Genomic DNA, 56,702 nt, shown 5'->3' on the forward strand with positions numbered 1-56,702 from the left:
GAACGTGAACGGCGGGGCGATCGCGATCGGTCACCCGATCGGCGCGTCGGGCTGCCGGATCCTGGTGACGCTGCTGCACGAGATGGTCAAGCGCGATGCGAAGCGCGGGCTGGCGTCGCTGTGCATCGGCGGCGGGATGGGCGTCGCGCTCGCGGTCGAACGTCCGTAACCGGTCGTCCGTCACTGCCAAACCAATCCGGGCGCCGGCCGATCGCGGCTTCGGCCGGCGCCACGTGAAGTCAGAGGGGCCTCCGGCGGCTCTCAAAACCAAAAAATGGAGTGAGATTTATGTCTCAGCGAATTGCGTACGTAACGGGCGGGATGGGCGGCATCGGCACCAGCATCTGCCAGCGTCTGTTGAAAGACGGCTTCAAGGTGGTCGCGGGTTGCGGCCCGAACTCGCCGCGTCGGGTGAAGTGGCTCGAGGACCAGAAGGCGCTCGGCTACGATTTCATCGCGTCGGAAGGCAACGTCGGCGACTGGGACTCGACCAAGGCAGCGTTCGACAAGGTCAAGGCCGAAGTCGGCGAGATCGACGTGCTGGTCAATAACGCGGGCATTACGCGCGACGTCGTGTTCCGCAAGATGACGCATGAAGACTGGACGGCCGTGATCGACACCAACCTGACGAGCCTGTTCAACGTGACGAAGCAGGTGATCGACGGGATGGTCGAGCGCGGCTGGGGCCGGATCATCAACATTTCGTCGGTGAACGGCCAGAAGGGGCAGTTCGGCCAGACGAACTACTCGACCGCGAAGGCAGGCATCCACGGATTCACGATGTCGCTCGCGCAGGAAGTCGCCACGAAGGGCGTGACGGTCAACACTGTGTCGCCCGGCTACATCGGCACCGACATGGTGAAGGCGATCCGTCCGGACGTGCTCGAGAAGATCGTCGCGACGATTCCGGTGCGGCGTCTCGGTGCGCCGGAGGAAATCGGTTCGATCGTCGCGTGGCTCGCGTCGAACGATTCCGGCTTCTCGACCGGCGCCGACTTCTCGCTGAACGGCGGCCTGCACATGGGCTGAACGTCCGGGCTGCGCGGGCCGGTTCGTCCGCGCGGCCTGGCGTTTCCGAAGGCCCCCGCCTCCCGGATCCGGGAGGCGGGGATTTGTCACTTGCGCTACGCTGCACCCAAAGGCGTTACATGACTACTACAAAGAAAACGGCCGAGCGGCTCATCAAGAAGTACCCGAACCGCCGGCTCTACGATACCGAGACGAGCACGTACATCACGCTGACCGACGTCAAGCAGCTCGTGCTGGAACAGGAGGACTTCAAGGTCGTCGACGCGAAATCCAACGAAGACCTGACGCGCAGCATCCTGCTGCAGATCATCCTCGAGGAAGAGAGCGGCGGCGTGCCGATGTTCTCGTCGTCGATGCTGTCGCAGATCATCCGTTTCTACGGTCATGCGATGCAGGGCATGATGGGCACGTACCTGGAAAAGAACATCCAGGCGTTCATCGACATCCAGAACAAGCTCGCGGATCAATCGAAGAACCTGTACGAAGGCAACGCGATGAATCCCGAAGTCTGGTCGCAGTTCATGAACATGCAGGCGCCGATGATGCAAGGGATGATGACGAGCTACATCGAGCAGTCGAAGAACATGTTCGTGCAGATGCAGGAGCAGATGCAGAACCAGGCGAAGTCGATGTTCAGCACGTTCCCGTTCAAGCAGCCGGGCACGCCGGAGCCGGAAAAGAAGTAACGCTTGCGCGGCAGGCCGGCCGCGGCGGCACACGCCGCCGGACGGTCGGCGCCGCGACGTGCGGCGGTGTGATGCGGCCGGTCGCGTGCCCGGGCACGACGATGATTGGCGGCCCGCTGCCGCGAGATGTCGCCGACGGTCGTTCCTGATCGTCGGCACCGAATGCCTGTGCCCCTGCGCGGGGGACGGGCATGACCGTCGTCCGGTCGATCGAATTCCAGACATGCAGCGAAATACAACCGGGGCATGTCGCGCCTGATGGCGTGCGTGCCTGCGTGCCTGCGCGCTGGCGCGGGCGGCCGCCGGTGTGTCGGACGGCGCGACGACGCGCCGCCTCAATGCCGGCATAGCGCGCCGGCTTCGCTCAAAGCGCGCGATCGAAATCCTGTTGATCGTCCGCCGGCGGCAGGTCGAGCACGAGCTTCACCGCGCAGTAATTCGCCTTCAGCGAAAACACGCGGCCGATCACGAGGAACGTTTGCGGCGAATTCTCGAGTTCGACGAAATCGCCCGGTTGCGGGACGTGCGCGCCTTGGTCGTAGGAGAAACTGGTGCTGGTTTGCTCGCCGATGGCCTCTGCTGCGTGTTCGGTGAATTCGATCGTGATGTGGGTGGTCATGCGGGCCCCGTCGTGGATGGCGTGAAGCGGTTGGAGGTTCCGATTCTCGCATAATGGCGGGTCGCGTCCGGGGCGATTGTCGTGCGCCGGCGGTTGCGGATCGTGCTGACCCGCCGGGCAACGGCTCACCGGAATGCGCACTCGTCGAGGATTTCTCACGAGCGCTGCAGTGAACCTCCCGTTGGAGATGCGTGGCAGTGCGATGGCAGCGGCCCGGCCGAAGCCGGGCGCGGAACGAAGCGAGGCGGCGGTTATTTCTCTGCAATCGTGCCTGCTTCCACCAACGTCATCTTGTCGGGGTCCAGGTATGTGCGGATGGCGGTGTTGACCTGCTCGACGGTCAAGGCGCGGATGCGCTCGGGATAGGTGTCCAGGTCGCTCAGCGGGCGGTCCTGGAGCACCGTCTGGGTAATCATGGCGGCCATCTGCCCGGTGGTTTCCATGGAGACTTGATGGCGGCCGATCATGCCGTCCTTGCGTGCATTCAGTTCCGCCTGGGTAACACCCTGTTTCCACCAGGCATCCAGAATGCGGCGCGTGCTGGTGACGCCCTTGTCCAGCAGGGGCGGGGCGAAGCTGCTGGTGATGACGAATCCGCCGTCCATCAGGGAGAGTCCGGACAGGCCGGCACGGATGCCATAGGTGAGGCCCTCCTTGTCTCGGACCCCTGCCATCAACCGGCCGGTGAAGCCGTTGCCCAGGATGTTGACGGCCGCGCTGAGGGGCAGGTAGTCGGCATCGTTCGCGCGCAGGTCGATGGCCTGACCCAGCATCACGCTGATGGATGCCTTGTCCTTCATCGCGATTCGCTGCGTGTCGGCCTGGCTCGCCTTGGGGGGCGGACCGTGTCGCACGAGGGCCTTGCCACCGCTCCAGCCCGCGAAGGCCTCGGTCACCATGGATTGCAGGCGACCCGGGTCCGCTCCGCCCACTGTCACCAGCGTCATATGTGCCGGTCCGTAATAGGTTCGATGAAACGTCTTGATATCGTCCAGCGTGGCAGCGGCAATGGCCTCGAGCATTCGCTCGCGCGGCACCGGGGCATTGAGGTGCGCATCGGGGTAAATGGACCGATGCAGCGCCTCCGTGGCCCGGACCGACGGGTTTTCTCCGGCGTTATGGACCGCGGCCTCCAGCCGGGTCTTGGCCTTGGCCAGTTCCTCCGGCTTGAAGGCCGGCAGGCGCAACTGCTCGGCGATCAGGTCGATCAGCGTCGGCAAATCCTTGGTCAGGCATTGGCCGTGTATGCCGACGTAGCCTCCGTCGGACTGGATCGACAACTGCGCGCCCAGGCTGTCCAGCAGCGCGGAGATCGCCACCTTGTCGCGACGGGCGCTGCCTTCCTGCAGCAACATGCCGGTCAGCAGGGGCACGGCCGGATTGGCTGTCTTGCTGGCCGCGTCGGCGTCGCCCAGCGGCATTACGCCGGCTAGGGACACCATTTCATGCGGCGACATCGGATAGGTCAGCAGCGTGATGCTACCGGCCTGCGCGCGCACGATGCGGTCGGCGATGCCTGCCTGAGCCGCAACAGGCAGCCACATCACGGCAAGCCACACGAACCACGTCCGCAGATGGTTGAATCGAACCTGCTTCATGAAGATTGCTCCGGGACGAACCAGCCGGTAGTGCTCTGGTTTTCAATGAGGTACTTGCGGGCAACGCGCTGCACGTCGACGGGCGTCACCTTCTCCAGTTCTTCAAGCTCGGTGACGAACCGTGTCCAGTCGCCCAGCGAGACCGCTTTGCCCAATCGGGCGGACGTCAAGCTGACGCCGTCACGCTGGTAGATCTGATCGGCTCGGTAAGGCCCCAGCACCCGCTGGATATCCTCGCGAGTGACGCCCTCGGTCTTGATGCGCTCCAGTTCGGTCCAGGCGATTTTCTCGGCCTGCTCGTATTTCGCGTCGGGCGGCAGGCTGACCGTCACCACGAACGGACCGGGATCGCGCAGCGCATGGAAGCTGGCGCCGGCATGCGTGGCAACCTCGGTGTCAACCAGCGCGCGATACAGCGGGCTGCTCTTGCCCTGGCTCAATACCAGGCCCAGTACGGTCAGGGCCGCCGCATCGGGGTCAAGCGCGCGCGGCGCCTTGAAGGTGATGATCAGATTGCCTGTTGCGCCTGCGCGTTTGAGCACCAGCCTTCGCGGCCCCTGCTGCGGTGGTTCTTCGGTCGTGACAGCGGGGATGGCCTTGGGGGCGCGCGGGATGCCGCTGTAGTACTGCCTGACCCAGCCCAACGCCTGGTCCGGCCGAAAATCGCCGACCAGGATGACGACTGCGTTGTCCGGCCAGTAGTAGGTGTCGTAGAAACGGCGCAGCTTGTCCACGCTCACATGCTCGATGTCGCTACGCCAGCCAATGGTGGGATGGTGATAGGGGTGCGCCTGGTAAGCAGTGGCCATGACCTGCTGGAACAATGCGATGAAAGGGCGGTTCTCGCCCCGCTCGTACTCGTTGCGTACCACCGTCATCTCGCTGGCCAGATCTTCCGGGCGCAGCAGGAGGTTGCGCATGCGGTCGGCCTCGATGGCGATGTAGCGCTTCCAGCGCATTGCGCCCGAGCGTGCCGAAGTAGTTGGTGCGGTCCATCGAGGTGGTTGCGTTGAAGGTCGCGCCCACTCGCTCCATGTAGCTGTTCAGTGAATTGCCGAGCGCCTTGTTGTAGTGACGGCTGCCCTTGAACATCAGGTGCTCGAGCAGGTGGGTGTCGCCGGTCGTGCCGGCGGCTTCGTTGCGTGAACCCACTTGGTACAACACCTGGAAACTGACCACCGTCGCAGCGGGATCGGGCAGGGCAAGCACGGTGAGACCGTTGGCATCCAGACGGTATTCGTCGATACCGTCCAGCGAGCGGACGTGGGTAAAGCCCGCTACCTCGACGGGTTGGGCCATCGCCGTGCCTGCAATCAACAGGTACAGCGAGAGCCCGGTGCATATCAAACGTCGTACTGACATGGAACGTCCTTTCGTGTAGGCAGGATGAACGCGGAAGATCGGGCGCTGGCTCGGCGGTCAGTTGACCTGCCTGACCTGCCATGTGTCGAGCGCGGCGAACGTGAAGTTCTTCATATTTTCCGATGCACGTTGACCGATGGCGCGTTGCGGGGACATCGCTGCCGTGATGCGCCCGTTGACGGCCATACGCTGTTTGACCGTCGATGCGTCGCGACAGACGGCACGATCTCCGTTGAATGTGCAGATCACCTGAAAGCGATTGTCGGGCTTGGACTTCCTCGATGGCGCATCGCCCTGGGGCTTGCCGGCGATCAACGTAGGCAGGAGACCGTTGGACGCTGAAGCACCGGAGGAAAACCGGGGCTTGTCGCCGGTGCCCCGGTCGAGCGAGATGGCAATGGAGGCGCGATTGGGCAGCCTGTCGCACGCAAAGAGATTCGGGGGCCAACGGCCCGCGTTGACTCGGGCGGCATGCTGCCGTGCCGGTTCCGCGGTCGTGGGCGTGGCGGCCTCGGCGTTCATCGAGGCCGGTACGGCGACCAACAGCGCAAGTCGGCGCGCGAGCGCGCGCAAGGTGGTGACCTTCATTCGGCATCCCGTTCCAGGGTAAAGGGGATCGACGCGCGACCGCAATCGATATGCTCGTGCGGCCCGACGTCGTGACATCGACGGTAGCGCGGCCTTGTGGCGAGCTGGTGAGCCAAATTCGACCCCATGTGGCAATGCAGTCGGGGCAGGGCGACTCATGTGCGATGCTACTTCGCGCCCCATCATCGTGAAATGAGACGAGTTCGAATTTTTGGGGCAGAGCCGGCGTATTTCAGGGCAATCGCATGAAACGTTACAAACGGAGAACAGCAGCGCGGTAACCGTCGCTGGCGCCCGCTTTGAGCCGTCGGTTCTTGATGCCGGCCTTCGTCGTCGTATCCGCTTTGAGCAGGTTCAGGCAGATGCGACGCAGGATCGCAAAGTTCTGGGCGGCGTTGTTGACGCGAACCCTGCACTGGTCTTCGCCGAAGGCCATGTCCAGCACCCAGTGCATGCTGTTCTCGATACGCCAGTGCGCCCGCACGGCCTGCGCGATACGCGCTGCGTTGGGAGGCAGGCTCGACACGTAGTATCGCCGCTCGGTCGTCTTGGTATCGCCGCTTTCGCGAGTGGCCTCGATCATCACGATCGAACTCTTCCCGATCAAACCGCTACGACTTGACTGAAGTTTGGCTGAGAAACGCAGCTTGACCTCGCTTTCAAGCGCCCCGACGGTGTTCCATTGAGAAATGAGCGCCGGGATTTTTGCGTGAGCATCATGAGTTGCATCCACAAAGAGGAAGTCCATGCCCCTCGGGATTTTCACACCGTTTGCTTGAGCACGAACGCCGTACAGGCGTATGAACTCATCCAGATCGATGTCGGCGCGCAGGCTCGATAGCTGGCTACGAGCCGAACGGAATAGCACATCAGCATCTGGCACTGTTATGCCAATCGACGCTGAAAACAATATGCCATCCTTAACAACCTGCTGTTTTCAGGACGTATTTGATTGAGTTGCCCTCATCTGCCGGCCTCGCTCACGCCAACTGCATCGGCACCGGCCAGTCGTCCGGCCGGAGCAGGGCGTCCGTACCGCCGTCGAGCCAGATCACCGAGCCGCACATGAATCGGGACTCCGTTCCGAGCAAGAACGCGATGAGCGAGGCGACTTCTTCAGGTGTTCCCGGGCGGCCAACGGGAATCGGAAAGGCGTCAAGCTGACGTGCGATGTCGGGATCGGTACGACCTTCAGCCGCGAGTGCCGTCTCGATCAATCCCGGTGCAATCGCGTTTAATCGTATTCCGCTTCCGATCCAGTCCTTCCCTGGCGCCAAACGCCTGACAAGTCGGGCAATCGCGGCCTTTGTCGCGGGATAGGTCAATACTGGTCCGAACGTGTCGGCCAACGTGCAGGCGAGCGTTTCGTCCCCGGAGAGACACGCGGCGGCCAGGCTTTCGGGCCACCCGGGTTGGGCCGTAGACGAGTTGGAACTGATGACGACGACCGATGCATTTCCCGACGCCGCGAGAGCCGGCCTCAGTCCGGACAGCAGAACGGCCGTGCCGAAGTAATTGATCGCGGCGACTTCCGCGCCACGACGATGCGGGAAGCCGCCGACCCCGGCACAGGTCACCAGGCCATCCAGGCGACCGTCCGAAAGCGCGTTGATGCGTTCGATGGCGAACTGTCGACCCGGCTCGGAACCCAGGTCGCAGACAACATCGGCCTGATGACGGTCGACGGTGATGACTCGATGCCCTTCACCGGCCAGGCGCGCCTGCGTAGCCGCTCCGATGCCGGAAGCGGTTCCCGTCACTGCAATCGTACCCATCTGCTTACCCTCCGATGTGTGTCCATCTTTACTCAGGAACGTGCGGTGGAGGTCTGCAACTCCAGCGAACATGACTGGCCGACATCCAGCACGCGCATGGCTCTGCCAGCACCAACCCACAGCGCACAGCAAATGCCGAGATCGACGATCTCGGCATCTTCGAATGCCATGCGCAGACGCATCCAAAAATCATCATCCGCGCTCAGTGCAAGGTGATCGAGCGCAAAGCGCTCGGCAAACTCGATGGCCAATCGCTCGCGCTCGCTATAGCCAGACCAGCTCCGCCAGTCGACAACATGCGCGTACAGCGCCTCGTCCACGCCATTGGCTTGGCCTTGCGCGTCGCGCGCGTTACGGCACAACTGACACTGGTTGGCCTCCGCGATCCTCATACGTGCCGCTTCGCGCACCCGCATCGGTAGTCGGCTGCTGCCATACACCGCCTGGCTCAGGGCATTGAGTCCGCCGGCGAGCGCAGGTTGCAGTTCCATCCAGCTTTGGGGATCGTCAGCGACATCAAGTCGTGGCATATCAGCGTCCTCTCAGGTGAGATCAAGGCAGTGTTGTCATCTCGCAGACTGCCTGATTCGATCTCCCCGAACCTCACTCAAACGGACTGCTTCGGCGCTCCGTCGGTGTTTCCGTCGACACTGGCCACTCGCGTTCCGGGTTTCAACGAAAGCCCCGGGGCGCCGGACGGACTCCAGTGGGAATAAGAAGGCCACCTTCAGACCGATCTGCTATTGAAGCGGGTGAAGCCTGAGTCGTCGATACTCAGCTCCACAACGATGCGAGCGTTGACCGTGACGTTCTTGCGCACAGCTCAGCCGCTATGGCGATCCAGCCAGGCGCAGTCGAGCCCGATACTGCAGCCGGCGAAGTCATTGTCACCGGGCCGCGAACGTGGCTAATTTGCACGCTCTGTAGTCCTGCGCAATATCGTGCATGTCGTAACCCTTATCGGCACCGAGCGTCTTGGCATGACGACTCGGCACGCAGTCGTGCGGCGCAACCGATTTTCGCGTTCGGCGAAACCGTCGGCGCGGCTGACCACGGCGCTGATCATCAAGTCCGAGGGGGCGCCATCTAGATGTGCTCTCGAAAAAAAGATGGCTCCGCTTTGCCTCCGCTTGCGGAAAAGGCGTGCATCCGAATCGGTACGCGATTCGTGCGTGTCGTTGCTGTGCCACTTGCCTTTCCCGTCGGGGCCGACATGGGGGCGTCGACAGTCCCACGGTGGAACCCAGGCCCGGCAGCAAGGACGTTGAAATCGAGTATGGGTACGTGTAGTATCGTAATTGGAAATTCAGCGTGGCGTATCGCCATTGATCATATAAATCAAAGAACGGAGACTTTAATGAATCCACGGACGAGAAGTCTGGTGCAAACTGGGCTGATTGCATCCGGTGCTCTGCTGGCTATGGCGGTGTGGGCCGGAACTCCCCCTGAGGCGCTGAAGGCACTCGACTCGACGCTTACGCCGATCGGCGCGCAGAGGGCGGGGACGAGCGATGGCAGTATTCCGGCCTGGTCGGGAAAATGGCTGGGAGCGCCGCCGACGGTCAAATATCAGCCGGGCGACCGGTATCCAGACCCTTATGCCGACGAGAAACCTCTGTTCGTCATCACAGCGCAAAACGTGGCACAGCATGCGGCCAGGCTGTCCGATGGCCAGCAGGCGATGTTCGAGAAGTATCCGGACTCGTTCAAGATCCCGGTTTATTCGAGTCACCGTGATTTCCGTCGTTCCGACGCGGTCTATAAAGACATCAGGACGTATGCGCCTAATGTGGAGATGATCGGCGCGGGCAACGGCCTTAAGGGCGCCGGCCCGACAGTCCCGTTCCCGATGCCGAAATCCGGGCTCGAATTGTTGTGGAACCTCAAATACGCAGAGACGATTCAGTCGGAGAAGTCGATCTTCGATCAGGCGGTCGTCTACCCGGACGGCAACATTGCGCGCGGCAAGGTCAAGTACGATATCTGGTCGCCGAGGTCTGCGATCCCGTTTGACCCGAAATCCGAGCTCGTCACTCGAACCTATTACCGGTTGGCAACGGAACTGCCTTTGAATGAGCGCGGCACGATCATGGTCGGCTACGCGGTTTACAACAGCCCGGAAGCAATCACCACCCGGGCCTGGATGTACAGTCCCGGCACGCGACGCGTTCGCCAGGCGCCGGAATACGGCTATGACCAGCCGCAAGGTCCAGGCGGATTTCGTACCGTCGACGACGACCATTTGTTCAACGGCTCTCCGGAACGCTACCAGTGGCGTATCGTCGGCAAGCGCGAGATCTACGTCCCGTACCACAACTACCGGATGCTGGCGTCCTCGCTCAAGTATGGCGACTTTCTGACCAAGAATCATGCCGATCCGACCAACATGCGCTACGAGTTGCATCGTGTATGGGTGCTCGAAGCGACACTGAAGCCCGGATTCCGTCACCTTTACGCGAAGCGGTTGATTTATCTCGACGAGGACTCCTGGGTTGGACTGCTCTCCGATAACTATGACAGTCGCGGCGAGCTGTGGCGCACGAATATCCAGACGAACGTCTACGCCTATGACGCGCAGACCTTCTATCCGACAGCGGTTTTCTATCACGACCTGATTTCCGGCGCTTATCTGGGGGACCGTCTGACGAACGCTGGACCCATGGTGGTGCTCAACCGCAATCCGGACTTCAATGAAGCGTACTTCGCGCCGGATGCGGCCAGAGGATCCGGCCTCTGATGCGTACTGTGCGGTTGCGCTTTGTCGAAGCGAGTCGGAGCGCAGTACCGGCCGGCGTATTCCGCTGCAGGGCAACGAGACAACCCCATGAATCGTGACGACGTAACCGCTGCCTATGAAATCTGGCAGGCGCATGGCCGATATGCCCGCGCGCTCGACAAGCGTAACTGGTCCGCGCTGGATACCGTGTTCGACCGCGACGTACGCGCCGACTACAACGAAGGCGAGTTCGAGATCCACGGACGTTCCGCACTGGTTGGCATGATCCGCTCCCACCTTGATGGCTGCGGCCCAACCCGGCACCTGCTCGGCGCGCTGAATGTCGATGTCGACGACGACGTCGCGCAAAGCCGGATCCATGTGCATGCGGCTCATCGCGGTCTCGGTGACAACGCGCATCTCGTCTACGAAGTATTCGGCGAGTATGTGGCGCAATGGAAACGTACGTCCGATGGCTGGCGGGCAATTCATTGGGCACTGCACGTCAGCCTGGAAACCGCTACTCGCGAGGTGCTCGGGGCACGCTAAGGAGACCTTGTTCCAAGGACACCAGGACCACTCGAATGAATCCAGCCGACGTACGCCTGACGCAAAGGGTAGGCGTTGCCGACCGAGTTGAAATCTCTTTAGGTGCCGATAGTTTCGAAAAAGCGATGGATACATCGCCATTGAAGTATTTTCCTTCAGGGGAGCGGTATGGACTTCCGATACAGCGACGCAGAGCAGGCTTTCATCCGGGACGTACGGGTATTTCTTTCCACAGAGGCGCAGCGTGCAGACGCCGACGAAATCATGGCGCCGGATCGCGAAGCAGATTCGATGCTGGCCGACAGTGCCGAGCGGCGTGCGTTCAATAAACGCCTGTCCGAGCGCGGATTTCTCGGCATTGCTTGGCCGCACGCGTATGGGGGGCAGGCAAAACCGGGGATTTATGACTATCTGGTCAATGAAGAGCTGGCGGCGCGCGGTGCGCCGCTGATCGGCAAGGGCGTAGGCTGTATCGGCAAGACGCTGATTCGTCACGGCTCGGAAAAACTCCAGCAAGAGTTTCTGCCGCAGATTCTCCGTGCCGATATCGAATTTGCACTCGGGTACTCGGAACCGGGAGCGGGTTCCGATCTCGCGTCGCTCACACTGAAGGCCGAGCAGGACGGCGACTACTGGATCCTGAACGGGCAAAAAACCTGGACGACATCCGCGCATTTCGCCGACTGGTACTGGGTGGCGGCGCGCAGCGACCCCAGCCTGCCCAAGCACAAAGGCATCAGCGTGTTTTTGGTGCCGATGAATCATCCGGGACTCACCATCCACCCGATCGAAACGATGGGTGACCACCGCACCAACCAGGTATTCTTCGACGATGTGCGGGTGCACAAGGATTACCTGGTGGGGGAGGTCAACGGCGGCTGGATATACATCTGCGAAGCGCTGGATTTCGAGCGATTCACGTTGTTCACCGTCAGCCCGCTACTGAAGAAATTCGAAGCACTGCTGAGCACGATTAAAACCACGCAGCGCGACGGACGGCCGCTCAGCGACGATCCGGTCGTGCGCCGCGAGATCGCGCGCTTGGCCACCGATGTCGAGACCGCGAAAATGTTGCAACGGCGCGTGCTCGCTGCTGCCTGCAAAGGTGGCGTGCCGGCTGTCGAAGCCGCCATGTGCAAACTGTACAGCACCGAGTTGGGGCAACGCCTGGCAGATTTCGCGCTCGATACGCTGGGGGCGGAAGCGCTCTTGCGAAACGGTGCGGACGGGGCCATCGCGGAAGGCAAATGGGAGCATTCTTATCGCGCCACGGTGGTCGATACGATAGGCGGCGGTTCGTCCGAGGTGCAGAAGAACATCATTGCACGGCGCGGTCTCGAACTACCTTTGGTCAATTAGGATAACCAATGGACTCTGATCTTCCTGGAGAAATCTTGGCATGGATCGGCCAAGTGGTTGTGGTTGAGGACGCCGACATCGCAGTAGAACGGGTGCTCATTGAGAATTTTTGCACTGCGGTGGAGGACGGCAATCCGTTGTACTGGGATGCGGATTGTGCCGCGGCCGCGGTCGGAACCATTATTGCGCCGCCGGCGATGTTGTCGGCATGGACTCGGCCACACGAATGGTCACCCACCGGCGGGACCATGGCTCGTCGCCCCCTTGAATTGCATTTCCGATTAAAGGACACGCTGGGCCTGCCCAAAGCCGTGGTCGTCGACAGCGAAGTTTGCTACTACGAGCCGGTGCGTCCCGGGGATCGGGTTCGTGCCGAACAGGTGCTCGACGAGGTGGGGCCACTGCAGGAAAACCGTCTGGGACACGGCCGCAAATGGACGATCAGTATTTTTTATTATCGTGCTGAGCGCGTCATGCTCGGACATGAGCGGTTGTGCTTTTTTGCTTATGGAGCCGTTCCATGAGGCAGCGTTTCGGAGATTGCGTGTCGGTGGGTGAAGCGGTTGCGCCATTGTTGATCACCATCACCGCCAAGCGCATCATCATGGGCGCTGCGGCGAGTCGCGACTGGCAACCGCAGCACCATGATGATGTGGCTGCGACCACGCAGATGAATTTGCCCGGAATTATCCTGAACACGCCGACACAGGCAGGCTGGTTGAGCAAATACGTCACGAATTGGAGCGGGCCGAACGGGCGCATCGGCCGCATGCGTTTTCGTATGGCGCGGCCGATTTGTCCAGGCGATGAGGTCGCTTTGCGCGGACGCGTGTCCGGTGCGCGCAGGGCGGCAGAAGGCTGGTGGTGGCTGCAGCTTGATTTGGCGATGGAGTGTCGCCAGGTGATTGTCACTGAGGCGGCAGCATTGCTGGCCTTACCGGACGCCAATGGAGAGTCGCCGTGGCGTGCGACTGGCCCGCTCTGGCAGCCGCCGGCGTGGCTTACCTGATTCTTCGTCGCGACTGCGTTCCGCGGGGCAACTATAATGAAGCTTCCTGGAACACCAATGAGCGATGTTGCCGCCGTGAGCCCTATACCAAAACGTGCCAGCCCTGGCCGCCCGCGCAGCATGGAGGCTGAGCGCGCCATTCTTGATGTGACCATGGAATTGCTGGCAACTGAGGGCTACCGCTTGTTGACGCTAGACAAGGTTGCCTCGCTGGCACGCGTGAGCAAGTCGACGATGTACCGGCGCTGGCCTTCGAAGGAACACCTGGTGATTGCCGCGTTCGACCAGTCGCCGCCCTTGGTGCCAAAAGGCAAGGGCAAGGTGTTGGACGAAGTGTTGGATATCCTCTCGCAATTTGTCGACATCATGCACAGTACGCCGCTGGCCGGCGTGTTGCCGACGCTGGTGGGCGAGCGCGCGCACAATCACGCGCTGGCGCAGGCGCTTGATCCCGTGATCGAACGCCGACGGGCACCGATCAAGGAGATTCTGAAGCGCGCGATCGACAAGGGCGAGTTGCCCAAAAGCATCGATATGGAACTGGCGGTCGATGCGATCATGGGGCCGATTCTGCTGCGCTTGTTTTTTCTGCAGGGTGATCTGAGCAAGAAGACCATGCGCGATTTGCTGAAAGTCGTGCTGCGTGGCTTGGGTGCCGCAGTCTGATTGCACTCCACCGGGCCATGCCTGCCGGCTTCTTCCAGTAAAGCCACTGTCTCGACGTCCCCCCTCATCGGCCAAGTGAGGGATTCTCTACGACGCATCCCTCGATGCATGGCACGCAATTCACGCCTGCATACCTCGTAACGCCCGCCTGATTGATTCAGGCCCAGTGTTGCACGTCTGCTCAATTCCCCCAAACACACGACATGACGCTTGCTGCGGAACATGCGTTTGCTCGCCTTTTCGCGCTCGAAGACCAAGCGTAAACCCGACCGCCTTGACGCATGACACGCCGCAGAGCCTTTGCTGGCGTCGTTTCCTCGGACGGCCATGGTTCGTCCGTCGCAATTATGGGTTGACGTCTATTTAAGGTACTCATAGTATCGTTATTAACGAGCCAGGAGCTACCCATGACGGTTGACTACGATCCATTCTCCGACGAAGCGATGCGCGATCCCACCGATTTGTATCGACGCATGCGAGCCGAAGGCGGGCCGCACTACATCGAGAAATACAACGCGTGGGCGCTGACCCGCTTTGACGATGTATGGAAGGCGAGCATCACTTACGAGAAGGCGTTGGACTATTCTCACGGCCAAACACCGGGACAGTTGCTTCTGGGAGAGCCCGCTCCGCCCACGTTCATGACGATGAACGTGCCCGTGCACCGAAAGTGGCGGGAACTGTTGCGCAACGACTATTCGATCGAAGGCGTCGAAGCACAACTCAACCGGCTCCGCGCTTTGGTTCGGGAAACGCTCGAACCGTTGCTCGAACGCGGCGAGATGGATGTCTACACGGATTTCGCCAAACGCGTGCTTTGCATCAATGCCGGCTATAACCTTGGGTTGCCGCGTGACGATGCCGAGAAATTTCGCGCGCTGATCGACGATATGCTGCACCGAGAACGCGGCCAGGTTGGCATGGTTTCGGCGCTCAACCAGGCGGCGGCGGGACAACTGTTCGGTTACCTGACCGAATATGTGGCGATGGCACGCTCCAACCCCGCCATCGCCGAGCGTCATCTGCGCCTCTTCCTGGAGGCGGAAGTCGAGGGACGCAAACTCGGTGACGATGAGGTGGCGGCCTATTTGTTCTCGCTGTTGGTGACGGGTTCCGAAACCACGCCGATGACCTTGGCCGGCACGGTGTATTACCTGGCGAAGCATCCCGAGCAAATGCGCGCGGTGCTGTCGGATCGTTCGCTGATCAAACAGGCTTTCCTGGAAACCGCGCGATTCGACCAGCCCACCAACATGCTGGCGCGACGCGCCCGCCAGGATTTCGAATTGAGTGGCCGCAAGATCATGGCTGGCCAGAATCTGCTGTTCATCTACGCGTCGGCCAATCGCGACGGCGAAGTGTTCGAGCGGCCGGACGAATTCGACATTTTTCGCAAGGCGCAGCGCAATCTCGTCTTCGGTGCCGGTGGACATTACTGCCTGGGCGCGAATCTGGCGGTGCTGATCGGCATGATGATGCTGCAGGAACTGTTCGACGCGATCGAGGATTCTGAACTCATCGACGAGGGCTGCGTGCGCGCCTATGGCGAGCACTTGTCCGGCTTCCTGCACGTGCCGATACGCTTTCAACGCCGGGCATCGCGAATTTCCGAACCGGGAGAGAGGCCATGAATATTCGCGGTCTGGGTTATGTGGGATTCGGTGCGCCCGATCCTCGGATTTGGCTGCAATTTACCACGGGTGTGCTCGGCTTGATGCCGGCACGCGCAGTCGCCGGCGAAGCGTGGGGGACACCCGCATCGCCCGGCTCGGGACCGGTGTCAGCGGGCACCGGCATAGCGCCCGACGGCTCGGTTTATCTCAAGGTGGACGACTGGCAATGGCGCATCGCGGCGCATCCGGCCGCCAAGCAGGGGCTGCTGTATTTCGGACTCGAACTCGATAGCCAGTCCGCGCTGGAGCGCGCGGTTGCCGAACTGCAAGCGGCGGGCATGAGTGCTGAGCTGGGTCACGCGGAACAGGCACGTGCACGCTCCGTTACCGGCATAGCCTACACCAGGGACCCCGCCGGTAACGCCATCGAGTTGTTTTATGGGCCGACCATTGATCGCAAATTCGAGTCACTGATGAAGGCGCGCTTTGTCTGCGGGCCCATGGGCCTGGGACATCTCAATCTGTTTGTCGATGAACTGGCCGCATGCCAGGAGTTTTATACGCGTGTACTGGGTTTCAAGCTGACCGACTACATGCGTTTCGGCCCGCGGATGTCGGCGAACTTCTATCACTGCAATGCGCGACATCACACCGTGGGACTGACGCGCGTCGGCGAGGTCAACGACCTGCACCATTTGATGCTGGAGATGGTCGATATCGACGATGTGGGCAAATGCCTTGAGCGCGCCCAGGCGATGGGTGTGCCAATCACCAGTACGCTCGGGCGGCATGTCAATGACGGCGTGTTGTCGTTCTATATGCGCAGCCCGCTGGGATTCGACGTCGAAATCGGTTGCGGCGGCGTGCGCATTGGCGCTGACTGGACCCCTTCTGAGTTCGTCGAGGGCGACGTGTGGGGCCACAAGGGTCTCGACCCGGAATCTATTCAGCAAGCCGCGAGCGGTCACTAGCGCGAGGAGCCACGCATGCCAGTCAAACTGAGAAAACCTGTTATCGAGGTCGGTATCGTAACCGACGACGGCGCCAGGACGCTGCGCTTCTACCGAGATTTGCTCGGCTTTCCGGTAGAGCGCGAAATCCCGTTTCCTGGCCTCGGCGTCATCACGCGGCTGCAAGTGGGCGACACGGCGCTGCGCGTGCTCACGCTGGAAAACCCTGCATCGGAGCATGCAAGCTCGCGCGGTTTCGCGAGCCAGACCGGCTTTCGCTACATCAATCTGACCGTGACCAACTTGCGCGAAATCGTCGATGAGGTGAGCGCTGCCGGATTTCCGGTTCCGACGCAACCGCGCGAAGTGCGTTCCGGCACGCTGGTGGCCCAGATCGAGGACGGTCAGGGCAACACCGTGGAATTGACGCAACATGGAGAGTCGTCGTGAATGCTGTGACGCTGGACGACAAATACTCGAAGACGGAAGGACGCGTATACCTGACCGGATCGCAGGCGCTGGTACGCCTGCCCTTGATGCAGCGTGCTCGTGATGTGGCCGCCGGACTCAACACTGCAGGGTTCATTTCCGGTTATCGCGGCTCGCCGTTGGGCATTTACGATCTGGCGTTATGGCAGGCCGAAAAATTCCTCAAAGCCAGCCATATCCGTTTCCAACCCGGCGTCAACGAGGATCTGGCGGCAACCGCCGTGTGGGGTTCGCAGCAGGCCAATCTGATCGGCAAGGCACGCTACGACGGTGTGTTCGCCCTGTGGTACGGCAAGGGGCCGGGCGTGGATCGGTCGGGGGATGCGATCAAGCACGGCAACTATGCGGGTTCGGCGCAGAACGGCGGTGTGCTGGTGCTGTGCGGCGACGACCACGGCGCCCGCTCGTCAACGGTCGCGCATCAAAGCGACCACGCGATGATTCATGCCGGGATTCCCGTACTGCATCCGAGCACCGTGCAGGAGTACCTGGACTACGGCCTGTACGGCATTGCGCTGTCACGTTACAGCGGCTGCTGGATCGGCTTCAAGTGCGTGACCGATACCGTCGAAGGTTCGGCGTCGGTTGTCGTGGACCCGATGCGGCTCGAGATCCGCCTGCCCGACGACTTCGATATGCCGCCAGGTGGCTTGAACATACGCCTGGGCACGTTGCCGTTGCAGAACGAAAAAATGTTGTTCGAGCAGCGCCATCTCGCCGCACAGGCGTTCGTGCGTGCCAACCATCTGGATGGCGTACGGCTCGGCAAGCGCGCGGGCAACCGTCTCGGCATCGTCACGACGGGAAAGTCCTACCTGGACGTTCTCGAAGCACTGCGCTGCCTTGACATCGATGACGAACGCGCAGAGGCACTCGGCATCGCAATCTACAAGGTGGCCATGGTGTGGCCGCTGGAGCCTATTCGGCTTGGCGAATTTGCGCAGGAATGTGAAGAGATTTTTGTCGTGGAGGAAAAGCGTCCGGTCATCGAAGATCAGATTGCACGCATCCTCTTCAATCTGCGGCAGCGGCCGCTGTTGGTGGGCAAGTCCGACGAAGCCGGCGCGCCGTTGCTGAGTGCGGTGGGCGAGCTCGATCCGGATCGTGTCATGCACGCAATTGCCGCCCGTTATCTGCGCCGGCACGACGAGCCGCGCTTGCGCGAACGGATGCAGGCGCTCGGCGCGGTGCGCCAATGGGCGGCCGGTTACGGTAGTGGCCAGGGACAGCTGATGCGCATGCCGAGTTTTTGCGCCGGCTGCCCGCACAATACGTCGACGCGCGTGCCGGATGGCTCCACGGCAATGGGCGGCATCGGGTGCCACGGCATGGCGGTGTGGCTGCCGCAGCGCAACACGATGACGCTCTACCAAATGGGCGGCGAGGGCGCAGCGTGGATCGGCCAGGCGCCGTTCGTCGACATGCCGCATATTTTCCAGAATCTGGGCGACGGCACCTATTTTCATTCAGGCCTGTTGGCGATTCGCGCCTGTGTGACGGCAAACGTCGACATCACCTACAAGATCCTGCTGAACGGCGCCATCGCGATGACGGGCGGCCAACCCATCGAGGGCGAGGTGTTCGACGGCGGAATGACCGCGCCCCGCGTGGCGGCGCAGTTGCATGCCGAGGGGGTGCGACGCATCGCGCTGGTCAGCGACGACCCGGACAAACATCAACGCGGCGAATTTCCCGCGCTTGTCAGCTTTCATCACCGCGATGAACTCGACGCCGTGCAGAAGGAACTGCGCACGTGGCCGGGCGTGTCCGCGCTTATCTACGATCAGGCGTGCGCAACTGAGCGTCGACGCCTGCGCAAACGCGGCAAGCTGGCCGAGGCCGCCGAACGCGTGTTCATCCATCCCGAGGTATGCGAGGGATGCGGCGATTGCGGTGTGCAATCTAACTGCATTGCGCTGGAACCGGAAGAGACCCCATTGGGGCGCAAGCGTCGCATCAACCATTCCGTATGCAACAAGGATTACTCGTGCGTCAAAGGGCTGTGCCCGAGTTTCGTGTCGGTCAGCGGCGGCCGCTTGCGCGCCCGGGCCGATACCCCGGACGAGCGCGAGGCGGCGATCGCCGCTGCTCTCCCGGAGCCGGCCATTTCCATCCTCGCTCGGACATTCAGCATTCTGATCGCAGGCATTGGCGGCAACGGCGTGGTGACCGTCGGGGCCTTGCTGGGAATGGCAGCGCATATCGAGGGCCGCTCCTGCACGGTGCTGGATATTTCCGGTTTGGCGCAGCGCAATGGCGCCGTCACCAGCCATGTGCGTTTTGCAGCGGACGGCTCATCGCAGGCGCAGAGCGATCACGCGGCGCGCATTCCCCAAGGGGCAGCCGACCTGGTGCTCGGGTGCGATCCGGTGGTGGCGAGCGGCGCGGAGAACTTGTCGAAGATGGCGGCCGATCGGACCGCCGTGGTGTTCAACCGCTTCGTCGCACCCACCAGCACGTTTGCATCCAATCCGGATCTCGATTTCAGCGATGCGCGCTTGGAACAAGTCGTGCGGAACGCTGCCGATGCCGAACGGGTGTTCGGCATCGACGCCACGACGGCTGCGATAAAGCTGCTGGGCAACGCAATTGGCGCGAATTTGTTTCTGGTTGGGTATGCGTGGCAGAAGGGCCTGATTCCGCTGCGACGCGAGAGCATTGACACCGCCATCGATCTGAACGGTGCCAGCATCGAGCTCAACCGCCGCGCCTTTGCGTTGGGCAGAATCGCGGCAGCAGATTCCGAGCGCATGCTGGCGTGGACAGCGCCGACGAATGCGCCACCGGCCGGCGCAATCGATGACCTGGATTCCGTGATCGCTGATCGCGTCGCGCGACTGCGCGGGTATCAGAACGTGGCGTACGCTGAGCGGTATCGCGCACTCGTGCAGAAAGTAGCGGAAGTGGAAAACCGGATTGTGAACGCCGAGCAGAGCCTGAGCAGGGCAGTCGCCAGCGCGTACGCCAAGCTGCTGAGTTACAAGGATGAATACGAAGTCGCACGCTTGTTCGCCAGCCAGGATTTCAGGAAATACCTGCACGACAATTTCGAAGGAGATTACAGCTTGCGTTTCAATCTCGCGCCGCCATTGCTGTCAACGCGCGATCGGAGCAGCGGACGCTTGCGCAAGAAAAAATTCGGACCCTGGATGCTGCCCGCAATGGGCGTGCTGAGCCGCTTCAAATTCCTGCGCGGCACACTCTTCGATATTTTCGGCTATTCCGGGCATCGCAGGCTGGAGCGCCAATTGATCGCCGATTATGAAACGCTGGTCGCGGTGCTGTTGCAGGAATTGACGCCGGCCAATCACGCGATCGCGGTGGCACTGGCGGCGTTGCCGGAAAAAATCCGCGGCTACGACGTGGTGAAAGAACGCAACGTCGAACTGGTTCGCGCGCAACAGCACGATTTGCTCGAACAATTTCGTCACGCCGGCAGAGCAGCAGCGCGCGCTGTCGAGCCGGCACTCCGTCAAATCTAAATCGGGAATGGATATGCGTTACAAATTATTCGGTCGTTCAGGGTTGCGCGTTTCGGAACTGTGCCTCGGTACGATGACGTTCGGCGCCGATTGGGGATGGGGTGCCGACGATGCCGAGAGTCGCGCGATGTTCGATGCGTTTGCCAATGCTGGCGGGAATTTCATCGACACGGCCAATGTTTATACCGGCGGTTCCAGCGAACGTCTGGTGGGCGATTGCATCAAGGCGGACCGCGATCATTTCGTCGTGGCGACCAAATATACCCCGTCGGTGGCGGGTGATCTGGTCAAGGCCGGCAACAGCCGGAAAAACATGCTGCGCAGTGTCGAAGAAAGCTTGCGGCGGCTCGGCACCGATCATATCGATCTCTATTACCTGCATTTCTGGGACGACACCACGCCGCTTGATGAAATCATGCGTGGCCTGGACGATCTGGTGCGAGCCGGCAAGGTGACCTACATCGCCTTCTCCGATACACCCGCGTGGCGGATCGGGCGCGCCTGTCTGCTCGCGGATCTGCGCGGCTGGTCGCCGCTGATCGGCATACAAGTGGAATACAGCCTGCTCGAGCGCACCGCCGAACGCGAGCTGCTGCCGATGGCGCGCGAACTCGATCTCGGTGTCACCGCCTGGTCGCCGTTGGCGCAGGGCGTGCTGACCGGCAAATTCATCGGCGCGGCGAACGCCAGCCATTCGCGTCAGCCCGCTGCAACGATCCCGGAAAGCAGTCAGAACGTCGCGCGCCTGGTGGTCGAAATTGCCCGTGAGGCAAGCTGCACCCCCGGTCAGGCTGCGCTGGCGGCACTGCGCCAGCTTGCGCCGCTTGCGTCGTTCATGCCGATCCTCGGTGCGCGCTCCGTGGACCAATTGCGGGAGAACCTTGCCTGTCTGGAGGTTCGCCTGACACCGGAACAACTGGAGCGCCTCGATGCAGCGACGGCCATTGCGCCGGGGTTTCCGCATGCATTGCTTGCTGCGGAATCGACACGCAGTTTCGCGACCGGCGGCAGCACCGATTCTCTCGACAACCACCGGCAGCGCGCTTGTCACGCGCCGGTACTGTGACGGCCGAGACGGAGAGCGAGATGGACCTCGAGTTTTCCGAAGAACAGGAGCTGTTGCGCACTACCGTGCGCAGAGTGTGCGAAACACATAGTCCGCTTGGTGCGGTGCGGATGATGGAGCGTGACGAACGTGGTTACCTGGCGCCATTGTGGCAAGTGCTAGCGGAAGTCGGCCTGCTCGGCCTGCGAGTGCCGTCGGCATACGGCGGCGTCGAGCTTGGCCTGCTCGAAGCGGTGGTCAGCTATGAAGAGCTGGGCCGTGCGCTGGCGCCCAGTCCGCATTTTGAAAGCGCGATTCTGGCGGCCGGCCTGCTGGCCGGCGCCGGTACCGAAGCGCAGCGCCAGGCATGGCTGCCGCGCATTGCAGACGGCTCCGCGATTATCGTGCCGGCCTGGCAGGAGCGTGACGTTTCCGCCAATATCGCCGCGCTCACCATGCGCGCACGGCAAGAATCCGACGGTATTTTCTTGAGCGGTAACAAGGTGCTGGTGCCCTTTGCCAATACCGCGCAACGTCTTCTGGTACTGGCTTCGCACCCGACTATCCCGGATCGTCATATTGCCGCGCTAGTCGATCCGGCCGCTGCCGGCGCGTTGTTACACAAGCAAGCGAACCACGCGGATGCGACGGTGTTTGCGGTGTTGTTCGACGCCGTGCGCGTCTCCGTCGACGATTGCCTCGGCTGGGACGATGGCATCGATGCGGTCTGGGAGCGCATGTTCCTCGAAGGACAGATCGCGTTGGCAGCGCAAGCCATTGGCGGTGCCGAACGCATGCTGCAGATGACCACCGAATACGCGAAGGTGCGCACGCAATTCGGACGCCCGATCGGTGGTTTCCAGGCAATTGCGCATTACCTCGCCGATCGTGCCACGGAAATCGAAGGTGCCAAGGTCCTGGTCTATCAGGCTGCGTGGGCAGCCGATACGGGGCTGCCCTGCGAGCGTCTGGCGCTTATGGCCAGACTCAAGGCCTGCGCCACCTTTCGCCGTATGACGGCCGTCGGCACGCAGATTCACGGTGGCATTGGCTTCACCAGCGAAGCCGATCTGCAGCTGTATTTTCGCCGCGCGAAACAACAGCAACTCATGTACGGCGATTCGGCATGGCTGGAAACCCGCATCGCAAATTGTATTTTCAATGGCGATTTGCCGTCAGTGGATTGATCCACATTCAATCGGGGGAGCATCCGTCATGGGACTGTTGGCAGGTAAAACGGCGGTAGTGACCGGTGCCGGGCGCGGCATCGGCCGTGGACACGCATTGCATCTGGCCGCCAGCGGCGCGCAAGTGGTCGTCAACGATATCGACGAGACGGCCTCATCCGACGTGGTTGCCGAAATCGAGAAAAACGGTGGCCAGGCAGTGGTGTCGACCCATAGTATCGCAAGCCGCGACGGCGCCGCGGCACTCATTCAGTTCGCCGTCGATCGCTTCGGCGGTATCGATATCCTGGTCAATAACGCCGGCAATCTGCGCGACCGCACCTTTCTGAAGATGACCGACGACGAGTTCGATTCGGTGTGGCTGGTGCACGTCAAGGGCACGTTCTGGTGCGCCCAGGTGGCTGTGAAGCATATGGTCGAGCAGGGGCGCGGCGGCGTGATCATCAACACCACGTCGGGAGGGCACTTCGGCAGCTTCGGGCAAACCAATTACGCGGCCGCGAAGGGCGCCATCGCCTCGATGACCTATACCTGGGCGATCGAGTTGGCAAAGCATGGTATTCGCGTCAACGCCATCGGCCCGCTGGGGAGCACGCGCATGTCGGCCACCTATCGCGATTCGGCCGGCAACAAGGGCATTGAATTCGATCCCGCGCTGAACGGCCCGATGGTGGTGTATCTGGCCTCGGATGAGGCGGACTTCGTGTCAGGGCAGATCTTCGGCACCGGCGGAGAACGTCTTGCGCACATGGTGCAACCGCATTACGGCAAGACGCTGGTCCAGCCCGGAGGCTGGAATCTCGAATCTATCCGCGAGCATTTCCGTGTACAGATGCAGGGCGAATTCGGCCCGTTCGGCATTCTCGGCAAGCCTTATCCGTTCCATGACGGCGTGAAACTGGCGGCGGCCAATGCCGCGCAGGAGGGTTCGAAATGAGCGCCATCGCCGCATACGGTTGTTATGTGCCGCGCCGTCGCGTGCCGCTACCCGTGTTTTCCGGACGATCAGCCAAGGACAACGATCCCGAGCGCGCAGTGGCGTGGGCCGACGAAGACAGTATCACCATGGCGGTGGCGGCGGCGTCCGACTGCTTGCGGGAGCGTGAACGCGGCCGCATCGATCTGCTGATCTTCGCCACGACCACGTACGCGTTCGCAGAAAAGCAGGGCGCCGTGATCATCGCGCGCGCGCTGAATCTCGGGCGCGAGGTGCGAACCATCGATATCGCCCATTCCCTGCGCGGCGGCACTCAGGCGCTGCGCGCAGCGCTCGATGCCGTGCAGGCGGGCAGTGCGCGCGAAGCGCTGGTCGTCGTGGTCGACTGCCGGCTGGGCGCGCCCGGTTCGGAATTGGAGCGCAATGGAGGCGACGCCGCAGCAGCATTCCTGGTCGCTGCGCAGGGCGGCATACGGGTGCTGGGCGATGCGCAATGCGGGGCCGAGTTGCTAGACGTGTGGCGGCGCGCCGGGGACCGTTTCACGCACAGTTGGGAAGAGCGCTTTGTCGTGCAGCACGGTTATCTCGAACACGCCAAGGCCGCCTCGGAGAATCTGCGCGAACGTTTTGCCGATCATGCGCCCGCTTCCTGGCAGTGGGTATTGAGCGCGCCCGACGCACGCAGCCACGCGACTTTGAGCGCGCAATTAGACCTAGAGCGGCATTCGGTACAAACGCCTTTGTTCGGTCGCGTCGGCCATTGCGGCGCAGCGGATGCGCTGCTGCAATTGACGGGCGTGCTGGCGAGCGCAACGGCAGGGCAGCACATCGTTGTAGTCAATCATGGCGATGGCGCGGAGGCGCTCCTGTTTCTCGTAGAACAGCCGCCGCAGCACGATCCGCTGGCGGCCGCATTGGCGCAGCGCAGCGTGGTGCGCTCGCTCGATGCCTATCGGCGGGCGCGCGATTTCGGAAGCAGCGAATACCCGCCAATGGATGATCAGGGTGTGTCGGCCACGGTGCATTTTCGCGAGCGTGACGAGAATCTCGGCCTGACCGGACAGCGCTGCGCGTGCGGGGCGCCGCAGTTCCCACGGGGGCGTGTGTGCTATCGCTGCGGCGCCAAGGACAAGTGGCAGGCCGAAAGTTTTGCGCAACGCGAAGGCAGATTGCTCACCTACACCCTCGATGCGTTTTTTCCCACGCCGGAACCGCCCACGGCAGTGGGCATCGTTCAGGTGGATGAGGGCCCGCGCATCCACCTGCAGATTGCCGACGTGGCCGTTGGGGAAATCGCATCGAATATGGCCGTCCGGTTCGTATTCCGCTGCATTCATCGGGTCGGGTTACGTCCGAATTATTTCTGGAAAGCCGTACCGTGTGCCACCGCGAGCGCAACGGAGGTGACGACATGAGTTTGCGTGACAAGGTTGCCGTGGTCGGGGTCGGTTGCTGCCAGTTTGGCGAGAACTGGACACAGAGCGCCGAGGACATGATCGTCGATGCGGTCTTCGAGGCTTACGCCGACGCCGGCATCGACGCGCCGCATCGACAGATCGACGCGATTTATTGCGGCTCGCTGTATTCACCCACCGGCCCGGTGGACGTTTCGGAGGCATTGAAACTCTACAAGCCACTCACCGCGGTATACAACTATTGCGCGACCGGCACCGAGGCATTCCGCGCCGGCTGCATGGCGATCGCCGCCGGCGTTTACGACACCGTGTTGGTGGTCGGTTACGACAAACCGAAGGATCGCGGCGTTTCCGGGCCATCGGTCAGCATTCGCGGTGTGCGCGATCTGCCCGCGACACCGGCCGGCTGGTTCGCCCTGTGCGCCGTGCCGTACTTCGAGCGCTTCGGGGTTGGCCGGGAGCACCTGGCGAAAATTGCGGTGAAGAATCACGCGAACGGCTGCCTCGCGCCGAAATCGTTCCTCAAGAAGACAATCACCGTAGACGATGCGCTGAACGCGCGTTTGATTTCCTGGCCGTTCGGCTTGTACGACTGTGCCGCGCAGACCGACGGCGCGGCGGCCGTGGTCATCACGCGGCGCGAGCGCGCCCGCCAGTACCGCGACGATGCGGTCGTGGTCAAGGCGGTGGCGTCGGGTTGTGCACCCAATCCCCATACCGATCCCGATCACGACTTTCTGCGCTGGAAAGCGACAGAGAATGCGGCGCGCGAAGCCTACCGCATGGCGGGCATCGACGATCCATTCCGCCAGATCCACGTGGCGCAACTGCACGACTGTTTCACCCTGACGGAATTGCTGAGTTACGAAGATCTCGGTTTCTGCGCGAAGGGCGCGGCGAAGGAGCATATCGACGCGGGCACCTTCACGCTGGCCGGCGAGTTGCCGGTCAATACCGATGGCGGTTTGAAGTCCTTCGGCCATCCCACCGGCGCTACCGGTGTGCGCATGATCGTGGAAAACGTGCTTCAGCTGCAAGGTCGCGCGGGCCCACGTCAGGTCAAAGACGCGACGATGGCGCTGAGCCACAACATCGGCGGCTATCCGACCGGTTGCGCGGTCGCCATTCTCGGGTGCGAATGACATGTCCTTCACCACGCTGAGTTACGAAGTCCGGAACCAGGTCGCGCTGATCACGCTGGAGCGCCCGGCGCAACGCAATGCGGTCAACAGCGCAATGAGCCGCGAGCTGCCGAAGTTGTGGCGGCATTTCGCGGCTGACGACAGCGCGCTGTTGGCGATTGTCACGGGGCGCGGCGACAAGGCCTTCTGCACGGGGGCTGACCTCGGCGACTTGCCGGAGACCGACGGTGACGGAAATGACGGCACGCTGCAATCGATCCGTTGGACCTCCTTGCAGAACAAAGTGTGGAAGCCGGTGATCGCGGCGATCAACGGTTACGCGGTGGGGGGCGGTCTGCATTTCGTGGCGGACTCGGATATCGTGCTGGCGGCCGAAAGTGCGACCTTTTTCGATACGCATGTTGCGGTGGGCTTGGTGGCCGGCCTCGAACCGGTATCGCTATGCCGGCGCATGCCGATCGGCGCGGTGCTGCGCATGGCGTTGACGGGCGGCAACGAACGGATGAGTGCGCGCGCTGCGTTGTCCGTGGGGCTGGTCGACGAAGTGGTTCCCGACGCATCGCTGCTCGAGCGTGCCTTTGCGCTGGCGGACAACATCAAAACGCATTCGCCGGCCGCGCTGGCACGCACCAAGCAAGCCATATGGCAGGCGCAGGAACTTGGCTTGCACGCCGGTCTTGAAAATGCCTGGAGGCTGATCATGGCGCACAACGCTCACCCGGATTTCATGGAAGGCGGCACGGCGTTCTTGCAGAGGCGCCCGCCGCAGTGGCAGCCTTATTCGGCGCTGGGCGGCAACAACGAGGGGTGTGTCGAATCATGAAATACGGCACGGTTGTTATCGAACGCGCCGGTAGCGCGGCGCTGCTGCGGCTCAATCGTCCCGGCCGCCTGAATGCGTACACCCCAGAGATGGGCGAGGACCTGGTTGCTGCGTTTCGGCAAACGGCCGCGGACGATACGGTACGCGCAGTCATTCTCACCGGCTCCGGCCGCGCATTCTGTGCCGGCGCGGATCGTGACTGCTTTAACGGCAATCGTGGCGCCTCCGGCCTGTTGCTTGGTGAAGAGATCTTTGTGCGCGACTTCGCGTGCGAGCTGGCCGCGCACCCGAAGCTCACCATTGCCGCCTTCAACGGCCCCGCCGTGGGCATCGGCGTCACGATGACCCTGGCGATGGATCTGCGCATCGCGGCGACGGATGCGTTGTTGAAGGTCAATTTTGCGGAACTGGGCATTCTGCCGGGACTGGGCGCCTCGCATATGCTGCCGCATTTGCTTGGCCTGGCGCGGGCCAAACAGCTGCTGCTGTGCGATCGTGAGATCAGCGCGCAGGAGGCGTTGCAGATCGGGCTGGTCGAGCGGATCGCGCCAGCCGACGAGTTGATGGAGTGTGCACAACAATGGGTCGAACGCTTCGCGGCGTGCCCGCCCGACGCGACTGCCGCCATCAAGCAACTGCTGCAGAGTGGAGTCGGGCAGAGTTTCGACGAGGCCGTGCGCAATGAGCAGGCGCAGGCGGCCGTGCTCAACCAGCGCTCGCGAGGTTGATCGTGCAGGAAATCCGCTTTGACGATTTTGATGCATTGCGTGCGTTTGCCCGTGACGATTTTGGTCCCTGGGGGCCGCCGCTGGTGATCGACCAGGAAAAGATCGATCGATTCGCCGAGCTCACCGGCGACCGGCAGTGGATCCATGTCGATGTCGAACGCGCGCGCAGCGCGGGTCCGTACGGCGGCACCATCGCACATGGGTTCCTGACGCTCAGTTTGCTGCCCGCCCTTGAGCCGCTCAATCATGTGCGTATCGTCGGCCATAAGGTGGCGATCAATATGGGGGCCAAGAGATTGCTTTTTTTGGCGCCGGTGCCCGCCGGCAACGTACTGCAAGCGCGAGCGCGACTGCTGGATGTCGAGCCGCACGCCAAGGGTACGCTGCTCACTTTCGAATTTGCGGTGCATGTACTTGGTCAGCAAAAGCCCGTACTGCTCTACAAATCACAGGTGTTATATCGGAGCTGAACGCGATGTTCAAGGACGCGACCGCGATTGTCGGCATCGGTCAGACCCGTTTCGCCAAAGGGCTTGCGGACACTGAACTCGAGCTCGCTTGCCAGGCGGTAGAGGCCGCGCTCGCCGACTCCGGCATTGCCGCGCATGAAGTGGATGCCCTTGGCAGCTACACGATGGAGGACACGCCGGAATTCGAACTGGCGCGGCAGATGGGATTCGGACCGCTGCATTTTTTCTCCCGCGTGCATTATGGCGGTGGTGCCGGGCCTGGCGCCGTGGGGCAGGTGGCGCTGGCAATCGCAGCGGGCGTGGCGCGTGTCGGCGTCGTGTGGCGTTCGCGCAAGCGCGCCGATCCGTCCTCCCGCGTATGGGCGAACACGGCCGCGACCGTGAGCGACCACTGGAAATGGTCGCGGCCTTCGGGATTGCTGCGGCCGGTCGATGAAGTGGCGCTGTTGGCGCAGCGGTATTTTCATGAACACGGCGATGCGCGCGACGCGCTTGCGGAAATCGCGATGCAGCAGCGCCGCTATGCCAACGTCAATTCCGCGGCATGCATGCGCGACAAACCGTTGAGTCGGGACGATTATTTCCGTGCGCGCATGATCGCCGATCCGCTGTGCCTGTTTGACAATTGCCTGGAGAGCGACGGTGCCGTGGCTCTGGTCATCACCGGCGCGCAACGCGCGGCGGATTGCCGGGAGAAGCCCGCATTGATTCACGCGTTTTCCCAGGGGCTGGCGCCGGGCCACCAGTTGATGACCGACTACCATCGTGACGACCCGTTCGATAGCTGTTCGGCCACGACTGCCGCGAATCTCTGGCGCCAATCCGACTTCGGCCCGATGGATGTGGACGTTGCGCAAATCTACGATGCATTTTCACCGCTCGTCTTGTTCTCACTGGAGTCCTACGGGTTTTGCAAGCGTGGCGCCGGCGCCGATTTCGTGCGCGCCGGCCAATTGGGCCCGCGAGGCCAACTGCCGACCAACACATCCGGCGGCAGTTTGTCGGAAGCCTATATTCACGGCATGAACCTGATCGCCGAGGGGGTCAGGCAATTGCGCGGACAGGCGTCGACGCAAATCGCAGACGCACGCATCTGCCTGGTCACCGGTTGCGACAGCACGCCAAACGGCGCGCTGCTGCTGAGGAGCGCGCCATGATTCCGGGCATTCCGTTGCCTGCCAGCGCTGATCCTCTGGAGCAGCCCTTCTGGCGCGGCCTGGCAGCAGGAGAGCTGCGCGTGCAGCATTGCGCCGCGTGTGCGCGCTGGTATTTCCCTCCGGTGCGGCGCTGCACTCACTGTCCGTGCGACAACTTGACATGGACGAAGGTGTCGGGTCGCGGGCGCATCTGGTCCTTTACGCAAGTACATCCGCCGTTACTGGCGGCGTTTGCCCCGTATGCACCTTTTCCCGTGGTGCTGGTGGCGCTCGAAGAGTCGCCGGTACTGCGGCTGGTCGGCAATCTCGTGCGGGCGCCAGGCGATGACATTAACCGGGTTGCCTTCGAACAAATCCGCGTCGGGCAGCTTGTCGAGGCGTTGTTCGAGCCTTTGGCAGAAGGCGTGTTCTGGCCGCGCTGGCGGCTCGTCGAACTTTGATCACGGACCATGGGCGGGAATGACTTTTTGGAAGCAGCGGCGATGACCACGCCTTCGTGGACGAGAGCTATTCCGCGATTCTGGCAAAAGCTGCGAAAACGTCGTGGACCTGGTTGCTCGCGGAGGCGGGACACGAGCGGAAGGGACGTGGCCGCTCCGATGCCGGAAGTTGCCCCGGTGACCGCAATCGTCCTCATCGGCTCATTCATCCTTCGTGGCCCTTGCTCACTTATGCGTGATTGGTCGAGGTCGGTAACATCACCGAACATGCTTGCCCGACATCAAGCACACTCGCAACTCTGCCAGCGCCGACCCAAAGCGCGCAGCAGGTAGCGAGATCGACGATCTCCGGGTCTTCAAATTGAGTGCGCAGGGGGCCGACGATAAGATCGCCCATGCGGACCGCAGCAATCGCGGGGACGGGGGGCAGCACCATGGCTGAAGTACCGACAGAGCGACTCTCGTCGCCCGGACTGTCGAACTGAGGTTGATCCGCCGGACATGCGAGCTGGTTTCGATACCGCGCTGGCCCGTATGATCAAGGCGTTCGGCGCCGCGCATTCGCACCACGCGTACTTGTTCACCAATCGCAGCGCCAGCCGCATGAAGGTGCGGGTTCACGACGGCATTGGCATCAGGCTTGCCGCCCGCCGATTGAATCAGGGGCAGTTTGCGTGGCCGAGCAGCAGCGAGCCCCAAACAGTACGCGCTCACGCACGAACAACTGGCGGGCCTGGTTATTGGCCCGCAGTGGCAACATATTGGCGAAGGCGGCGTAATCCGTGTCGGAGAGGTTCATGACGGCAATCGGTGAGCGTGCCCTCTCGTGCCGATGAGGGGTACGGCACAATTTGCGTGGCAGGCGGTAACGGTGGTTGGCGCCGAGTTGCCGGCTGAAACCAATATCAAATTCCTTTGTTCGGACATCGAGCGGGCTGGTCGGGTGGCAATGCGTGGTTTCTAAGTGAAAGGGACGCATCAAGATGCGTCGCATGACGGGCCGTTGGCGGGTCTTGCATCCGATTTGACGGTCGATGCCGTCGCCGATCGCCTGTTTTGCCTCGCCGAACCCTAAATCGCTGTAAACTCACGCTTTTGCCGCCACGCCCCCACATTCCAGATGTCCCAATCCCCCAAAGTAGGGTTCGTATCCCTCGGGTGCCCGAAAGCCCTCGTCGACTCCGAACAAATCATCACGCAGCTGCGTGCCGAAGGTTATGAAATCTCCGGCACCTACGACGGCGCCGACCTCGTCGTCGTGAACACCTGCGGCTTCATCGACGAAGCCGTGCAGGAAAGCCTCGACGCGATCGGCGAAGCGCTGACCGAGAACGGCAAGGTGATCGTCACCGGCTGTCTCGGCGCGAAGTCGAGCGCGAGCGGCTCGAACCTGATCGAGGAAGTCCACCCGAAGGTGCTCGCCGTCACCGGCCCGCACGCGGTGGGCGAAGTGATGCAGGCCGTGCATTCGCACCTGCCGAAGCCGCACGATCCGTTCGTCGACCTCGTGCCGGCGGCCGGCATCAAGCTCACGCCACGTCACTACGCATACCTGAAGATTTCCGAAGGCTGCAACCACCGCTGCACGTTCTGCATCATCCCGTCGATGCGCGGCGACCTCGTGTCGCGTCCGGTCGCCGAAGTGATGCTGGAAGCCGAGAACCTGTTCAAGTCCGGCGTGAAGGAACTGCTCGTGATCTCGCAGGACACGAGCGCGTACGGCGTCGACGTGAAGTACCGCACCGGCTTCTGGAACGGCAAGCCGATCAAGACGCGCATGACCGACCTGGTCGCCGCGCTCGGCGAACTCGCTGCACAGTACGGCGCGTGGGTGCGCCTGCACTACGTGTACCCGTACCCGAGCGTCGACGAAGTGATTCCGCTGATGGCCGAAGGTCCGTTCAAGGGCCACGTGCTGCCGTATCTCGACGTGCCGTTCCAGCACGCGCATCCGGACGTGCTGAAGCGCATGAAGCGCCCGGCGAACGCCGAGAAGGTGCTCGAGCGCGTGCAGAAGTGGCGCGAGATCTGCCCGGACCTGACGATCCGCAGCACGTTCATCGCCGGCTTCCCCGGCGAGACGGAAGAACAGTTCGAAACGCTGCTCGACTTCATCCGCGAGGCGGAGCTCGATCGCGTCGGCTGCTTTGCGTATTCGCCGGTCGAAGGCGCGACCGCGAACGAACTTGACGGCGCGCTGCCGGACGAGGTGCGCGAAGAACGCCGCGCGCGCTTCATGGAAGTCGCCGAGGAAGTGTCGGCGCAGCGCATCCAGCGCAAGGTCGGCAAGACCCTCAAGGTGCTGATCGACGAAGTCGGCGAAGAAGGCGGCATCGGCCGCACGGCAGCCGATGCGCCGGAGATCGACGGCGTCGTCTATGTCGAGCCGGCGACCAAGGCGTCGAAGCGCTACAAGGTCGGCGATTTCGTATCGGTGAAGATCACGGGCGCGGACGGCCACGACCTGTGGGGCGAGGTTTAAGCGATGACCGCCGCATTTCCGCAGATCCTCGCGCTCGGCGAGGCGATGATCGAATTCAACCAGTCGCAGCCGGGCCGGCCGGAGTTCCTGCAGGGCTTCGGCGGCGACACGTCGAACTTCTGCATCGCCGCCGCGCGCCAGGGTGCGTCGACGGGCTTCGTGTCGGCGATCGGCGACGATCCGTTCGGCCGCCTGCTGACCGACATGTGGGCGGCGGAGCACGTCGATACGACGTACGTACGCGTCGACCGCACGGCGCCGACCGGCGTGTATTTCGTCACGCACGGCGCTGACGGCCACCAGTTCGACTATCTGCGTGCGGGCTCCGCGGCGAGCCGCTACGCGGTGGCCGACCTGCCGCTCGATGCGCTGGCCGCGGCGCAGGCCGTGCACCTGTCGGGCATCAGTCTCGCGATCAGCACGGCCGCGTGCGACGCCGCGTTCGCGGCGATCGACCACGCGCGCAGCAACGGCGCGCAGGTCAGCTTCGACACGAACCTGCGCCTGAAGCTGTGGCCGCTGCCGCGCGCCCGCGCGGTGATGCGCGAAGCGCTGCGCCAGACGGACATCTGCCTGCCGAGCTGGGACGACGTCACGGCGCTCACCGGTGCGAACGATCGCGACGCGATCGTCGATGCGATGCTCGAACACGGGCCGCGGGTCGTTGCGCTGAAACTCGGCAAGGAAGGCGCGTACGTGGCGACGCCGGACGAACGGCGCGTGGTGCCGGGCTTCGCGGTCGCGGCCGTCGACGCGACGGGCGCGGGCGACTGCTTCGGCGGTGCGTTCGTTGCGCGGATCGTCGCAGGCGACGATCCGTTCGCGGCCGCGCGTTATGCGAACGCGGCGGCGGCACTGTCGACGACCGGCTACGGTGCGGTCGCGCCGATCCCGCATCGCGATGCGGTGGAACGCCTGATGCAGGGCTGACGCGGATCACGCACGCCGGCTACGCGACGTGTTCACTCGACGCCCGGATGACGGGCGACGTGAACGGCTGGCGAGCGGTGTGCGTACCGCGCTCGGCGCGTGCGCATCGGCGGTCGCCACGCGCGCGTGGCGATCGATGTGCATCGGCGACGCGCAGCATGTCGCCGCGATTTTCGAGCGAATCTGAAGCAAGGAGCAACACAAGGTGGGTCGATATTCGCAATGGCAACGGGCGCTGGTGATTGCCGGCGCGCTGGCGGCGGGCCTCGCGATGCCGGGCGTGGTCGCGGCACAGGCCGCCGCGCCGGGCGCGCAGCAGGATGAAGCGGCGCCCGCCCGGCCGCTGCGGCCGAATCCGGAATTCGCCCGCCTGCCGCGTTACGAAGGCACGCTCGGCGATCGGCCGATCGTCGTGCATCTCGGCCCGAAGACGGACGAGGCGGGCGTGCACGGCGAATACCAGTTCACGGACACGGGCGAGGTGGTGCTGCTCGCCGGCGATCGCGACGGCGACACGCTCGAGATCGAGGAATCGAACGACGGAACGAACATCACGGGCGTGTGGATCGGCCGCTTCGACGCGACGGGCGAGCTGAAGGCCGACCGGATGAACTCGGACGAATCGGATCCGCAACCCGTCGTGCTGCGCCTGGCGCCGGGCAAGCGCGCGGCGCTGCAGGTACGCGACGGCCGCGTGCAGGAAATCGAGACGGTCGGGAACGTGGTCAATCTGCGCACCGACGACTGAGCGCGCGCTGGCTCGGCGCATGCGGCGCGCATTGTACCGGGCCAACCGCGCCGATTTTGGCTAACCTAGCGACCTATTCCGCAACCGAACGGCCTTTCTCCGGGCCTCCTGCCATGACTGCATCCACTCCGAAGCGCGCACTCCAGACCCGCATCGTTCAACCCGACGACAACATCCCGGATGGCTTCCGTTCGTTCGTGCCGCCGGTCGAACGTGCATCGACGGTCGTGTTCCCCGATCTCGCGACGATGCGCGCGCTGGTCTGGCACAACGACAACCAGTGGCGCTACGGGCTGCATGCGACCCCGACGTCGCTCGCGCTCGCGCAGCGGCTCGCCGAGATCGAAGGCGGCACGCATGCACTGCTGCAGCCGTCGGGTCTCGCGGCGATCATGAACGTCTACTTCGGGATCGTGAAGGCGGGCGACGACGTGTTGATCCCGCACAACGTCTACGGGCCGAACGCCGATTTCGGCAACTGGCTCGCGAAGGATTTCGGCATCACCGCGCGCTTCTACGATCCGCTCGTCGGCGCCGGCATCGCCGACCTGATCCAGCCGAACACGCGGCTGATCTGGATCGAGGCGCCGGGCTCGGTGACGATGGAAGTGCCCGACGTGCGTGCGATCACGGCGGTCACGCAGGCGCGCGGCATCGTCACCGCGATCGACAACACGTATTCGGCCGGGCTCGCGTTCAAGCCGTTCGAGCATGGCGTCGACATCTCGGTGCAGGCGCTGACCAAGTATCAATCGGGCGGCAGCGACGTGCTGATGGGCGCGACGATCACCGCGAGCGCGGCGCTGCAGGCGCAACTGAAGCTCGCACGGATGCGCTGCGGGATCGGCGTGTCGGTCGACGACTGCTCGCTCGTGCTGCGCAGCCTGCCGAGCATGCAGGTGCGCTTCGATGCGCACAGCAAGAGCGCACTCGCGCTCGCGCAATGGCTGAAGGGGCGGCCGGAGATCGCGGCCGTGCTGCACCCGCAACTGCCGGACTGTCCGGGGCACGCATCGTTCATGCGCGACTTCAGCGGCGCGGGCGGGCTGTTCTCGGTGGTGTTCGACGAGCGCTACAGTGCCGAGCAGATCGATCGTTTCGTCGAGGCGCTCGAGCTGTTCGCGATCGGCTGGAGCTGGGGCGGCGCGTGCAGCCTCGCGATGCCTTACGACGTGGCGTCGATGCGCACGGACTGGCCGCATCGCGGCACGCTGGTACGCTTCTACGTCGGTCTCGAAGACGAAACCGACCTGCGCGCGGATATCGAGCGCGCGATGCAGTCCACGCTCGGCTGAGCACCGAACCCGAGCGGAACAACAGAACGCAGAACGCCCGCGCGATGCAACATCGCGCGGGCGTTTTTCATGGGCGGCTGGCGCGGATCAGAAATCAGAACAGCCGCAGCAGCCCGTCGAGGCCGACGTGGTCGAATGCGACGGTGGCCGCATCGCGCACGACGGGCTTCGCGTGGAACGCGACCGACAGCCCGGCTTCGGCCATCATTTTCAGGTCGTTCGAGCCGTCGCCCATCGCGATCGCGCGGCTCGGCTCGATGCCGAGCGATGCGCAGGTATCGCGCAGCAGGCGCGCCTTGACGTCGGCGTTGACGACCTCGCCGAGCACCTTGCCGGTCAGCTTGCCGTCGACGATCTCGAGCGTGTTCGCGTGCGCGAAGTCGAGGCCGAGGCGCGCCTTCAGGCGCTCGGTGAAGAACGTGAAGCCGCCCGACACGAGCAGCGTCTTCAGGCCCGCGGCCTTCACGCCGGCGAGCATCGTCTCCGCGCCCGGCGACAGCTGCAGCCGTTCTTCGTACACGCGCTCGAGCGCCTGCGCGTCGAGCCCCGCGAGCAGCGCGACGCGGCGCGTGAGGCTTTCGTTGAAATCGCGGATCTCGCCGCGCATCGACGCCTCGGTGATCTCGGCGACCTGCGTTTTCAGCCCGCAGAAATCGGCGATCTCGTCGATGCATTCGATCGTGATCAGCGTCGAGTCCATGTCCATCACGACGAGCCCGAAATCGCCCAGCGCGCGGCCGGCTTCGACGAAGCCGAAGTCGAGCGCATGCGTGCCGCAGTACGCGTCGATGTCGAGACGCTGCGCGGGGTTGGCGTTTTCGATGCGCAGCGCGTGATCGTCGGTCTGCACGATGCGGGTGCCGCGCGACAGCGCGAGCAGCGGTTTGTGATGAGCGTCCGACAACGGCGCGAGACTCTGGATGACGAGGTTGTGGGTCATGACGGAATGTTTGGAAGCGAATGAAACGCGTGCGCGGCCGGCGTGCGGCCGCCTGCGAACGCGGGCCCGGTTCGGCATCGGGCCGTTGCGTCGCGAACGCGCCATTGTAGCCGGTTGGTATCCGGGCGCGACCGGATCGCCGCCGGGAACCGGCGCGGGCGCCGTGCCGGGTGCCGCACGCACGGCGATTCGGCGGACGGTGCGGGCTATTCGGGCTATTCGTGCGATTGCCGGTCGCGATCCCAGTAAGGCGGGTCGCCGAAGTGTTCGGCCAGGAACGCGATGAACGCGAGCGTCTTCAGCGGCACGTGCGCGCGGCTCGGATAGACGGCCCAGATCGCGACGTCGTTCGCGAACGGGTAGTCGTCGAGTACGGTGACGAGCGCGCCGCTCGCGAGCAGCGGGCCGACGTCCCAGGTCGACTTGATCGCGATGCCGAAGCCGTCGACGAGCGCTTCGCGGATCGCCTCGCCATTGCTCGCGACGAGCCGGCCGCCGACCCGCACGGTGAGCGGGCCTTGCGGCGTGACGAACGACCAGTCGCGCTGGTCGCCGAGGATCACGCATTCGTGCTGCGCGAGGTCGGCCGGATGGCGCGGCGTGCCGTGTTCGGCGAGATACGCGGGCGAGCAGCACAGCACGCGCCGGTTCGCGGCGAGCCTGCGCGCGACCAGCGTCGAATCCTTCAGCGCGCCGAGGCGGATCGCGACGTCGTAGCCGTCGTCGACGAGGTCGACGATCTCGTCGGACAGCCGCAGGTCGAGCGATACGGACGGGTAGCGGCGCAGGAACGCGGGAATCACCGGCGCGACGTGCTGGCGGCCGAACGACGACGACATCGACACCTTCAGCCGCCCGTACGGCTCGCTGCGGCCGTGGCCGACCGATGCGCGCGCGGCGTCGGCGGCCGACAGCAGCGCCTCGGCGCGGGCCATGAAGACTTCGCCGTCCTGCGTCAGGCTGATGCGGCGCGTGGTGCGATGCAGCAACCGCGCGCCGAGCTGGCGCTCCAGCTGCGCGATGCGCGCGCTCGCGACCGCGGCCGATACGCCGAACTCGCGCCCGGCCGCGCTCACGTTCGCGAGCAGCGCGGCGCGCACGAACAGGCCGACGTCGAGCAGGTCGAGCGGCTTGTCGGGGGCGGGGATCGGATCGGACGTCATTATTCTGGAATTCCTGAAAATGTTTCAGGAAATATAGCGGTTTTCTCGAAGGATCGGGGCGCCTACGATGGCATGCATGGGGCTGCGCCGCGGCCCGCCCGATTTCCCTGAAGGAGTGTCGTGATGAAAGCCGTTGGACTGACCCGTTACCTGCCGATCGACGACCCGCAGGCGCTCGTCGACGTGGAACTGCCGCAACCGGTGCCGGGCCCGCGCGACCTGCTCGTGAAGGTCGAGGCGATCTCCGTGAACCCGGTCGACACGAAGGTGCGCGCGCCGAAACCGCAGGTCGAGGAGACGCCGCGCGTGCTCGGCTGGGATGCGGCCGGTACGGTCGTCGCGGTCGGTGCCGAGGTCACGCTGTTCCGGCCGGGCGACGAGGTGTTCTACGCGGGCAGCATCACGCGGCCCGGCGCGAACAGCGAATTCCACGCGGTCGACGAGCGGATCGCCGCGCTCAAGCCGCGCTCGCTCGATTTCGCGGCATCGGCCGCGTTGCCGCTCACCGCGCTGACCGCCTGGGAGGCACTGTTCGACCGGCTGCGCGTGTCGCCGCAGGGCGCGGACGCGGGCAAGTCGGTGCTGATCATCGGCGGCGCGGGCGGGGTGGGTTCGATCGCGATCCAGCTCGCGAAGACGCTCGCCGGGCTGCGCGTGATCGCGACCGCGTCGCGGCCGGCGTCGGCCGAATGGGTGCGCTCGCTCGGCGCGGACGACGTGGTCGATCATTTCGGCGACCTGCCCGCGCAACTGCGTGAAATCGGCCACCCGAGCGTGGACTACGTGCTGATCTTCAACGACACGGACCGTCATTTCCCTGCCGCGGCGGAAGTTATCCGGCCGCAGGGCGGCATTTGCACGATCGTCGAGAACGAGAAGCCGATTCCGGTCGAGCAACTGAAGGCGAAGAGCGCCGCGTTTCACTGGGAATTCATGTTCACGCGCGCGATGTTCGAGACGCCGGACATGATCGAGCAGCACAAGATCCTGAGCGAGGTGGCCCGGCTCGTCGACGGCGGCACGCTGCGCACGACGCTCGGCGAACAGCTCGGCACGATCAACGCCGCGAACGTGCGGCGCGCGCATCAGCTGCTCGAGGCCGGGCGCGCGATCGGCAAGCTGGTGCTGAGCGGCTTCTGAGTGCCCCCGGACCCGTCGCTTCGCGCCAGGCGCCAGGGGGCATCCCCCAAGGGGACTTCCCTCGGGGCGGAAAACCCGGGGCCGCCCGGCGTGTTCTCGAGCGACGGCGTCGCGCGTAAGGGATGCCGCGTCGCGAACGCAAGCGGGGTAACACCCGATGCGTTTGCGGCGCATTGCATGCCGCTTGGCGGTAGACTGGCAACGCATCATGCATCGAAAACCGCGCGGCACGCGCGTGCCGCCGCATTACAAGGAGGTCAGCATGAGCCAACGCAGCTTGTCAGTCGCCGCATCGTGGTCTGCCGTGTTCGCGGCGGCGTGCGTCAGCGCGAGCGTATTCGCGGCGCCGCCGGTCAAGGGCAGCCTGAAGGGCGGCGGGACAGGGCAGCTCGAATACACCGTCAAGGTCGATTCGAAGACCTTCGGCAATACGCAGGAGACCCGCAAGATCCGCTCGGGCGAAACGGACGACTTCAACTGGAAGTCGGTGCCGCCGGGCGGCGCGGTCGCGATGCCGGAGGGTTGCCCGAACGCCGACAACCTGCCGCGCGACGCGAACGGCGCGATGGTGCGCCAGACCCAGGTGCGGCTCGCGCCGTCGGTCGACGCGAAGGGGATCGCGAACGTGCAGATGAGCTTCCAGGCGGCCGCGCCGAAAGGCACGCGCAATGTGAGCGCGGGCGGCAAGTCGCTGCAGTGCCCGGATGTCGTGTCGGTGAGTCAGGTCAAGTGGGTGTCGATGTCGACCAATGGCGGGTCGAAGTCCGTCTCGATGAGCGACGGCACGAAAGTGACGGTGTCGATCAAGCGCTGAGCGGTGCGCGCGGGCCGGCGAGACGTCCGGTGCGTGCGCAACCAACCGCGATGCGTATCCGGTGATCCGGGCAGGGCCGCGCGTGACGGTTTCGTGGCGCGCGGCTTCGGGCGTTTCCGTTGTTTGAGGTTTGACGTGAGTCACGTCCGGTGTGCACCCACAGCGCGGCCATTCGCCCCGCGGCGCGCGTGACGTCATGCGGATGTCACGCTATCCTCCCGGGCTTCTCCCTCTTCCCCGCACGACATCCCGATGAAACATTGCATGCGCGCGCTGCTGTCAGCCGCTGCGTTCGTCGTCACCCATGCGCAGGCGGACGACGATTGCAGCTTCGCGAAGAAAGTCGAGCTGCCGTCGCGACAGCAGGTCGCCGTCGTGTCGAGCGGCGCACTCGAACCGTGCTCGACCGGCAGCTATGCGGTGCGCGTGTATTCGACCGCGCATGCCGCGCCCGGCTTCGATACGGACGACTACGTAACCGGTGTGCTGCATGCGCGTGACGGCACCGTCGCCGACGCCTTCACGGCCGACCTCGGTGCGCGTGCGCCGCAGGCGCTCGTCGTCACGACGCGCTCGGCCGGCAGCGGCGGTTATGTCGGCGCGCAGGCCTATGTGACGACACCGCGCGCGGTGCGGCTCATCGCGTCGGTCGACGGGCTGGCGCCCGACGCCGATGTCACGGCCGCGTTGCGCCAGGCCCTCGGCAAACGCCGCAGCGCCCGCTGACCGCACGCCGAGCAAATGCCGCGTGGGTCGCGGCGCCGCGCGTCAATGCGCGCGTTCCTCGAGCCGCGATGCGAGAAAGCGGTGATCGGCGGAGAACAACCGGCGATACGTCATCAGCACCGCGCCGACCGTGCCGAGCGCGGACGCCGCGGCGATCAGGAACATGATCACGATCTGGTAGCGCACGGCCTGCAGCGGCGACTGGCCGGCCAGCACCTGGCCGGTCATCATCCCCGGCAGGCTCACGACGCCGACGACGGCCATCTGGTTGAGCGTCGGCAGCATGCCCGCGCGCACGGCCTGGCGCGCGGCGTCCTGCGCGGCTTCCCAGCGCGTCGCGCCGAGCGCGAGCGCGGTCTCGACGCGGTCGCGCCGTGCCGTCAGTTCCTCCATCATCCGTTCGACGCCGAGCGACACGCCCGTGAGCGTATTGCCGAGGATCATCCCGAGGATCGGGATCGCATATTGCGGTGCGTACCACGGATGAATGCGGATCACGACGAACAGCCCGATCGCCGCGACGAACCAGCTGCTGAACCAGATGGACGCGATGCTGTCGACGCGCTGTCCGCGATACGTGTGCTTGCCGCGGCCGGCACCCGCAAAGCCTGCGATCAGCGTCATCAACGCGGTCAGCGGCAGCACGACGGTCCAGTGCGGATGGCCGAACACCCAGCCGAGCACGTAGCCGATCGCGAGCAGCTGCACGACGGTGCGCACGGCGGCGAGCGCGAGCTTGCGCCCGAGGCCGAGCGACAGCGCCGCCGAGATCGCGCCGTTGACCGCGACGAGCGCGGCGGCGATGCCGACGTCGACGAGACTCAGATCCTGCAGTGCCGGGCTCATCGTGCGGCCTCCGTCGTGCTCGCGGCGTGCAGCACGCCGGCCTGCATCACGAGCCGCATCGTGCCGATCCGTGCGGCCTGCGCCGGATCGTGCGAGATCCACATGCAGGCGCGCGCATCGGGTGCCGCGTCGAACCAGGCGCCGACGAGCGCTTCGATCGCGCGCGTGGAGTCGGGGTCGAGCGCGGACGTCGGCTCGTCGAGCAGCAGCACGTCGGGGTCGAGTTGCAGCACGCGCAGCAGCGCGGCGATCTGCGCTTCGCCGCCCGACAGTTCGCTCGCGCGCTTGTCGAGAAAATCGGCGCCGCGACCGGCGCGGGCCGCGAGCGCTTCGGCGCGCGCACGGTCGAACGTCGCGTCGCGATAGATCGCGAGCGAGTACGGATAGCGCAATTGCGCCTCGACGGTGCCGTCCATCTGCGCGGGTCGCTGGCGCACGTAGGCGACGCTGCGCCGGTAGCGCGGAATCGCGCCGCGCCTGATCCGCTGGCCGCGCCACAGGATCTGACCGCCGTCGAGCGGATCGAGCAGCGCGAGCGCGCGCAGCAGCACGCTCTTGCCGGAACCCGATGGTCCGGTGATAGCAATTCGCGATCCCGCGGCGAGGCTGAAGTCGGTCGGCGCCAGCAATGTCTTGCCGCTGCTGGCGTCGCGGCGCGTGATGTGCTGCGCATCGATGAGACCGGTCGGGGCTGTCATGTCACAAATGAAAAAAAGCGTTAATGGCGCCGAGGCGTTGTCGGAGCGTGCGTCATAATACAGATTGAAAAGCCGCCAGTGTCGTGCTTCGTTCATTCACGCACGTGGCCCGACATGGCGTGCACACTCTGCATAACAACAACGGAATCGCCATGACGCTAGCCCGAGCCATCGGCAAATCGGCTGCATGGATCGTCTGCATCGTCGCACTGATCATCGCGGCCGCCGGCATTTTTATCGTCACGTTCGACTGGAACCGCGCGAAACCGTGGGTCAACGAACATGTGAGTACCGCGCTTGGCCGTTCGTTTGCGATCAACGGCGATCTCAAGGTCGGCTGGCGTCGCCCGGACGGCGAGACCGGCTGGCGCGCATGGGTACCCTGGCCGAGCTTCTCGGCTACGCAACTCGAGATCGGCAATCCGGACTGGGCGAAGGGGCCCAGGTTCGTCACGGTCGATGCCGCGCATTTCGATCTCGCCATCCTGCCGCTCCTCGCGCACGAAATCGTCATTCCGTCGATCGATGTCGTCAATCCCGCGGTCGACCTCGAGCGGCTCGCCGACGGCCGCAATACGTGGACCTTCCAGTTCAAGCAACCAGCGCAGCCGTCGCCGTGGAAGGTGCGGCTCGACAGCTTCGGGTTCGCGAAGGGCATCGTCACGTATCGCGATGCGATCACGAAGGCCGATCTCACGGTCGCGATCGATACGCTCGGCCAGCCGATTCCGCTCGGCGACGTGCTGAAGGAACAGGAACAGACGTCGCGTGCGGCATCGGCCCAGCGCGTCGGCAAGCACGGCGCCGCGCAATTGAGCGCGAAGGCGAGTGCGGAAGCCGCATCGGGTGCGTCGGCGCCGCAGGCGGCGAGCGGGGCGTCTGCCGTCGCGGCATCGGGTGCGTCCGGCGCCGCTCCGGCTACTTCGGTTTCCTCTGCATCGATGGCCGCGCCGGCATCCGGCACGAGCGGTGCGTCAGGTGCATCCGGTGCGTCGGCGGCCGCCGCGCCCGCGAAGCCGTCCGGCCCGACCTATGCGTTCGGGCTCAAGGTCGACGGCCGCTACAAGAACGTGCCGATCAGCGGCACCGGCAAGGTGGGCGGCGTGCTGGCGATCGAGAGGTCGACGCAGCCGTTCCCGCTGCAGGCCGACGTGAAGGCCGGCGACACGCGGCTCGCGATCGTCGGCACGCTGACCGACCCGATGCATCTCGCGGCGCTCGACCTGCGGCTATGGCTGCAGGGCACGTCGATGTCGCACCTCTACCAGATTACCGGCATCACGCTGCCCGACACGCCGCCGTATGCGACCGAAGGGCGGCTGATCGGCAACATCAAGCAGGGCGCCAGCACGTTCCGCTACGAGGACTTCAACGGCCGCGTGGGCGGCAGCGATCTGCGCGGCACGCTCACCTGGGCGCAGCGCGAGCCGCGGCCCAAGCTGTCGGGCGAGCTCGAGTCGAAACTGCTGCAGTTCTCCGACCTCGCGCCGGTGATCGGCGCCGACACGGCCGCGAGCAAGGCCAAGCGCGGCGACACGACGCGCCAGCCGGCGGACCGCGTGCTGCCGGTTTCGAGGTTCCGCACCGAGCGCTGGAGCGCGATCGACGCGGACGTGAAGTTCACCGGCCGCAAGCTGATCAAGAGCCCGCAGCTGCCGATTACCGACCTGTACACGCACGTTCTGCTGCAGGACGGCGTGCTGACGCTCGAGCCGCTGCAGTTCGGCGTCGCGGGCGGCACGCTCGCGACGACCGCGCATCTGGACGGCAGCAGCACGCCGCTCAAGGGCCGCTTCACGCTGTCCGCGCGTCACCTGAGGCTCAAGCAGCTGTTCCCGACGCAGAAGGTGATGCAGACCGCGCTCGGCGAAATCAACGGCGACGCGTCGCTGTCGGCGACCGGCAACTCGCCGGCCGCGCTCGCGGGTACGTCGACCGGCGAAGTGAAGGCGCTCATCACGGATGGCCGCATCAGCCTGCTGCTGATGGAGGCGGCGGGGCTGAACGTCGCGAACGTCGTCTACGAGAAGCTGTTCGGCACCCGCGACGTGAACATCAACTGCGCGGCGATCGACTTCGTCGCGACCGACGGGATGCTCGACCCGAAGGTGTTCGCGCTCGATACGGACGATGCGCTGATCAACGTCGACGGCCCGGTCAACCTGCGCGACGAATCGATCGACCTGAAGATCCACCCGCACACGAAGGGTTTCCGGGTCTTCTCGCTGCGCTCGCCGCTGTATGCGAAGGGCACGTTCAAGAACCCGAAGGTCGGCGTCGACGCGGGTGCGCTCGCGCTGCGCGCCGGCGCGATGGTCGGGCTCGGCCTGATCAACCCGTTCGCGGCGCTGATTCCGCTGATCGCGCCGAGCAACAACCGCGACGTGCCATGCGCGGAGCTGTTCGGGCAAATGAAGGAGAAGGCGGCGCAGCAGCGCGCGGCGAAGGAAGGCAAGTAAGCGCACCCGAAGGGAGGCGCCGGCGCCGCGCGCGGCGGCCCGGCTGGCGGGGCCGGAACAGTGCGGTCGGCAGTTTCTCCGACACCTGCTAAAATACACGGTTTTCCGTCGATTTCTCTCTTACGGGACCTGCCGTGCTTTCTACTGCCAACATCACGATGCAATTCGGGCCGAAGCCCTTGTTCGAGAACATCTCGGTCAAATTCGGCGAGGGCAACCGCTATGGTCTGATCGGCGCGAACGGCTGCGGCAAGTCGACCTTCATGAAGATCCTGGGCGGCGACCTCGAGTCGAGCGCCGGCAACGTCGCGCTGGAGCCGAACGTGCGCCTGGGCAAGCTGCGCCAGGACCAGTTCGCGTATGAAGACGTCCGCGTGCTCGACGTCGTGATGATGGGTCACACCGAAATGTGGGCTGCGATGACCGAGCGCGACGCGATCTACGCGAACCCGGAAGCCACCGACGACGACTACATGCACGCGGCCGAGCTCGAAGGCAAGTTCGCCGAATACGGCGGCTACGACGCAGAAGCGCGCGCGGGCGCGCTGCTGCTCGGCATCGGCATCGAGGAGAAGTTCCACACCGGCACGATGGCCGACGTCGCGCCGGGCTGGAAGCTGCGCGTGCTGCTCGCACAGGCGCTGTTCTCGAAGCCGGACGTGCTGCTGCTCGACGAACCGACCAACAACCTCGACATCAACTCGATCCGTTGGCTCGAGCAAACGCTCAACGAGTACAACTCGACGATGATCATCATCTCGCACGATCGTCACTTCCTGAACTCGGTGTGCACGCACATGGCCGACATGGACTTCGGCACGCTGAAGGTCTGGCCGGGCAACTACGACGACTACATGCTCGCATCGGCACAGGCGCGCGAGCGCCAGGCCGCGGCGAATACGCGTGCGAAGGAACGCGTGGCCGAGCTGCAGGACTTCGTGCGCCGCTTCTCGGCGAACAAGTCGAAGGCCCGCCAGGCGACGAGCCGCGCGAAGCAGATCGACAAGATCAAGATCGAGGAATTCAAGCCGTCGTCGCGTCAGAACCCGTTCATCCGCTTCGAGTTCGAGAAGAAGCTGCACAACGTCGCGGTGGTCGCCGAAGACATCACGAAGAAGTACGAGCGCACGATCTTCCAGAACTTCAACCTGTCGGTTCAGCCGGGCGAGCGCATCGCGATCATCGGCGAGAACGGCGCGGGCAAGACGACGCTGCTGCGTTCGCTGCTCGGCGCGCTCGAACTCGAGCACGGCACGGTGAAGTGGTCGGAGAACGCGAACGTCGGCTACATGCCGCAGGATACGTACGAGGAGTTCCCGAACGACATCACGCTGATGGACTGGATCGACCAGTACCGCAAGGACGGCGACGACGAAACGATGGTGCGCGGCACGCTGGGCCGCCTGCTGTTCTCGTCGGACGACATCAGGAAGTCGGTGAAGGTGCTGTCGGGCGGCGAGAAGGGCCGCATGATCTGGGGCAAGCTGATGCTCGGCCGCCACAACGTGCTGCTGATGGACGAGCCGACCAACCACATGGACATGGAGTCGATCGAGTCGCTGCAGATCGCGCTCGAGCAGTTCGAAGGCACGCTGATCTTCGTGTCGCACGACCGCGAATTCGTGAGCGGGCTGGCGAACCGGATCATCGAAGTGCGCACGGACGGCACGCTGTTCGACTTCGGCGGGAATTACGAGGAGTTCCTGACGAGTCAGGGGCAGGAGTAAAACCGCCGGTTTGTCCCAAGACCACCGTTCATGTGTCCCGGATTGTCCCACGGAATTGTCCCGTTGGGACAACGTGGTGCTTCTCTCTAGAGGACACTAGGCGGGACGCGTAGGTGCTCGCTAGGAACACGGAAGGCCCACATCGGCAGATTGTCGGTGTGGGCCTTTTTCTATTGCTCATCGCGATGGCAACCCAAGGCCTGCAAGCACGCACCGCCTCGAAACATTAGCTGGTTGGCTTCCCGCACGTTTCGAATTAAAGTTCCCGTACTAATAAAGGCAGATAGGTCGAGATACGGGGTTATCGAATCATGGCGGCGAAATACAAGATCAATCCTTCGGGCTTTGCCCCCTCTAGACTCGTGCTGCTGTTCACCCCTGAAGAGTGGGAGCAGTTTGTAGAAGAGTGCTGTCTGTGCAACTCAGGGGGCGGTAAAGAATACACTTCCGTTAGGAGATTGGGCGGACCGGGAGACGCAGGCCGTGACATCGAGGCGCGGCTATGCGAACCGCGCACCAAAGGGCAATGGGACTTATTCCAAGGGAAGCACTACCAAAGCACAGTGTCCAGGTCGCAATTTTATCCTGAGCTGGCTAAATTTTTCAGGCATATCCATAACGGGACGTACCCAGAGCCGCGCTTCTATTTTCTGTGTGCGCCGAAGAATGCTGGTCCGGAGTTGTTTGACCTCATGAGCGAGCCTTTACGGATGAAGGCTGATTTTCTCGATGCTGTGAAAAAAGGAGAGGCAGGCCTCAAGGATGTTAAGCCAGAAATCGATACGGCATTGTTTACGCTAATAACCCGGTTTGATTTTTCTAAAATTCGCGAGTTTCAGATTCGTGACCTACTGACACTGCATGCTGAGAACCCCGCAGCTCATTTTAAGCGCTTCGGAATTGAGCCGGTCCGAGGGGACGACCCTAATGCACCGTCTGTGCCGACAAAAGAAGAGGACGTTTACATCCGGCAATTGATTGATGCATATGCTGAACATGCTGGTCACCCACTTACTGTTTTAGAAGTGCAAACGGCAGATGTCTATTCAGAACACTTTCAAGGGTGCCGCGAGGAATTCTATTGTGCCGAGGGGTTGCGTCGGTTTAGTAGGGATGTATTTTCTGGTGAGTTTGAAAAGTTGATGAGCGGAGTACATACTGGCATAAAGCGCGCGATAGCTAGCCCAAGCGTGAAGACGGGATTGGATCGTTTGGATAAGGCATTGTCGCTTGCTGGAGCGCTTAATGTTTCAGATAATCCGCTATCAAATCGACTCAGGCCGGGTGATTTGCCTGGGACATGCCATCATCTCGCAAATGAGGAAAGGGTGAAATGGGTAAAATAAATAAAGATACGCCATCTCCGTTTAACTCTCCTTTTGAAATTGGATTTCGGATGGTATATCTGCTTTCTGCGTTAGGTAGGCGAGGGGCGGACCTGCAAAAGCTCGTGTTGCTAGATTATGCAGTGATTTATTCGGAGGACCTTGGTGGCCCAGTCAGTCTTCATACCCCAGTCCCCTTTCGAGGCAGTGAGATTCATAGCCGCAGAGCCCTTCTTCAAAAATCTCTTCATCTGATGAGTATTAAAGGATTGGTCAGTGCTCGGATGGATTCCGATGGGATTACATACATCCCAGGTGAGCAATCGCGCTCGCTAGTTGCCAGTCAGACAGCGCAATATGCGAGGAAACTTGATGAGCGTTGTAACTGGGCGGCAGCGCGGTTTGGGGATGCCAAGTCAGACGAATTAACGGTGGCATTTCTGGCTTTGGGGCACCGCTGGGGCGCTGAGTTTGAAGCATTGAGTGCATAAGGCTATCCAATGGCAATCATATTAAAGCGCCTTGTTGTGCGTGGGGACGGAAAAGCGGACGCAGAGCTTACTTTCGAGTCTCCAGTTCAAATATTGAGGGGGCCTAGCGAAACTGGAAAATCTTACGTGTTTTCCTGTCTTTGGTACATGCTTGGCGGGTTGGACGCTCCGAAAGAAATACCACCTTATGGTGTAGGATACGATTCCGTATTTTTGGAATTTGAAAATCGTGACGGGGTGCGATATACAGTTGCCCGTGGTCTTGCTGGCGGTGGAGCTAAGGTCTATGGGTGCTCAATTGATGATTGGAATGCCAAGCCTGAACAACTTCTTGACGTTGAAGTGGGAGCCCTCATAGTCGAGCTGTCCGGAGCTGCGGGATTTCAGACCATGAGATCACAGAGTGAAAAAGCTCGGATGACTGCAGACGATTTCCGGTATTGGAGCTTATGGCCTGAGATACAGCTAATCAGCGAAGACCCACTAGCGGGGCCTAAACGTGATGTGCAGAGAACGAAGCGGGCTTCAGCTCTTGCTGTTCTTTTAACTGGTAAGGACGATTCCGCAATTGTTCCCGCGCGCGGAAAGGACGAGCTCTATATGGCTCGTGGCGGCGCTGAGGCTCTTGAGGAAGCCCTAGGGCGCGCCAAGGCTTCAATCGACCCCGCAATGGATAAGGGTGAAGTAAACGACGCGCTTGCTCGGGTAGATTCGGCGCTGCGGCGGATTGGCGAGCAGCAAGAGCTACGCGCTAAACGGTTGAGAGAGATTCGGCAGAGTATCAGTGTACATGCGTCTGAACTTCGTTCAGTAGAGAGTCGACTGAACTATTCGTCTGAAACTTTAGCTCGCTTCAGACTATTAGATTCCAAATACACGAGTGATCTCGAAAGGCTATCAAGCCTCGATGAAGGTGTATCCTTATTTGATGCACTGGAAAATGTACCATGCCCGCTCTGTGGCGCGTCTGGGGTATCAGAGGAGCATATGGCGGAGCTCAGTCAGATTGGTCCAGAGCAACAGCGTCAAGCGGTGAAAGCCGAAATGCACAAAATTGAACGGCTTGCTAGGGGGTTGCGCTCGGCTATCGTCACTGAGGAGAAGCGTCATGCTGGGTTCTCTCAGCGTGCAGAGAGCGCAAGAGGGATGCTCAGGGCTGTGGAAGAGATGGAAAAGACTGCATTAATTGACGTTCGGGACGACTTTGCTGAGAACCCTACGGAGCTCGCTTTAAGGCGCTCAGAGCTAACTAATGTTCTCAGATTGTTTGACGAAATTGACACGCTTGAAGTTGAAATTACCCGTCTGAGTGGGTTGTCTAAGGCGACGCGCGCGCCAATTTTAAGAAACTTGTCCGACGATGGTGGCAGTGTTGCGCAAAGTGTGCTTTGTATAGTGAATGCATGGGGATTGGGGGAGATTGCTTCGGTGGGGTTTGATGTAGAGGGATATGACTTTACATTTAATGAGAGAAAGAGAAGCAGTTATGGAAAAGGTGTTAGAGGGATACTGACTACGGCGATTGTTATAGCTTTGATGGAGTACTCCTTGGAGAGGGGGCACCCGCATTTGGGAATGGTGGTCGTAGACTCGCCACTCAAAGCCTATGCTGATCCTGAGTCTAATGAGATTCGGGATGTACCGCTTCAGACCGTCAGGGAGCGTATGTATCGGTGGTTATCAAAGTGGACTGGGCTTGGCCAGATTTTCGTGATTGAGAATGAAAAAGTCCCTGATAATTTGCGCGGGAAGATGCCCATCCATGAATTTAGTGGCAAGGCCCCGAGTGCTCGCAGGGGATTTTATCCTGTCGGATGATTCGCCGAAATGTACTGGGGAAATTTCCGAGGGGGTATCTGATAAAGTCCCGACGCGAAATTCCCCCCGGTGGCCCTCCCGTTTCCACGCGCGAGTGCACCACGCGCAGCCCTCTAAACGCGCATCAGGTAACGCGCACGAAACCCTGACGCACGCGTGCGCATCTAAATAGCTCGCAAGTGTCTAGGCCGCGAGCTCTGCGCGCGCCGTTGGAAGATCGATGTAAGATTCTCCAAAAAAGAGGGTTCTACCATCTGGGGTAAGAATGAAAACAAAGAAAGCCACTGTCATTGGATGCGCAGTTTTGCTTGGGTTATGCGGTCAAGCGGCCAGCGCCGCCAATTGGATAACCATCGTTGACGCGGAGAATGTCCAGGTAGGGATTGACGCTGAGTCAGCGCAGTTCTCCCCTGATGGCACGAAAGCGCGCGGCTGGGTCCGCAATCAATACTCGCCTGCCGTTACCTACGATGGCCATCAAAAGGTGTCGATGGCGATGATGCAATACGTTGTTGACTGTCGACTCAACACGTTTGCAGTTGTCGATGGGGCAGTTTATGACTCAGGCGGCGCTATGGTGGCACGCCAATCCTTGGATGCAAACCCGAAGGAGCCGATTCCAGGGTCCGTCGCTGACAGCGTTAAGAAGGCGCTTTGCGGAGTTGCTGCGCTCCATCCCCACGGTTAGCGGGGGCATCACTTCGGGGCATAGCTAGAGGTCCAAAACCGTTCCCTTTCGGACATGGGCTGTCAGGTATGTCCGAAAGTGAGCTTGTAAACTATTCGGACATAGCATAAGATTCGTACATCTCTTTCGTACAGGCTTCCGCTATGTCCCGCGTCTTCGCTTACTGCCGTGTGTCCACCCATGACCAATCCACCGAAAACCAGCGCCTAGAGATTGAGCGAGCCGGGTTCGCTATCGACAAGCGGCGCATCGTGGAGGAATCCATCAGCGGCTCTGTAGCTGCCTCCGAGCGCCCCGGCTTCACTCGCTTGATTGACCGCATGGAATCAGGCGATATCCTGGTCGTGACCAAGCTGGACCGGCTGGGCCGCAATGCGATGGACGTACGGGCCACGGTGGAGGCACTGGCGGGCCAGGGGGTGAAGGTCCATTGCCTTGCCTTGGGTGGGGTGGACCTGACTAGCGCAGCAGGGAAGATGACGATGCAGGTACTGAACGCCGTAGCCGAGTTTGAACGGGACCTGTTGATTGAGCGGACCAATGCAGGCATCCAGCGAGCGCGTACCGAGGGGAAGCAGTTCGGCAGGCCATCGGCATTGACCAGTGAGCAGCAAGCGGAGGTGGCTGGGCGGCTGGCCAAGGGGGAGGCTGTAGCGGCGCTGGCGCGGGACTTTAAGACCAGCCGTCAGACCATCATGCGGCTACGGGAGAAGGTGCAAGCAGGCGGCTGAGGAACTGGCTACTCCAGCCTTCAATTAGCCATAGTGCTGCTCTCGATGGCAATTCGGACAAAGGGCGATGGCATTGGCCACAGTGTCATGCCCGCCTTGTGCAAGGGGGAGCACGTGATGGACCTCTAGATAGGGCCGCCCCGTGGACTTCCTTTGAAATGGTGCTGGTTTCCCGCATCCACCGCAGATACCGCGCGCTTGGTGCAGCACTTCAGCAATCACGTCCGGATTGCGATCAAATACGCGGGTTAGCACATACCGTTCAACCGGTTTAGTCTGGGCCTGCTCAAGGCGCTGGCGTCTAGCCTTCTCGCTATCTCGCAGGGACTTCGCCACCTCGCCATCGAGTTGCAGCTGAGCGCGCGCGAAGCCGTCTCGCAAATCAATCGTCAAGTCCGGTTTGCAGCCGCCGCAGGGTTCCACTCGGGCCGTCCCGTTAGGGATATTGTGCTCTGCCCATCGCAGGACCGCGCGTGGATCAAGCGAGCAGACCTTGGAATAATCGCCGCCGGTAAATGGAGCAGCCCCTGTGCTGCTCGCCGTATTGTCTTTGAGCTTACACCGCGCGGTGTGGAGCTTGTGCGTGTGGCTCTCCCACGGAGCCCTGATATTCAGCACGAACCCCTCTGGGTTGGTCGATACCCAAGACCGATACTCGGTTTCTTTATTTTGGAAGTGGGTTACGGTCTCAACGGAGGCCAACTCGCGATTAGCTTGCATCGGGCGTCTATCGTGTGAATAGTTCTGGTAGGGCTACTGCGGGGCGATATTAGCGCATCCGTTTAACTTTGCCGCTTTTATTCAGAGCGTGACACCGGTTTACCTCAGCGCGTAAACTTTTGGTTCCATAACGAGAGCCGCAGAGAACGCCATGACTGAAATCACGCAGCCCACACCGGAGCAAATCCGCAAGATTATCCAGAAGCATGGGATCACACGCAGCGAAGCTGCCGCGCTGGTCCACGTTAGCGTCAACGCGTGGCACAAGTGGAGCGCCAGCGAGGGGAGTGGCGATCATCGCGCCATGCCGCTGGCTGCTTGGGAACTGTTGCTGTTGAAGTTGGGCGAGCACCCAAGCAAGAAGCTGATTGACCTATAACCCCATTGGGGGTATCTTGTTCACAACGGTAGCGCATCGGGCGCGCCGATAACTTAGCGAGTTAGCGAATGTTCCAGATCACCATCAGCACCCGCCGTTTCTCCCTCAGCATCGACCAGCACGCCGCGTCCCTCCGCATCGGCTCCCGTGAATTCCTGCTGCTCCGTGACTACGTTGAGCGCAACCGTAAGCCCCGCCTGTTGGAAACCTTCCGAGACACGGAAGCCCGTAGCTGGGAGGCGCTGGTGATGCGCCGCTGGTTGGTCTCCAGCTCGCCCGCCTGAGCCCCTGAGCACGGCTGATAGGTCAGCCAACAGCACCCCTAGAAGCGCCTCCCGGAAACGGCTGGCGCTTTTTTGTTTCCATTCGGCTGAATCGTAAGCCGGGTAAGGGTTTCCGGGCGGTTCGCCCGTCTATCCCCCGACTCTCGCTCTAAGCGCCTCTCTAGCCCTTTCCCGATGGGGCAGTGCGGGGATTCGCAGGCTTAAACCCGCACGTGAGCTAAACCCACACTCTCGCCCCACACGCTGGAGGGGCGCGGCATGGCAGGGCCTAAACCCTGACTCTCGCAAGCAGCCCGCCTGGGTGTTTCTGAGCGCGTCTGAGCACACCTGTTTTTTGAACCTCCGCACTTCTCGCTTCCATGCCCACCGGGCAGGGTTGGTCGCGTCCATTCTCCGCCCACCATAAGGACCCTCTATGACTCCCTCCACGCTTCCATCCGGCTGGCCTCCGGTTTCCCCATCCGGCCGTATCACGTACCGCCCAGCGACTCCCGAAGATGCTGCGGAGCTGGCCCCTAAGCTGCGCCAGTCGGACATCGCTGAGATGGCGCTGACCTGGGCCGGTTCGCCCGAAGCTCGCCTTGCGGAATCTGTCCGGGTATCAGATGAGTCCTGGGCGCTGCTGATCGATGGTCAGATTGAGGCCGTGTTTGGTCTCGTCCGTTACCCGAAATGGAGCGTCCCCTGGATGCGCTGTTCCGCTGCTGTTGGTCTGCATGCGCGGGAGCTACTGGCACACGGCCGCGCATGGCTGAACAGTGTTCGCGACCCCCGCGCTCCGTTTGCTAACACCGTGGCAGCGAGCAACGCGGAAGCTCACAAGATGCTGGTGCGGCTGGGTTTTGTCATTGGCGATACAGCGCCTGAACAAGGCCCTCCGGGGAGCTTCCGTTACTTCTACGAGGTGCCGCGCCGTGTGTGAACCAGCGAGCCTCAGCCTCACCACCATGACCATTGCGAGCATGGCCATGAGTGCCGCTACTGCGGCAGCCAGCTATGTGAGCCAGAGCCAAGCAGCGAAGCGCCAGAGCGACGCCGCTCAGGCCGCATATGACTCGCAAGTTACCCAGACGAAGAACGAGATGACCCAGCAGAGTCAGGCAGCGGCCGAGCAGATGTCCGAGCGAGCCCGCCAGGCGATGATCGAAACGGGTCATCTCCAGGCGCTGGCTGCTGACTCAGGGACTAACGGCGGGGGCAGTAACGACCGCGTAGGTAACGAAGCCAACTTCAACGCTGGCCAGGACGTGGCAGCTATGCAGGCCAATGCGTCGTCTCAACAGCGGCAGATGGTCAACCAGCTCAGTGGCAGCTACGCACAAGCAGCCTCACGAACAGCCAGCATCCAACAGCCGAGTCTCGTCGGGACTGGCCTCCAGATTGCTGGTGGCGCGCTCAACGCATACACCTCCCAGGAATCCATCAAGAACCGCGTTACGGGCGGGGTTCCTGGCTCAAACGCATTCGGTTTCAAGATGCCTGGATCACCGACCTAACGACCTCACACCACTATGCCGCAATCTCCAAATTCCCCGCAGTCCATCACCAGTCGCCCTGAGGTTCCCGTTACGGGCCGTCAGGTGTTCTCCCAGCCTCAGGAGCGGCCGGTGGACACATACGCAGCACCGCAGCAGGATGCAACGCTTCACGGGCTTCTTACAGGGCTCCAGACGTTCAACCCCGCACTGCAGGAGTACGTCAACCTGGAGAACCAGAAGGACGCCACACAGGCCTTCAAAGCGGGCACCTCAGCAGGCCAGCTCAGTGACGCGGGGCTCATCGACGCGCAAACCGGAGGCATCAAGGTTCCGCCTCCGTCTGCGGACTCCCGCGTGGACCCAGCGTTCAACGACACGTTCGCTCAGGGCTATCGCAACGCGGTGGGCCTGAAGATTGGCAATCAGGTTCAGTCGGACATCTTGAGCGCCTACCAGGAGCACAAGAACCAGGACGGGTTCGACCCGGAGAAGTTCCTCCACGAGCAGGTAGCGCAGCACACGGCTGGCCTCACGGACCCCGCGATTGTCGACCAAGTATCCAAGAGCGTTGCTACGACGGCCGATAGTGTCCGCAAGGACTACGCTCAGGTGCAGTTCCAGCGCCTGAAGGAAACCGCATTCGGCAACTTCTCCGCTGTAGCTGATGGTGTCCTGGACCCGACCAAGAGCCTCCAGCAGATGTGGGATGGGGTTCAGCAGACGCTGGAGCCGATGCGCGGTCAGATGGGCATGATGACCCGCCCTGAGATGGCTGACATGCTCCTGGACAAGATCAACAATTTGTCCTCGCAAGCTGGCGGCCGTCCGGAACTGTTCGACCTGTTCACGCAGTTCAAGGACCCGCACACGGGCCTGACGCTCCAGCAGATGAACCCGAAGATTCAATCAGAGGCCACCCGCCTCCAGCATCGGGCGCTCGAAGAGCAGAACCAGCGCATCGAGCAGGCTCAGCAAACGGACTTCTTCAAGAGGACCGTAGCGGATGAAGAGGCCGCGAGTCAGGGCAAGCAACCTGACATCAATGACTTCGTGAACCGCATCGGCTCGCTGAACCAGTTCAAGAGTGCGAGCGCGGCGCTGGGTGAGTATCGACGCCTTCAGGGACTAGCCGATAGCGCGTTGCAGGCTCAGCAAGCAGTGCGCGCGGTTAGCACGGGGACCGCTTGGGCGCTAGGCCAAAAGGAGGCTCAGTCAGCACTTGATTCAATCCAGGAGCCAGCAGTGCGGGCCATGCTAGGTGCTGCTAGTGCTGTCGAATCGGGGGATTTTTCTAGAGTGCCAGCCGTGCAGCAAGCGTTAGATCAAATCATCCGGACTACGTCCCTGTCTGGCCGCAGCGACATCGCAAACAGCAAGCTCAAGGCCCTCATTGATGGGACGGTCAATGCTGCTCCAACGAGCGACGGGTGGATTTCTAGCCAGTTTCGAATTGCCGCGTCCCTTTACGCTCATCTACCGGACCAAATGAGGGCACTCTATTTTGATGAGAAGGCGGGCAATCTGTTCCGTACATATACGAAGCAGGTTGCGGCTGGTGTATCAGATGGAACGGCATACGAGACGGCGTATCGGACGTTATCGCCTGAAGCGCAGAAGCGCGCGAATGAGCTCACCAATGATCCGCAATGGAAGATTCAGGTGGCCAAAGATGTATCTGGACTAACTACCGGACTACTTCAGCGGGTCTGGATCGTCGGGAGGCTTTTCGGAGGTGCACCGCAAAACGAAGAGGCAACCAGTACATGGGCGCGCCTTCAGCTCCACGACTACTATTTACGCAACCCAAGCGCTACGCAAGATCAAGCCAAGGCGTGGATTCAGCAACAGGTTCAATCAAATTTCGTTTACGACTCGGTAAACAAAATGGACCTTCAAGTTCCTCCAAATCAGGCGAATGAAAGAACGCAGGAGGCCATTGCCGACTATCTAGAGAAGGCGCGCGATCAGGCTCGCGAGAAGTCCGGTGAGGACGTGAACCCTGGCCTGATCTACGGTAGGGACGGGAAGTACACGCTGGCCGCGTTCATCAACGGGGCTCCGGTTCACAAGCTGGCGGATGTTACGTTCGGCCAGATCATGCAGGAGGCTGCCGCCACTAAACTGCTTACCCAGGACGAGCGTGCTCTGATGTCGTCACTGCACAAGAAGCTGGTCGCTGGAACGGCCACTCCACAGGACCTCATCGAGAATTCCGCAGTGCTCGCGAAGGCGTACAACCTCAACCAGATCAATGACACGATGCGTGGACAAATTGCGAAGGTTCGGGAGGGCGCATTCAATGGGGCGCTGAGTAACGTATTCAACTTTCCGACTGCGCCCGCGAGCTTTGCAGGGCTGTCGGGTTCTCGCCTCACCGGTCAGGGCTCGAAGATTCAAGTGAAGCAGGCCGAAGATTTCCTCTTCAGTGTCAGTCGACTCAATCCGCTCGAATCCACCAGCTTGGCAGCTTCGCTCACTGCGATGGGCGAAGGACTGGTACTCAAGGCAACGCCTGACCCGAACCCTAAGGCGGGCTTGAATATCGGCTACGGCTACAACCTCAGGGCGAATGACGCGACCATCGGAGAGGACTTCCGACGGGCAGGGATTCCGCCAGCCTCCATCGACGGTATCAAGGCAGGTACTGTTCAGATTACCCCTGAGCAGGCCGCGCGGCTCCTAGAGGTATCGCTACCGCGTTATGAACAGCGAGCCAAGCAAGCCGTGGACGCCGCCCGTCCGGGGCTTTGGTACACGATCAGTGCGGGCCAGCGTGCTGCATTGACCGATGTGGCGTATCAGGTCGGGGATGTGGGTCAATTCCAAAAGGCCATTGGAGCCCTTGCTCGCAAGGACATCGGGGGCTTTAACGAAGCGCTGAAAGTCACCTACTTGGCTGACGATGGCACCCGCCGCGAAGACCAGCGTAGGAACAATCTTCGTTCTCTGATGATTAACGGTATCTCAGCCTGGACACAGGGACTCG

At 62.5% G+C, this 56,702-nt stretch carries 55 protein-coding genes and 2 pseudogenes (1 of these 57 running past the window's edge); 43 read left to right on the plus strand and 14 right to left on the minus strand.

Going from position 1 to position 56,702, the window contains the following annotated elements:
* From U4Y91_RS34460 to phaR, 3 genes and pseudogenes are all read left to right on the plus strand, one after another.
* Positions 1 to 169 (plus strand): annotated as a pseudogene (locus U4Y91_RS34460) (acetyl-CoA C-acetyltransferase); the annotation flags it as partial.
* 119 nt (positions 170 to 288) lie between these two features.
* Positions 289 to 1,029, plus strand: a complete 741-nt coding sequence (locus U4Y91_RS34465) for a 3-ketoacyl-ACP reductase (RefSeq protein ID WP_321808822.1) — start codon at positions 289 to 291, stop codon at positions 1,027 to 1,029.
* Positions 1,030 to 1,148: 119 nt separating this feature from the next.
* On the plus strand, positions 1,149 to 1,715 hold the full coding sequence (gene phaR, locus U4Y91_RS34470) for a polyhydroxyalkanoate synthesis repressor PhaR (RefSeq protein WP_006478701.1): 567 nt from the start codon (positions 1,149 to 1,151) through the stop codon (positions 1,713 to 1,715).
* 364 nt (positions 1,716 to 2,079) lie between these two features.
* Here phaR and U4Y91_RS34475 read toward each other — a convergent pair whose 3' ends face one another.
* From U4Y91_RS34475 to U4Y91_RS34515, 9 genes and pseudogenes are all read right to left on the minus strand, one after another.
* Positions 2,080 to 2,334, minus strand: coding sequence for a hypothetical protein (locus U4Y91_RS34475; RefSeq protein WP_321808823.1), 255 nt, complete (start codon positions 2,332 to 2,334; stop codon positions 2,080 to 2,082).
* Between the two features lie 251 nt (positions 2,335 to 2,585).
* Positions 2,586 to 3,932 carry a pitrilysin family protein gene (locus tag U4Y91_RS34480; RefSeq protein ID WP_321808824.1) on the minus strand — a complete coding sequence of 449 codons (1,347 nt, stop codon included), beginning with the start codon at positions 3,930 to 3,932 and terminating at the stop codon, positions 2,586 to 2,588.
* Positions 3,929 to 4,741: a pitrilysin family protein gene (locus U4Y91_RS34485; RefSeq protein WP_321808875.1), complete on the minus strand. Its 813-nt coding sequence runs from the start codon at positions 4,739 to 4,741 to the stop codon at positions 3,929 to 3,931. Before U4Y91_RS34485 ends, U4Y91_RS34480 begins: the two co-directional genes overlap by 4 nt.
* On the minus strand, positions 4,686 to 5,294 hold the full coding sequence (locus U4Y91_RS34490) for a M16 family metallopeptidase (RefSeq protein ID WP_321808825.1): 609 nt from the start codon (positions 5,292 to 5,294) through the stop codon (positions 4,686 to 4,688). Before U4Y91_RS34490 ends, U4Y91_RS34485 begins: the two co-directional genes overlap by 56 nt.
* Before the next feature lie 57 nt (positions 5,295 to 5,351).
* Positions 5,352 to 5,882 carry a hypothetical protein gene (locus U4Y91_RS34495; RefSeq protein ID WP_321808826.1) on the minus strand — a complete coding sequence of 177 codons (531 nt, stop codon included), beginning with the start codon at positions 5,880 to 5,882 and terminating at the stop codon, positions 5,352 to 5,354.
* Between the two features lie 253 nt (positions 5,883 to 6,135).
* Entirely contained in the window at positions 6,136 to 6,792 is a 657-nt protein-coding gene (locus U4Y91_RS34500; RefSeq protein ID WP_415750527.1) for an ISAs1 family transposase, read from the minus strand.
* 70 nt (positions 6,793 to 6,862) lie between these two features.
* Positions 6,863 to 7,657: an SDR family oxidoreductase gene (locus tag U4Y91_RS34505; RefSeq protein WP_321808827.1), complete on the minus strand. Its 795-nt coding sequence runs from the start codon at positions 7,655 to 7,657 to the stop codon at positions 6,863 to 6,865.
* A 32-nt stretch (positions 7,658 to 7,689) separates the two neighbouring features.
* On the minus strand, positions 7,690 to 8,148 hold the full coding sequence (locus U4Y91_RS34510; protein WP_321808828.1) for a carboxymuconolactone decarboxylase family protein: 459 nt from the start codon (positions 8,146 to 8,148) through the stop codon (positions 7,690 to 7,692).
* A 399-nt stretch (positions 8,149 to 8,547) separates the two neighbouring features.
* A pseudogene (locus U4Y91_RS34515) lies at positions 8,548 to 8,873 on the minus strand (IS5/IS1182 family transposase); the annotation flags it as partial.
* Between the two features lie 141 nt (positions 8,874 to 9,014).
* Here U4Y91_RS34515 and U4Y91_RS34520 point away from each other — a divergent pair.
* From U4Y91_RS34520 to U4Y91_RS34640, 25 genes are all read left to right on the plus strand, one after another.
* A complete protein-coding gene (locus U4Y91_RS34520) occupies positions 9,015 to 10,394 on the plus strand; it encodes a DUF1329 domain-containing protein (protein WP_321808829.1) in 1,380 nt (459 codons plus the stop codon).
* Positions 10,395 to 10,481: 87 nt separating this feature from the next.
* The gene (locus tag U4Y91_RS34525; protein WP_321808830.1) at positions 10,482 to 10,922 is read left to right on the plus strand and encodes a nuclear transport factor 2 family protein; all 441 of its coding nucleotides are present in this window, start codon (positions 10,482 to 10,484) and stop codon (positions 10,920 to 10,922) included.
* Between the two features lie 168 nt (positions 10,923 to 11,090).
* Entirely contained in the window at positions 11,091 to 12,281 is a 1,191-nt protein-coding gene (locus tag U4Y91_RS34530; RefSeq protein WP_321808831.1) for an acyl-CoA dehydrogenase family protein, read from the plus strand.
* Positions 12,282 to 12,289: 8 nt separating this feature from the next.
* The gene (locus tag U4Y91_RS34535) at positions 12,290 to 12,805 is read left to right on the plus strand and encodes an FAS1-like dehydratase domain-containing protein (protein WP_321808832.1); all 516 of its coding nucleotides are present in this window, start codon (positions 12,290 to 12,292) and stop codon (positions 12,803 to 12,805) included.
* Positions 12,802 to 13,290 (plus strand): MaoC/PaaZ C-terminal domain-containing protein, encoded by a 489-nt coding sequence (locus tag U4Y91_RS34540; protein WP_321808833.1) that lies wholly within the window; start codon positions 12,802 to 12,804, stop codon positions 13,288 to 13,290. The genes U4Y91_RS34535 and U4Y91_RS34540 overlap by 4 nt, the downstream gene beginning before the upstream one ends.
* 57 nt (positions 13,291 to 13,347) lie before the next feature.
* Positions 13,348 to 13,956, plus strand: a complete 609-nt coding sequence (locus U4Y91_RS34545; protein ID WP_321808834.1) for a TetR/AcrR family transcriptional regulator — start codon at positions 13,348 to 13,350, stop codon at positions 13,954 to 13,956.
* 407 nt (positions 13,957 to 14,363) lie between these two features.
* A complete protein-coding gene (locus tag U4Y91_RS34550) occupies positions 14,364 to 15,587 on the plus strand; it encodes a cytochrome P450 (RefSeq protein ID WP_321808835.1) in 1,224 nt (407 codons plus the stop codon).
* A complete protein-coding gene (locus tag U4Y91_RS34555) occupies positions 15,584 to 16,540 on the plus strand; it encodes a VOC family protein (RefSeq protein ID WP_321808836.1) in 957 nt (318 codons plus the stop codon). Before U4Y91_RS34550 ends, U4Y91_RS34555 begins: the two co-directional genes overlap by 4 nt.
* A 15-nt stretch (positions 16,541 to 16,555) precedes the next feature.
* On the plus strand, positions 16,556 to 16,969 hold the full coding sequence (locus tag U4Y91_RS34560) for a VOC family protein (RefSeq protein WP_321808837.1): 414 nt from the start codon (positions 16,556 to 16,558) through the stop codon (positions 16,967 to 16,969).
* Entirely contained in the window at positions 16,966 to 20,490 is a 3,525-nt protein-coding gene (locus U4Y91_RS34565; RefSeq protein WP_321808838.1) for an indolepyruvate ferredoxin oxidoreductase family protein, read from the plus strand. Before U4Y91_RS34560 ends, U4Y91_RS34565 begins: the two co-directional genes overlap by 4 nt.
* A gap of 13 nt (positions 20,491 to 20,503) precedes the next feature.
* Positions 20,504 to 21,556 (plus strand): aldo/keto reductase, encoded by a 1,053-nt coding sequence (locus tag U4Y91_RS34570; protein ID WP_321808839.1) that lies wholly within the window; start codon positions 20,504 to 20,506, stop codon positions 21,554 to 21,556.
* A gap of 20 nt (positions 21,557 to 21,576) precedes the next feature.
* Entirely contained in the window at positions 21,577 to 22,722 is a 1,146-nt protein-coding gene (locus U4Y91_RS34575; protein WP_321808840.1) for an acyl-CoA dehydrogenase family protein, read from the plus strand.
* A gap of 28 nt (positions 22,723 to 22,750) precedes the next feature.
* Complete coding sequence (locus U4Y91_RS34580) at positions 22,751 to 23,659, plus strand: SDR family NAD(P)-dependent oxidoreductase (protein WP_321808841.1); 909 nt, start codon at positions 22,751 to 22,753, stop codon at positions 23,657 to 23,659.
* Positions 23,656 to 25,074 carry an OB-fold domain-containing protein gene (locus tag U4Y91_RS34585; protein ID WP_321808842.1) on the plus strand — a complete coding sequence of 473 codons (1,419 nt, stop codon included), beginning with the start codon at positions 23,656 to 23,658 and terminating at the stop codon, positions 25,072 to 25,074. Before U4Y91_RS34580 ends, U4Y91_RS34585 begins: the two co-directional genes overlap by 4 nt.
* On the plus strand, positions 25,071 to 26,216 hold the full coding sequence (locus U4Y91_RS34590; protein ID WP_321808843.1) for an acetyl-CoA acetyltransferase: 1,146 nt from the start codon (positions 25,071 to 25,073) through the stop codon (positions 26,214 to 26,216). The genes U4Y91_RS34585 and U4Y91_RS34590 overlap by 4 nt, the downstream gene beginning before the upstream one ends.
* Before the next feature lies 1 nt (position 26,217).
* Positions 26,218 to 27,039, plus strand: a complete 822-nt coding sequence (locus U4Y91_RS34595) for an enoyl-CoA hydratase/isomerase family protein (RefSeq protein ID WP_321808844.1) — start codon at positions 26,218 to 26,220, stop codon at positions 27,037 to 27,039.
* Positions 27,036 to 27,767: an enoyl-CoA hydratase/isomerase family protein gene (locus tag U4Y91_RS34600; RefSeq protein WP_321808845.1), complete on the plus strand. Its 732-nt coding sequence runs from the start codon at positions 27,036 to 27,038 to the stop codon at positions 27,765 to 27,767. Before U4Y91_RS34595 ends, U4Y91_RS34600 begins: the two co-directional genes overlap by 4 nt.
* Before the next feature lie 2 nt (positions 27,768 to 27,769).
* Positions 27,770 to 28,237, plus strand: coding sequence for a MaoC family dehydratase (locus tag U4Y91_RS34605; protein ID WP_321808846.1), 468 nt, complete (start codon positions 27,770 to 27,772; stop codon positions 28,235 to 28,237).
* A gap of 5 nt (positions 28,238 to 28,242) precedes the next feature.
* Positions 28,243 to 29,394 (plus strand): thiolase C-terminal domain-containing protein, encoded by a 1,152-nt coding sequence (locus U4Y91_RS34610; protein ID WP_321808847.1) that lies wholly within the window; start codon positions 28,243 to 28,245, stop codon positions 29,392 to 29,394.
* The gene (locus U4Y91_RS34615) at positions 29,391 to 29,834 is read left to right on the plus strand and encodes a Zn-ribbon domain-containing OB-fold protein (RefSeq protein ID WP_321808848.1); all 444 of its coding nucleotides are present in this window, start codon (positions 29,391 to 29,393) and stop codon (positions 29,832 to 29,834) included. The genes U4Y91_RS34610 and U4Y91_RS34615 overlap by 4 nt, the downstream gene beginning before the upstream one ends.
* Before the next feature lie 534 nt (positions 29,835 to 30,368).
* A complete protein-coding gene (tnpB, locus tag U4Y91_RS36850; protein ID WP_415750528.1) occupies positions 30,369 to 30,635 on the plus strand; it encodes an IS66 family insertion sequence element accessory protein TnpB in 267 nt (88 codons plus the stop codon).
* 319 nt (positions 30,636 to 30,954) lie between these two features.
* Complete coding sequence (gene rimO / locus U4Y91_RS34625; protein ID WP_321808850.1) at positions 30,955 to 32,316, plus strand: 30S ribosomal protein S12 methylthiotransferase RimO; 1,362 nt, start codon at positions 30,955 to 30,957, stop codon at positions 32,314 to 32,316.
* Between the two features lie 3 nt (positions 32,317 to 32,319).
* Positions 32,320 to 33,246 (plus strand): sugar kinase, encoded by a 927-nt coding sequence (locus tag U4Y91_RS34630; RefSeq protein WP_321808851.1) that lies wholly within the window; start codon positions 32,320 to 32,322, stop codon positions 33,244 to 33,246.
* A 205-nt stretch (positions 33,247 to 33,451) separates the two neighbouring features.
* Positions 33,452 to 33,994 (plus strand): hypothetical protein, encoded by a 543-nt coding sequence (locus tag U4Y91_RS34635; protein WP_321808852.1) that lies wholly within the window; start codon positions 33,452 to 33,454, stop codon positions 33,992 to 33,994.
* Positions 33,995 to 34,107: 113 nt separating this feature from the next.
* Positions 34,108 to 35,289 (plus strand): cystathionine beta-lyase, encoded by a 1,182-nt coding sequence (locus tag U4Y91_RS34640; protein WP_321808853.1) that lies wholly within the window; start codon positions 34,108 to 34,110, stop codon positions 35,287 to 35,289.
* 94 nt (positions 35,290 to 35,383) lie between these two features.
* Here U4Y91_RS34640 and serB read toward each other — a convergent pair whose 3' ends face one another.
* Complete coding sequence (serB, locus tag U4Y91_RS34645) at positions 35,384 to 36,229, minus strand: phosphoserine phosphatase SerB (protein WP_321808854.1); 846 nt, start codon at positions 36,227 to 36,229, stop codon at positions 35,384 to 35,386.
* Between the two features lie 215 nt (positions 36,230 to 36,444).
* Positions 36,445 to 37,392: a LysR family transcriptional regulator gene (locus tag U4Y91_RS34650; RefSeq protein ID WP_124892143.1), complete on the minus strand. Its 948-nt coding sequence runs from the start codon at positions 37,390 to 37,392 to the stop codon at positions 36,445 to 36,447.
* A gap of 123 nt (positions 37,393 to 37,515) precedes the next feature.
* Here U4Y91_RS34650 and U4Y91_RS34655 point away from each other — a divergent pair, with 123 nt between their 5' ends.
* The 3 genes from U4Y91_RS34655 to U4Y91_RS34665 all read left to right on the plus strand — a co-directional run bounded on the left by U4Y91_RS34655 (position 37,516) and on the right by U4Y91_RS34665 (position 40,072).
* Positions 37,516 to 38,532 (plus strand): zinc-binding alcohol dehydrogenase family protein, encoded by a 1,017-nt coding sequence (locus tag U4Y91_RS34655; RefSeq protein ID WP_124485414.1) that lies wholly within the window; start codon positions 37,516 to 37,518, stop codon positions 38,530 to 38,532.
* A 262-nt stretch (positions 38,533 to 38,794) separates the two neighbouring features.
* Positions 38,795 to 39,346 carry a DUF6013 family protein gene (locus U4Y91_RS34660; protein WP_321808855.1) on the plus strand — a complete coding sequence of 184 codons (552 nt, stop codon included), beginning with the start codon at positions 38,795 to 38,797 and terminating at the stop codon, positions 39,344 to 39,346.
* 252 nt (positions 39,347 to 39,598) lie between these two features.
* Positions 39,599 to 40,072, plus strand: coding sequence for a PliI family lysozyme inhibitor of I-type lysozyme (locus tag U4Y91_RS34665; protein WP_321808856.1), 474 nt, complete (start codon positions 39,599 to 39,601; stop codon positions 40,070 to 40,072).
* 42 nt (positions 40,073 to 40,114) lie between these two features.
* On the opposite strand, the gene U4Y91_RS34670 is transcribed toward U4Y91_RS34665, so the two are convergent.
* Positions 40,115 to 40,918, minus strand: a complete 804-nt coding sequence (locus U4Y91_RS34670) for an ABC transporter permease (protein WP_321808857.1) — start codon at positions 40,916 to 40,918, stop codon at positions 40,115 to 40,117.
* Positions 40,915 to 41,616 carry an ATP-binding cassette domain-containing protein gene (locus U4Y91_RS34675; protein ID WP_321808858.1) on the minus strand — a complete coding sequence of 234 codons (702 nt, stop codon included), beginning with the start codon at positions 41,614 to 41,616 and terminating at the stop codon, positions 40,915 to 40,917. Before U4Y91_RS34675 ends, U4Y91_RS34670 begins: the two co-directional genes overlap by 4 nt.
* Positions 41,617 to 41,768: 152 nt before the next feature.
* Between U4Y91_RS34675 and U4Y91_RS34680 the strand changes: the two genes are divergently transcribed.
* The 7 genes from U4Y91_RS34680 to U4Y91_RS34710 all read left to right on the plus strand — a co-directional run bounded on the left by U4Y91_RS34680 (position 41,769) and on the right by U4Y91_RS34710 (position 50,855).
* Positions 41,769 to 44,075 carry an AsmA family protein gene (locus tag U4Y91_RS34680; protein ID WP_321808859.1) on the plus strand — a complete coding sequence of 769 codons (2,307 nt, stop codon included), beginning with the start codon at positions 41,769 to 41,771 and terminating at the stop codon, positions 44,073 to 44,075.
* Positions 44,076 to 44,209: 134 nt separating this feature from the next.
* The gene (locus U4Y91_RS34685) at positions 44,210 to 45,802 is read left to right on the plus strand and encodes an ABC-F family ATPase (protein WP_321808860.1); all 1,593 of its coding nucleotides are present in this window, start codon (positions 44,210 to 44,212) and stop codon (positions 45,800 to 45,802) included.
* A 311-nt stretch (positions 45,803 to 46,113) separates the two neighbouring features.
* A complete protein-coding gene (locus U4Y91_RS34690; RefSeq protein WP_321808861.1) occupies positions 46,114 to 47,148 on the plus strand; it encodes an ABC-three component system protein in 1,035 nt (344 codons plus the stop codon).
* Complete coding sequence (locus tag U4Y91_RS34695; RefSeq protein WP_321808862.1) at positions 47,136 to 47,618, plus strand: ABC-three component system middle component 2; 483 nt, start codon at positions 47,136 to 47,138, stop codon at positions 47,616 to 47,618. Before U4Y91_RS34690 ends, U4Y91_RS34695 begins: the two co-directional genes overlap by 13 nt.
* 126 nt (positions 47,619 to 47,744) lie before the next feature.
* Positions 47,745 to 49,436, plus strand: a complete 1,692-nt coding sequence (locus U4Y91_RS34700; protein WP_321808863.1) for a hypothetical protein — start codon at positions 47,745 to 47,747, stop codon at positions 49,434 to 49,436.
* A 265-nt stretch (positions 49,437 to 49,701) separates the two neighbouring features.
* Complete coding sequence (locus U4Y91_RS34705) at positions 49,702 to 50,124, plus strand: surface-adhesin E family protein (RefSeq protein ID WP_321808864.1); 423 nt, start codon at positions 49,702 to 49,704, stop codon at positions 50,122 to 50,124.
* A gap of 143 nt (positions 50,125 to 50,267) precedes the next feature.
* Positions 50,268 to 50,855: a recombinase family protein gene (locus U4Y91_RS34710; RefSeq protein ID WP_111016931.1), complete on the plus strand. Its 588-nt coding sequence runs from the start codon at positions 50,268 to 50,270 to the stop codon at positions 50,853 to 50,855.
* Positions 50,856 to 50,879: 24 nt separating this feature from the next.
* On the opposite strand, the gene U4Y91_RS34715 is transcribed toward U4Y91_RS34710, so the two are convergent.
* Positions 50,880 to 51,575: an HNH endonuclease gene (locus U4Y91_RS34715; RefSeq protein WP_321808865.1), complete on the minus strand. Its 696-nt coding sequence runs from the start codon at positions 51,573 to 51,575 to the stop codon at positions 50,880 to 50,882.
* 151 nt (positions 51,576 to 51,726) lie between these two features.
* On the opposite strand from U4Y91_RS34715, the gene U4Y91_RS34720 reads away from it, so the two are divergent.
* The 5 genes from U4Y91_RS34720 to U4Y91_RS34740 all read left to right on the plus strand — a co-directional run.
* Entirely contained in the window at positions 51,727 to 51,954 is a 228-nt protein-coding gene (locus U4Y91_RS34720) for a helix-turn-helix domain-containing protein (RefSeq protein ID WP_264835729.1), read from the plus strand.
* Between the two features lie 68 nt (positions 51,955 to 52,022).
* Positions 52,023 to 52,238, plus strand: a complete 216-nt coding sequence (locus U4Y91_RS34725; RefSeq protein ID WP_321808866.1) for a hypothetical protein — start codon at positions 52,023 to 52,025, stop codon at positions 52,236 to 52,238.
* 544 nt (positions 52,239 to 52,782) lie between these two features.
* Complete coding sequence (locus U4Y91_RS34730) at positions 52,783 to 53,160, plus strand: hypothetical protein (protein WP_321808867.1); 378 nt, start codon at positions 52,783 to 52,785, stop codon at positions 53,158 to 53,160.
* Between the two features lie 46 nt (positions 53,161 to 53,206).
* Positions 53,207 to 53,734, plus strand: coding sequence for a hypothetical protein (locus tag U4Y91_RS34735; RefSeq protein ID WP_321808868.1), 528 nt, complete (start codon positions 53,207 to 53,209; stop codon positions 53,732 to 53,734).
* A gap of 111 nt (positions 53,735 to 53,845) precedes the next feature.
* On the plus strand, positions 53,846 to 56,702 hold the 5' portion of the coding sequence (locus U4Y91_RS34740) for a glycoside hydrolase family protein (RefSeq protein WP_321808869.1). The gene runs 26 nt beyond the window's last position; the window shows 2,857 of its 2,883 coding nt (coding positions 1-2,857); its start codon is at positions 53,846 to 53,848; its stop codon lies beyond the right edge, outside the window.

The sequence above is a fragment of the Burkholderia sp. BCC1993 genome (assembly GCF_905339865.1).
GTDB lineage: Bacteria > Pseudomonadota > Gammaproteobacteria > Burkholderiales > Burkholderiaceae > Burkholderia.

Bases quoted from the DNA above. Each gene is read 5' to 3' on its own strand.
- U4Y91_RS34465 (WP_321808822.1), top strand. From the start codon at position 289: ATGTCTCAGCGAATTGCGTACGTAACGGGCGGGATGGGCGGCATCGGC.
- phaR (WP_006478701.1), top strand. From the start codon at position 1,149: ATGACTACTACAAAGAAAACGGCCGAGCGGCTCATCAAGAAGTACCCG.
- U4Y91_RS34475 (WP_321808823.1), bottom strand. From the start codon at position 2,334: ATGACCACCCACATCACGATCGAATTCACCGAACACGCAGCAGAGGCC.
- U4Y91_RS34480 (WP_321808824.1), bottom strand. From the start codon at position 3,932: ATGAAGCAGGTTCGATTCAACCATCTGCGGACGTGGTTCGTGTGGCTT.
- U4Y91_RS34485 (WP_321808875.1), bottom strand. From the start codon at position 4,741: ATGGCCACTGCTTACCAGGCGCACCCCTATCACCATCCCACCATTGGC.
- U4Y91_RS34490 (WP_321808825.1), bottom strand. From the start codon at position 5,294: ATGTCAGTACGACGTTTGATATGCACCGGGCTCTCGCTGTACCTGTTG.
- U4Y91_RS34495 (WP_321808826.1), bottom strand. From the start codon at position 5,882: ATGAAGGTCACCACCTTGCGCGCGCTCGCGCGCCGACTTGCGCTGTTG.
- U4Y91_RS34505 (WP_321808827.1), bottom strand. From the start codon at position 7,657: ATGGGTACGATTGCAGTGACGGGAACCGCTTCCGGCATCGGAGCGGCT.
- U4Y91_RS34510 (WP_321808828.1), bottom strand. From the start codon at position 8,148: ATGGAACTGCAACCTGCGCTCGCCGGCGGACTCAATGCCCTGAGCCAG.
- U4Y91_RS34520 (WP_321808829.1), top strand. From the start codon at position 9,015: ATGAATCCACGGACGAGAAGTCTGGTGCAAACTGGGCTGATTGCATCC.
- U4Y91_RS34525 (WP_321808830.1), top strand. From the start codon at position 10,482: ATGAATCGTGACGACGTAACCGCTGCCTATGAAATCTGGCAGGCGCAT.
- U4Y91_RS34530 (WP_321808831.1), top strand. From the start codon at position 11,091: ATGGACTTCCGATACAGCGACGCAGAGCAGGCTTTCATCCGGGACGTA.
- U4Y91_RS34535 (WP_321808832.1), top strand. From the start codon at position 12,290: ATGGACTCTGATCTTCCTGGAGAAATCTTGGCATGGATCGGCCAAGTG.
- U4Y91_RS34540 (WP_321808833.1), top strand. From the start codon at position 12,802: ATGAGGCAGCGTTTCGGAGATTGCGTGTCGGTGGGTGAAGCGGTTGCG.
- U4Y91_RS34545 (WP_321808834.1), top strand. From the start codon at position 13,348: ATGAGCGATGTTGCCGCCGTGAGCCCTATACCAAAACGTGCCAGCCCT.
- U4Y91_RS34550 (WP_321808835.1), top strand. From the start codon at position 14,364: ATGACGGTTGACTACGATCCATTCTCCGACGAAGCGATGCGCGATCCC.
- U4Y91_RS34555 (WP_321808836.1), top strand. From the start codon at position 15,584: ATGAATATTCGCGGTCTGGGTTATGTGGGATTCGGTGCGCCCGATCCT.
- U4Y91_RS34560 (WP_321808837.1), top strand. From the start codon at position 16,556: ATGCCAGTCAAACTGAGAAAACCTGTTATCGAGGTCGGTATCGTAACC.
- U4Y91_RS34570 (WP_321808839.1), top strand. From the start codon at position 20,504: ATGCGTTACAAATTATTCGGTCGTTCAGGGTTGCGCGTTTCGGAACTG.
- U4Y91_RS34575 (WP_321808840.1), top strand. From the start codon at position 21,577: ATGGACCTCGAGTTTTCCGAAGAACAGGAGCTGTTGCGCACTACCGTG.
- U4Y91_RS34580 (WP_321808841.1), top strand. From the start codon at position 22,751: ATGGGACTGTTGGCAGGTAAAACGGCGGTAGTGACCGGTGCCGGGCGC.
- U4Y91_RS34585 (WP_321808842.1), top strand. From the start codon at position 23,656: ATGAGCGCCATCGCCGCATACGGTTGTTATGTGCCGCGCCGTCGCGTG.
- U4Y91_RS34590 (WP_321808843.1), top strand. From the start codon at position 25,071: ATGAGTTTGCGTGACAAGGTTGCCGTGGTCGGGGTCGGTTGCTGCCAG.
- U4Y91_RS34595 (WP_321808844.1), top strand. From the start codon at position 26,218: ATGTCCTTCACCACGCTGAGTTACGAAGTCCGGAACCAGGTCGCGCTG.
- U4Y91_RS34600 (WP_321808845.1), top strand. From the start codon at position 27,036: ATGAAATACGGCACGGTTGTTATCGAACGCGCCGGTAGCGCGGCGCTG.
- U4Y91_RS34610 (WP_321808847.1), top strand. From the start codon at position 28,243: ATGTTCAAGGACGCGACCGCGATTGTCGGCATCGGTCAGACCCGTTTC.
- U4Y91_RS34615 (WP_321808848.1), top strand. From the start codon at position 29,391: ATGATTCCGGGCATTCCGTTGCCTGCCAGCGCTGATCCTCTGGAGCAG.
- tnpB (WP_415750528.1), top strand. From the start codon at position 30,369: ATGATCAAGGCGTTCGGCGCCGCGCATTCGCACCACGCGTACTTGTTC.
- rimO (WP_321808850.1), top strand. From the start codon at position 30,955: ATGTCCCAATCCCCCAAAGTAGGGTTCGTATCCCTCGGGTGCCCGAAA.
- U4Y91_RS34630 (WP_321808851.1), top strand. From the start codon at position 32,320: ATGACCGCCGCATTTCCGCAGATCCTCGCGCTCGGCGAGGCGATGATC.
- U4Y91_RS34640 (WP_321808853.1), top strand. From the start codon at position 34,108: ATGACTGCATCCACTCCGAAGCGCGCACTCCAGACCCGCATCGTTCAA.
- serB (WP_321808854.1), bottom strand. From the start codon at position 36,229: ATGACCCACAACCTCGTCATCCAGAGTCTCGCGCCGTTGTCGGACGCT.
- U4Y91_RS34650 (WP_124892143.1), bottom strand. From the start codon at position 37,392: ATGACGTCCGATCCGATCCCCGCCCCCGACAAGCCGCTCGACCTGCTC.
- U4Y91_RS34655 (WP_124485414.1), top strand. From the start codon at position 37,516: ATGAAAGCCGTTGGACTGACCCGTTACCTGCCGATCGACGACCCGCAG.
- U4Y91_RS34660 (WP_321808855.1), top strand. From the start codon at position 38,795: ATGAGCCAACGCAGCTTGTCAGTCGCCGCATCGTGGTCTGCCGTGTTC.
- U4Y91_RS34665 (WP_321808856.1), top strand. From the start codon at position 39,599: ATGAAACATTGCATGCGCGCGCTGCTGTCAGCCGCTGCGTTCGTCGTC.
- U4Y91_RS34670 (WP_321808857.1), bottom strand. From the start codon at position 40,918: ATGAGCCCGGCACTGCAGGATCTGAGTCTCGTCGACGTCGGCATCGCC.
- U4Y91_RS34675 (WP_321808858.1), bottom strand. From the start codon at position 41,616: ATGACAGCCCCGACCGGTCTCATCGATGCGCAGCACATCACGCGCCGC.
- U4Y91_RS34680 (WP_321808859.1), top strand. From the start codon at position 41,769: ATGACGCTAGCCCGAGCCATCGGCAAATCGGCTGCATGGATCGTCTGC.
- U4Y91_RS34690 (WP_321808861.1), top strand. From the start codon at position 46,114: ATGGCGGCGAAATACAAGATCAATCCTTCGGGCTTTGCCCCCTCTAGA.
- U4Y91_RS34695 (WP_321808862.1), top strand. From the start codon at position 47,136: ATGGGTAAAATAAATAAAGATACGCCATCTCCGTTTAACTCTCCTTTT.
- U4Y91_RS34705 (WP_321808864.1), top strand. From the start codon at position 49,702: ATGAAAACAAAGAAAGCCACTGTCATTGGATGCGCAGTTTTGCTTGGG.
- U4Y91_RS34710 (WP_111016931.1), top strand. From the start codon at position 50,268: ATGTCCCGCGTCTTCGCTTACTGCCGTGTGTCCACCCATGACCAATCC.
- U4Y91_RS34715 (WP_321808865.1), bottom strand. From the start codon at position 51,575: ATGCAAGCTAATCGCGAGTTGGCCTCCGTTGAGACCGTAACCCACTTC.
- U4Y91_RS34720 (WP_264835729.1), top strand. From the start codon at position 51,727: ATGACTGAAATCACGCAGCCCACACCGGAGCAAATCCGCAAGATTATC.
- U4Y91_RS34725 (WP_321808866.1), top strand. From the start codon at position 52,023: ATGTTCCAGATCACCATCAGCACCCGCCGTTTCTCCCTCAGCATCGAC.
- U4Y91_RS34730 (WP_321808867.1), top strand. From the start codon at position 52,783: ATGGCGCTGACCTGGGCCGGTTCGCCCGAAGCTCGCCTTGCGGAATCT.
- U4Y91_RS34735 (WP_321808868.1), top strand. From the start codon at position 53,207: ATGAGTGCCGCTACTGCGGCAGCCAGCTATGTGAGCCAGAGCCAAGCA.